Source organism: Roseateles sp. GW821-FHT09G09 (assembly GCF_059415965.1).
In genome coordinates this window covers 114,083-169,662 of the sequence record NZ_JBWKOG010000004.1, presented here as the reverse complement: position 1 = coordinate 169,662, position 55,580 = coordinate 114,083, and the positions used below count along the sequence as shown (strand labels likewise).

At 69.5% G+C, this 55,580-nt stretch carries 54 protein-coding genes and 4 tRNA genes (1 of these 58 cut by a window edge); 14 read left to right on the top strand and 44 right to left on the bottom strand.

What is annotated here, in order from left to right; all coding sequences use genetic code 11:
• Positions 1-7: 7 nt before the first annotated feature.
• On the top strand, positions 8-1,846 hold the full coding sequence (locus tag AC07O8_RS12210) for a putative bifunctional diguanylate cyclase/phosphodiesterase (RefSeq protein WP_495048282.1): 1,839 nt from the start codon (positions 8-10) through the stop codon (positions 1,844-1,846).
• A 63-nt stretch (positions 1,847-1,909) separates the two neighbouring features.
• Here the strand turns inward: AC07O8_RS12210 and rraA are convergent, their stop codons facing one another.
• From rraA to AC07O8_RS12190, 4 genes are all read right to left on the bottom strand, one after another.
• The gene (gene rraA, locus AC07O8_RS12205) at positions 1,910-2,446 is read right to left on the bottom strand and encodes a ribonuclease E activity regulator RraA (RefSeq protein WP_495048281.1); all 537 of its coding nucleotides are present in this window, start codon (positions 2,444-2,446) and stop codon (positions 1,910-1,912) included.
• 4 nt (positions 2,447-2,450) lie between these two features.
• On the bottom strand, positions 2,451-2,681 hold the full coding sequence (locus AC07O8_RS12200; RefSeq protein ID WP_495048280.1) for an RNA-binding S4 domain-containing protein: 231 nt from the start codon (positions 2,679-2,681) through the stop codon (positions 2,451-2,453).
• Between the two features lie 36 nt (positions 2,682-2,717).
• Complete coding sequence (locus AC07O8_RS12195; protein ID WP_495048279.1) at positions 2,718-4,442, bottom strand: thiamine pyrophosphate-binding protein; 1,725 nt, start codon at positions 4,440-4,442, stop codon at positions 2,718-2,720.
• 82 nt (positions 4,443-4,524) lie between these two features.
• A complete protein-coding gene (locus AC07O8_RS12190) occupies positions 4,525-5,796 on the bottom strand; it encodes an MFS transporter (protein WP_495048278.1) in 1,272 nt (423 codons plus the stop codon).
• A gap of 69 nt (positions 5,797-5,865) precedes the next feature.
• Between AC07O8_RS12190 and AC07O8_RS12185 the strand changes: the two genes are divergently transcribed.
• The 3 genes from AC07O8_RS12185 to AC07O8_RS12175 all read left to right on the top strand — a co-directional run bounded on the left by AC07O8_RS12185 (position 5,866) and on the right by AC07O8_RS12175 (position 8,520).
• Entirely contained in the window at positions 5,866-6,792 is a 927-nt protein-coding gene (locus AC07O8_RS12185) for an AraC family transcriptional regulator (protein ID WP_495048277.1), read from the top strand.
• Positions 6,793-6,803: 11 nt separating this feature from the next.
• Positions 6,804-7,916, top strand: a complete 1,113-nt coding sequence (gene nadA / locus AC07O8_RS12180; RefSeq protein WP_495048276.1) for a quinolinate synthase NadA — start codon at positions 6,804-6,806, stop codon at positions 7,914-7,916.
• Between the two features lie 316 nt (positions 7,917-8,232).
• Positions 8,233-8,520 carry a late competence development ComFB family protein gene (locus tag AC07O8_RS12175; protein WP_067269232.1) on the top strand — a complete coding sequence of 96 codons (288 nt, stop codon included), beginning with the start codon at positions 8,233-8,235 and terminating at the stop codon, positions 8,518-8,520.
• Between the two features lie 115 nt (positions 8,521-8,635).
• Here AC07O8_RS12175 and nadB read toward each other — a convergent pair whose 3' ends face one another.
• The 4 genes from nadB to AC07O8_RS12155 form a co-directional block, all read right to left on the bottom strand.
• Complete coding sequence (gene nadB, locus AC07O8_RS12170) at positions 8,636-10,249, bottom strand: L-aspartate oxidase (RefSeq protein WP_495048275.1); 1,614 nt, start codon at positions 10,247-10,249, stop codon at positions 8,636-8,638.
• Between the two features lie 90 nt (positions 10,250-10,339).
• A complete protein-coding gene (locus tag AC07O8_RS12165; RefSeq protein ID WP_495048274.1) occupies positions 10,340-10,714 on the bottom strand; it encodes a response regulator in 375 nt (124 codons plus the stop codon).
• A 130-nt stretch (positions 10,715-10,844) separates the two neighbouring features.
• Complete coding sequence (locus tag AC07O8_RS12160) at positions 10,845-11,012, bottom strand: hypothetical protein (RefSeq protein WP_495048273.1); 168 nt, start codon at positions 11,010-11,012, stop codon at positions 10,845-10,847.
• A gap of 139 nt (positions 11,013-11,151) precedes the next feature.
• Positions 11,152-12,570 carry an aldehyde dehydrogenase family protein gene (locus AC07O8_RS12155; RefSeq protein ID WP_495048272.1) on the bottom strand — a complete coding sequence of 473 codons (1,419 nt, stop codon included), beginning with the start codon at positions 12,568-12,570 and terminating at the stop codon, positions 11,152-11,154.
• Between the two features lie 129 nt (positions 12,571-12,699).
• On the opposite strand from AC07O8_RS12155, the gene AC07O8_RS12150 reads away from it, so the two are divergent.
• Positions 12,700-13,674 (top strand): LysR family transcriptional regulator, encoded by a 975-nt coding sequence (locus AC07O8_RS12150; RefSeq protein ID WP_495048271.1) that lies wholly within the window; start codon positions 12,700-12,702, stop codon positions 13,672-13,674.
• A 3-nt stretch (positions 13,675-13,677) separates the two neighbouring features.
• Here AC07O8_RS12150 and paaZ read toward each other — a convergent pair whose 3' ends face one another.
• The 11 genes from paaZ to AC07O8_RS12095 all read right to left on the bottom strand — a co-directional run bounded on the left by paaZ (position 13,678) and on the right by AC07O8_RS12095 (position 24,370).
• The gene (paaZ, locus tag AC07O8_RS12145) at positions 13,678-15,729 is read right to left on the bottom strand and encodes a phenylacetic acid degradation bifunctional protein PaaZ (RefSeq protein WP_495048270.1); all 2,052 of its coding nucleotides are present in this window, start codon (positions 15,727-15,729) and stop codon (positions 13,678-13,680) included.
• A gap of 94 nt (positions 15,730-15,823) precedes the next feature.
• The gene (locus AC07O8_RS12140; protein WP_495048269.1) at positions 15,824-16,987 is read right to left on the bottom strand and encodes an ABC transporter substrate-binding protein; all 1,164 of its coding nucleotides are present in this window, start codon (positions 16,985-16,987) and stop codon (positions 15,824-15,826) included.
• A gap of 137 nt (positions 16,988-17,124) precedes the next feature.
• A complete protein-coding gene (locus AC07O8_RS12135; protein WP_297530878.1) occupies positions 17,125-17,787 on the bottom strand; it encodes a TetR/AcrR family transcriptional regulator in 663 nt (220 codons plus the stop codon).
• Between the two features lie 21 nt (positions 17,788-17,808).
• On the bottom strand, positions 17,809-18,888 hold the full coding sequence (paaE, locus tag AC07O8_RS12130; RefSeq protein ID WP_495048268.1) for a 1,2-phenylacetyl-CoA epoxidase subunit PaaE: 1,080 nt from the start codon (positions 18,886-18,888) through the stop codon (positions 17,809-17,811).
• Between the two features lie 9 nt (positions 18,889-18,897).
• On the bottom strand, positions 18,898-19,500 hold the full coding sequence (gene paaD, locus AC07O8_RS12125) for a 1,2-phenylacetyl-CoA epoxidase subunit PaaD (RefSeq protein WP_495048267.1): 603 nt from the start codon (positions 19,498-19,500) through the stop codon (positions 18,898-18,900).
• Positions 19,497-20,270 carry a 1,2-phenylacetyl-CoA epoxidase subunit PaaC gene (gene paaC, locus AC07O8_RS12120; RefSeq protein WP_495048266.1) on the bottom strand — a complete coding sequence of 258 codons (774 nt, stop codon included), beginning with the start codon at positions 20,268-20,270 and terminating at the stop codon, positions 19,497-19,499. Before paaC ends, paaD begins: the two co-directional genes overlap by 4 nt.
• A 10-nt stretch (positions 20,271-20,280) precedes the next feature.
• Positions 20,281-20,586: a 1,2-phenylacetyl-CoA epoxidase subunit PaaB gene (gene paaB / locus AC07O8_RS12115; RefSeq protein ID WP_088408956.1), complete on the bottom strand. Its 306-nt coding sequence runs from the start codon at positions 20,584-20,586 to the stop codon at positions 20,281-20,283.
• A 73-nt stretch (positions 20,587-20,659) separates the two neighbouring features.
• Positions 20,660-21,661, bottom strand: a complete 1,002-nt coding sequence (gene paaA / locus AC07O8_RS12110; RefSeq protein WP_067269204.1) for a 1,2-phenylacetyl-CoA epoxidase subunit PaaA — start codon at positions 21,659-21,661, stop codon at positions 20,660-20,662.
• An 11-nt stretch (positions 21,662-21,672) separates the two neighbouring features.
• A complete protein-coding gene (gene paaK, locus AC07O8_RS12105; RefSeq protein WP_495048265.1) occupies positions 21,673-22,983 on the bottom strand; it encodes a phenylacetate--CoA ligase PaaK in 1,311 nt (436 codons plus the stop codon).
• Positions 22,984-23,030: 47 nt separating this feature from the next.
• Positions 23,031-23,498 carry a hydroxyphenylacetyl-CoA thioesterase PaaI gene (gene paaI, locus AC07O8_RS12100; protein WP_495048264.1) on the bottom strand — a complete coding sequence of 156 codons (468 nt, stop codon included), beginning with the start codon at positions 23,496-23,498 and terminating at the stop codon, positions 23,031-23,033.
• Positions 23,498-24,370, bottom strand: coding sequence for an enoyl-CoA hydratase-related protein (locus AC07O8_RS12095; RefSeq protein ID WP_495048263.1), 873 nt, complete (start codon positions 24,368-24,370; stop codon positions 23,498-23,500). Before AC07O8_RS12095 ends, paaI begins: the two co-directional genes overlap by 1 nt.
• Positions 24,371-24,521: 151 nt before the next feature.
• Here AC07O8_RS12095 and AC07O8_RS12090 point away from each other — a divergent pair, with 151 nt between their 5' ends.
• Positions 24,522-25,133, top strand: coding sequence for a phenylacetic acid degradation protein PaaY (locus tag AC07O8_RS12090; RefSeq protein WP_495048262.1), 612 nt, complete (start codon positions 24,522-24,524; stop codon positions 25,131-25,133).
• A gap of 122 nt (positions 25,134-25,255) precedes the next feature.
• Entirely contained in the window at positions 25,256-26,125 is an 870-nt protein-coding gene (locus tag AC07O8_RS12085) for a hypothetical protein (RefSeq protein ID WP_495048261.1), read from the top strand.
• 119 nt (positions 26,126-26,244) lie between these two features.
• On the opposite strand, the gene AC07O8_RS12080 is transcribed toward AC07O8_RS12085, so the two are convergent.
• The 3 genes from AC07O8_RS12080 to AC07O8_RS12070 all read right to left on the bottom strand — a co-directional run bounded on the left by AC07O8_RS12080 (position 26,245) and on the right by AC07O8_RS12070 (position 27,778).
• Positions 26,245-27,207: a carbohydrate kinase family protein gene (locus tag AC07O8_RS12080; RefSeq protein WP_495048260.1), complete on the bottom strand. Its 963-nt coding sequence runs from the start codon at positions 27,205-27,207 to the stop codon at positions 26,245-26,247.
• Positions 27,208-27,279: 72 nt separating this feature from the next.
• On the bottom strand, positions 27,280-27,558 hold the full coding sequence (locus AC07O8_RS12075) for a helix-turn-helix domain-containing protein (protein WP_495048259.1): 279 nt from the start codon (positions 27,556-27,558) through the stop codon (positions 27,280-27,282).
• Positions 27,551-27,778 carry a hypothetical protein gene (locus AC07O8_RS12070; protein ID WP_495048258.1) on the bottom strand — a complete coding sequence of 76 codons (228 nt, stop codon included), beginning with the start codon at positions 27,776-27,778 and terminating at the stop codon, positions 27,551-27,553. Before AC07O8_RS12070 ends, AC07O8_RS12075 begins: the two co-directional genes overlap by 8 nt.
• A gap of 119 nt (positions 27,779-27,897) precedes the next feature.
• On the opposite strand from AC07O8_RS12070, the gene moaA reads away from it, so the two are divergent.
• From moaA to AC07O8_RS12055, 3 genes are read left to right on the top strand one after another with little or no spacing between them, the layout of a single operon-like run.
• Positions 27,898-29,046, top strand: coding sequence for a GTP 3',8-cyclase MoaA (gene moaA / locus AC07O8_RS12065; protein WP_495048257.1), 1,149 nt, complete (start codon positions 27,898-27,900; stop codon positions 29,044-29,046).
• On the top strand, positions 29,046-29,663 hold the full coding sequence (gene mobA, locus AC07O8_RS12060) for a molybdenum cofactor guanylyltransferase MobA (RefSeq protein WP_495048256.1): 618 nt from the start codon (positions 29,046-29,048) through the stop codon (positions 29,661-29,663). The genes moaA and mobA overlap by 1 nt, the downstream gene beginning before the upstream one ends.
• Positions 29,638-30,234, top strand: coding sequence for a GNAT family N-acetyltransferase (locus AC07O8_RS12055; RefSeq protein ID WP_495048255.1), 597 nt, complete (start codon positions 29,638-29,640; stop codon positions 30,232-30,234). Before mobA ends, AC07O8_RS12055 begins: the two co-directional genes overlap by 26 nt.
• Here AC07O8_RS12055 and AC07O8_RS12050 read toward each other — a convergent pair.
• Positions 30,231-31,022: a YceI family protein gene (locus AC07O8_RS12050; protein WP_495048254.1), complete on the bottom strand. Its 792-nt coding sequence runs from the start codon at positions 31,020-31,022 to the stop codon at positions 30,231-30,233. The two genes, AC07O8_RS12055 and AC07O8_RS12050, sit on opposite strands and share 4 nt — an antisense overlap.
• A gap of 165 nt (positions 31,023-31,187) precedes the next feature.
• Here AC07O8_RS12050 and AC07O8_RS12045 point away from each other — a divergent pair, with 165 nt between their 5' ends.
• Together AC07O8_RS12045 and AC07O8_RS12040 are read left to right on the top strand one after the other, a co-directional pair.
• Complete coding sequence (locus AC07O8_RS12045; protein WP_495048253.1) at positions 31,188-31,718, top strand: Mpo1 family 2-hydroxy fatty acid dioxygenase; 531 nt, start codon at positions 31,188-31,190, stop codon at positions 31,716-31,718.
• A gap of 154 nt (positions 31,719-31,872) precedes the next feature.
• Positions 31,873-32,301, top strand: coding sequence for a CBS domain-containing protein (locus tag AC07O8_RS12040; RefSeq protein ID WP_495048252.1), 429 nt, complete (start codon positions 31,873-31,875; stop codon positions 32,299-32,301).
• Between the two features lie 17 nt (positions 32,302-32,318).
• Here AC07O8_RS12040 and AC07O8_RS12035 read toward each other — a convergent pair whose 3' ends face one another.
• The 20 genes from AC07O8_RS12035 to tolB all read right to left on the bottom strand — a co-directional run bounded on the left by AC07O8_RS12035 (position 32,319) and on the right by tolB (position 52,726).
• Complete coding sequence (locus AC07O8_RS12035) at positions 32,319-32,897, bottom strand: nitroreductase family protein (protein WP_495048251.1); 579 nt, start codon at positions 32,895-32,897, stop codon at positions 32,319-32,321.
• A gap of 11 nt (positions 32,898-32,908) precedes the next feature.
• On the bottom strand, positions 32,909-34,549 hold the full coding sequence (gene phnE / locus AC07O8_RS12030; protein ID WP_495048250.1) for a phosphonate ABC transporter, permease protein PhnE: 1,641 nt from the start codon (positions 34,547-34,549) through the stop codon (positions 32,909-32,911).
• Complete coding sequence (locus AC07O8_RS12025; protein ID WP_495048249.1) at positions 34,546-35,361, bottom strand: phosphonate ABC transporter ATP-binding protein; 816 nt, start codon at positions 35,359-35,361, stop codon at positions 34,546-34,548. The genes phnE and AC07O8_RS12025 overlap by 4 nt, the downstream gene beginning before the upstream one ends.
• Positions 35,362-35,376: 15 nt before the next feature.
• Complete coding sequence (locus AC07O8_RS12020) at positions 35,377-36,357, bottom strand: putative selenate ABC transporter substrate-binding protein (RefSeq protein ID WP_495048248.1); 981 nt, start codon at positions 36,355-36,357, stop codon at positions 35,377-35,379.
• Positions 36,358-36,374: 17 nt separating this feature from the next.
• Positions 36,375-37,274 carry a putative selenate ABC transporter substrate-binding protein gene (locus tag AC07O8_RS12015; protein WP_495048247.1) on the bottom strand — a complete coding sequence of 300 codons (900 nt, stop codon included), beginning with the start codon at positions 37,272-37,274 and terminating at the stop codon, positions 36,375-36,377.
• Positions 37,275-37,314: 40 nt separating this feature from the next.
• A tRNA-Sec gene (locus tag AC07O8_RS12010) sits at positions 37,315-37,410 on the bottom strand.
• Between the two features lie 16 nt (positions 37,411-37,426).
• Positions 37,427-39,568 carry a selenocysteine-specific translation elongation factor gene (gene selB, locus AC07O8_RS12005; protein ID WP_495048246.1) on the bottom strand — a complete coding sequence of 714 codons (2,142 nt, stop codon included), beginning with the start codon at positions 39,566-39,568 and terminating at the stop codon, positions 37,427-37,429.
• A complete protein-coding gene (gene selA, locus AC07O8_RS12000) occupies positions 39,565-41,028 on the bottom strand; it encodes an L-seryl-tRNA(Sec) selenium transferase (RefSeq protein ID WP_495048245.1) in 1,464 nt (487 codons plus the stop codon). The genes selB and selA overlap by 4 nt, the downstream gene beginning before the upstream one ends.
• Positions 41,029-41,048: 20 nt before the next feature.
• Entirely contained in the window at positions 41,049-42,056 is a 1,008-nt protein-coding gene (fdhE, locus tag AC07O8_RS11995; RefSeq protein ID WP_495048244.1) for a formate dehydrogenase accessory protein FdhE, read from the bottom strand.
• Positions 42,053-42,673, bottom strand: a complete 621-nt coding sequence (locus AC07O8_RS11990) for a formate dehydrogenase subunit gamma (RefSeq protein ID WP_495048243.1) — start codon at positions 42,671-42,673, stop codon at positions 42,053-42,055. The genes fdhE and AC07O8_RS11990 overlap by 4 nt, the downstream gene beginning before the upstream one ends.
• A gap of 17 nt (positions 42,674-42,690) precedes the next feature.
• Positions 42,691-43,671, bottom strand: a complete 981-nt coding sequence (gene fdxH, locus AC07O8_RS11985) for a formate dehydrogenase subunit beta (protein WP_495048242.1) — start codon at positions 43,669-43,671, stop codon at positions 42,691-42,693.
• A gap of 12 nt (positions 43,672-43,683) precedes the next feature.
• Positions 43,684-46,752, bottom strand: coding sequence for a formate dehydrogenase-N subunit alpha (fdnG, locus tag AC07O8_RS11980; protein ID WP_495048241.1), 3,069 nt, complete (start codon positions 46,750-46,752; stop codon positions 43,684-43,686).
• A 393-nt stretch (positions 46,753-47,145) separates the two neighbouring features.
• The gene (gene apbC / locus AC07O8_RS11975) at positions 47,146-48,240 is read right to left on the bottom strand and encodes an iron-sulfur cluster carrier protein ApbC (protein ID WP_495048240.1); all 1,095 of its coding nucleotides are present in this window, start codon (positions 48,238-48,240) and stop codon (positions 47,146-47,148) included.
• Positions 48,241-48,339: 99 nt separating this feature from the next.
• Positions 48,340-48,415, bottom strand: a tRNA-Lys gene (locus AC07O8_RS11970).
• 171 nt (positions 48,416-48,586) lie between these two features.
• A tRNA-Lys gene (locus AC07O8_RS11965) sits at positions 48,587-48,662 on the bottom strand.
• 48 nt (positions 48,663-48,710) lie between these two features.
• Positions 48,711-48,786, bottom strand: a tRNA-Lys gene (locus tag AC07O8_RS11960).
• 114 nt (positions 48,787-48,900) lie between these two features.
• On the bottom strand, positions 48,901-49,713 hold the full coding sequence (locus AC07O8_RS11955; protein WP_495048239.1) for a tRNA threonylcarbamoyladenosine dehydratase: 813 nt from the start codon (positions 49,711-49,713) through the stop codon (positions 48,901-48,903).
• 63 nt (positions 49,714-49,776) lie between these two features.
• The gene (gene ybgF / locus AC07O8_RS11950; RefSeq protein ID WP_495048238.1) at positions 49,777-50,586 is read right to left on the bottom strand and encodes a tol-pal system protein YbgF; all 810 of its coding nucleotides are present in this window, start codon (positions 50,584-50,586) and stop codon (positions 49,777-49,779) included.
• Positions 50,587-50,595: 9 nt separating this feature from the next.
• Positions 50,596-51,126, bottom strand: coding sequence for a peptidoglycan-associated lipoprotein Pal (pal, locus tag AC07O8_RS11945; protein WP_495048237.1), 531 nt, complete (start codon positions 51,124-51,126; stop codon positions 50,596-50,598).
• Between the two features lie 274 nt (positions 51,127-51,400).
• Positions 51,401-52,726: a Tol-Pal system beta propeller repeat protein TolB gene (gene tolB, locus AC07O8_RS11940; protein WP_495048236.1), complete on the bottom strand. Its 1,326-nt coding sequence runs from the start codon at positions 52,724-52,726 to the stop codon at positions 51,401-51,403.
• Between the two features lie 328 nt (positions 52,727-53,054).
• Between tolB and AC07O8_RS11935 the strand changes: the two genes are divergently transcribed.
• Positions 53,055-53,915 (top strand): type 2 periplasmic-binding domain-containing protein, encoded by an 861-nt coding sequence (locus AC07O8_RS11935; protein ID WP_495048235.1) that lies wholly within the window; start codon positions 53,055-53,057, stop codon positions 53,913-53,915.
• Positions 53,912-54,511: a hypothetical protein gene (locus AC07O8_RS11930; protein ID WP_495048234.1), complete on the top strand. Its 600-nt coding sequence runs from the start codon at positions 53,912-53,914 to the stop codon at positions 54,509-54,511. The genes AC07O8_RS11935 and AC07O8_RS11930 overlap by 4 nt, the downstream gene beginning before the upstream one ends.
• Here the strand turns inward: AC07O8_RS11930 and rng are convergent.
• Positions 54,490-55,580: the 3' portion of a ribonuclease G gene (gene rng, locus AC07O8_RS11925; protein ID WP_495048233.1), read on the bottom strand. Its footprint extends 403 nt past the window's final position; only the last 1,091 of its 1,494 coding nucleotides appear in the window; the start codon falls outside the window, past its right edge; it ends in the stop codon at positions 54,490-54,492. The two genes, AC07O8_RS11930 and rng, sit on opposite strands and share 22 nt — an antisense overlap.

Sequence of the window (55,580 nt, the reverse complement as noted above, 5' to 3'; positions counted from 1 at the left end):
AGCAGCGATGCGAGAACAGCACGCGACAAGAACCGACGAGCAGGCCGACATCGACCACCTGCAGCGCGACGTGCTGGAGGCCGTCGCGCTCGGCCGCCCGCTGGCGGCGGTGATGGACCTGCTGTGCCGCGCCGTCGAGGCGCTGGCGCCGGAGGTGATCTGTTCCGTGCTGGCCGTGGACGATGACGGTCGCGTGCACCCGCTGGCCGCGCCCAGCCTGCCGACCACCTTCAGCGCGGCGCTGGAGGACTTCACGATCGGCCCGCAGGCCGGCTCCTGCGGCACGGCGGCCTGGCGCCGCCAGCCCGTCGAGGTCACGGACATCGACACGGATCCCCTCTGGGCCGACTTCCGCGAACTGGCGCGGTCGCACGGCCTGGCGGCGTGCTGGTCGACGCCCATCCTGCTGCGCTCCGACCAGGTCGTCGCCACCTTCGCGCTGTACTACCGCGAGCCGCGCGCGGCGGCGCCCTTCCACCGCCGCATGGTGCAGGCCTGCACGCAGCTGTGCCAGATCGCGTTCATGCACGACCGCCATCAGCGCGAGATCGAGCGCCTGGCCTACTTCGACGGCGTCACCGGCCTGCCCAACCGCACGCTGCTGGCCGACCGCGCCCGGCAGACGCTGCTGCAGGCCTCGCGCACCGAGGCGCCGGCCGCCTTGCTGCTGCTGGACATCGACCGCTTCAAGACCGTCAACGACTCCCTGGGCCACGCCGTCGGCGACCAGGTGCTGAAGCACATCTCCGCGCGGCTGCTGGGCACGCTGCGCGACAGCGACACGCTGGCGCGGCTGGGCGGCGACGAATTCGTCGCGCTGCTGCCGGGTTGCTCCGCGGAGGACGCGATGCACGTCGCCGGCAAGCTGCGCGCGGTGCTGGAGGCGCCCATCCCTCTCGACGGCAGCCACGCGCGGGTGCAGATGACGGCCAGCATCGGCGTGTGCGCCTATCCGCGGGACGGGCTCGACCTCGACCAGTTGCTGAAGAACGCCGACATCGCGATGTATGAAGCCAAACGCGCCGGCCGCGACTGCGCGCGCTTCTTCCTGCATGCGATGAACCAGGCGCTGGACGAGCGGCTCGACATCGAGGCCGCCCTGCGTCACGCGCTGTCCACCCAGCTGCTGCAGCTGCACTTCCAGCCCAAGGTCCGCTTGACCGACCGCGCCCTGGTGGGCGTCGAGGCGCTGCTGCGCTGGCACGACGCCGAGCGCGGTTGGGTGCCGCCGGACCGCTTCATCCCGGTCGCCGAGGAAAGCGGCCTCATCAACGCGCTGGACGCCTGGGTGCTGGCGCAGTCCTGCGCGCAGCTGGCGCGCTGGCGGGCCGAAGGGATCGTGGTGCCGGGGGTGTCGGTCAACGTCTCGCCGCAGCGCTTCCACCAGGACGACGTCGCCGCCCATGCGCGGGCGCTGCTCGCCAAGCACGGGCTGGCGGCGAGCGACCTGACGCTGGAAGTCACCGAACGCCTGATGCTGGACGACACCAGCCGGCCCCGCGAACAACTGCAGCAGCTGCACGAGATGGGCGTGGGCGTGTCGGTGGACGACTTCGGCACCGGCTACTCGAGCCTGAGCTACCTGAAGCGCCTGCCGGTGACGGAACTCAAACTGGACAAGAGCTTCGTGCGTGACCTGGAGCACGACGCCGACGATCGCGCCTTGTCGAGCGCGGTGATCGGCATCGGCCGCTCGCTCGGGCTGACCGTGGTGGCGGAAGGCGTGGAGACCGAGGGTCAGCGCGACATCCTCGTGGCGATGGGCTGCGACGGCGCGCAGGGCTGGCTGTTCGGACGGCCGATGCCGGCGGAGGCGCTGGCCGGATGGATCGCCGGGCAGGCATGACGCCTGCGAGGCGCGCGCCGGGCCTCACCCGACGGTGCCGGAGCGCGCCGGCCCTGACGCCGCTCAGCCTGCCGCGTGCACGGGCCCCGGCGTGATGACGACGCCGTCCTCGTCGGCGTAGAGCCAGTCGCCCGGGCGGATCCAGACGCCTTCGAGCTGGACGGGCACATCCGCGAGGCCTTGCTCGCGGCGCTCGGTCGGCATCGGCACATGCCCCAGCGCGAAGAGGCCGACGGCGGCCGCGCGCAGTTCCTCGAGATCGCGCACCGCGCCGTGCACCAGCACGCCGGCCCAGCCGTTCTTCGCCGCGCTGGCGGCGAGGTTGCCGCCGACCAGCGAGCGCCGCAGCGAGCCGCCGCCGTCGACGACCAGCACGCGGCCGGCACCGAAGCTCTCCACGGCGGCCTTGACCTGCGAGTTGTCGTCCAGGCATCGCACCGTGGCCACCGGGCCGGCGAAGCGCGGATGCCCGCCGTAGCTGCGATACAGGCTGCCCGGAAGCCAGCGCGTGTCACCGCTGGTGTCGGCCTTCAGCGAATCGCAGAGGTCGCAGGTGGAGAAACGGATCGCGGCGCGGGTCGCAGCACTGGGAGCGGTCATGGGGTCATTCCTCCGAGTCCTTCAGGACCTCGATGCGTTCGCCGTTGAACTCGACCACCTGGCCGCCGCGGATCTTGGCGGTCTTGCGCAGATCGACCTGGCCGTCGACGCGCACCTGGCCTTCGGAAATGAAATGCCGGGCCTCGCCGCCGCTGCTGGCCAGCGAGGTGGCCTTGAGCAGCTTGTCGAGTTCGATGTACTCGCCGCGCAGGGCGAAAGGAATGGATGCAGACATGTGCCGATTCTCCGTCAGAGGCGGCCGCCGTCGATGTCATTGGGACTTCCGCTTCAGCGCCGCCTCGCGGATGCTGCTGAGCGTCGCACGCGAGGTGGAGATCTCCACCGGCAGCTTCAGGTGGATCAGCGTGGGCCCCTGCGCGGACAGCGCCTGCCGTAGCGCGGGCTCGACGTCCTCGGTGCGGGCCGCGGTGAAGGCCGCCCAGCCATAGGCGCGCGCGAGCGCCGCGAAGTCCGGGTTGTGCAGGTCGCTGCCGCTGACGCGGCCGGGGTACTCGCGCTCCTGGTGCATGCGGATCGTGCCGTAGCTGCCATTGTCGACGACGAGGCAGATCAGGCGCCGCGCGCCATGCGCCATCGCGGTGGACATCTCCTGGCCGGTCATCAGGAAGTCGCCGTCGCCGGCGATGTTGACGACCCAGCGCTCGCGCTGCAGCAGCGCCGCCGCGACGGCGGCCGGGAAGCCGTAGCCCATCGCCCCGCTGGTCGGCGCGAGCTGCGTGCGGCCACCCTGATGCAGCGCCGTATAACGGTGGAAACGGTGCAGCCAGCCGCTGTAGTTCCCGGCGCCGTTGGTGAAGATCGTGTCGGCCGGGAGCAGGCGGTCCAGCAGGTGGATGACCTCGGCCAGGTCCATCGGTCCGACCGGCAGCGCCTGCTGGTTGCGCTGGTAGTCGGCATGCGCGTCGCGCGACCATTGCAGCCACGGCAGCTCCGCCAGATCGGCCGGCGGGCGCAGCTGCTGCAGCGCCAGCGCGGCGCCGCTCATGCTGGCCTGGATCATCTGGTCGGCGGCGTAGACGCGGCCCAGTTCCTCGGACCCGGCGTGGATGTGCACCAGCTGCTGCGTGGGCCGCGGGGCTTTCAGCAGCGTGTAGCCGCCGGTGGTCATCTCGCCCAGGCGCGGGCCGATCGCGATGACCAGGTCCGCTTCACCGATCCGCCTGGCGAGCGCCGGATTGATGCCGATGCCGACGTCGCCCGCGTAGAGCGGGTCGCGGTTGTCGTAGAGGTCCTGGAAGCGGAAGGCGCAGCCCACCGGCACCTGCCAGGCATGGGCGAAGTCCTGCAGCGCGGCGCAGGCCTCGGCGGTCCAGCCGCCGCCGCCGGCGATGACGAAGGGCCGCTGCGCGCCTTCGAGCCGGGCCTGCAGTTCGACGAGGTCGGCCGGTGCCGGCCAGGCGACGGCGGGCCGGGCGCGCGGCAGCACCGGCGCGTCCGTGAGTTGCGTCAGCATGTCCTCGGGCAGCACCAGCACCACCGGTCCGGGGCGCCCCTGCATGGCGGTGTGGAAGGCACGCGCGACGTACTCGGGCAGGCGATGCGGGTCGTGCACCTCGCCGACCCACTTCGCCATGCCCAGCGTGCCCGGGCCGAACATCTGGCGGTAGTCGACTTCCTGGAAGGCTTCGCGGTCGCGCTGGTCGGACGCCACCTGGCCGATGAACAGGATCATCGGCGTCGAGTCCTGGAAGGCGGTGTGCAACCCGATGCTGGCGTTGGTGGCGCCGGGTCCGCGCGTCACGAAGCACACGCCGGGGCGGCCGGTCAGCTTGCCCTGGGCATCGGCCATGAAGGCGGCGCCGCCTTCCTGCCGGCAGCTAATGAAGCGGATGCGATCGCGGTGTTCATGGAAGCCGTCGAGGACCGCGAGGTAGCTCTCGCCCGGCACCCCGAAGACCTTGGTGATGCCTTGCTCGATCAGGGCCTCGACGAGGACGTGCCCGGCGGGACGGGAAACGGTGCGGTGCTGATCCATGGCGACCCACTGTAGCGAGCGCCCCCGCCTTTGCAAGCGTGTCGTCTGTCCCCTGTTGCGGCGCGGATGCGACGCGGCAGTGTCAGGTCTTGCCCTTGCGCACCAGGCTCGCCGCGCCGATGCCGAGCAGCAGCGCGAACGACGCGCCGAAGAACACGGCGTTGTTCCAGTGGCGGTCCATCAGCGCGCCGAAGATCGGCGCGGCCACCGCGAAGCCGGTGTCCAGGCCCGAGTACACCGTGCCGTACACGCGCCCCGTCGCCCCGGGCGGCGCGGCGCGCTTGATCAGCATGTCCCGCGACGGGCCCGCCAGGCCGGTGCCGAAGCCCGCCGTCGCGGCCGCGATCAGGGCCGCCGTCGCCGGCAGCCAGCCCGTGGCCGTCAGCGCCAGCAGCGCCGCGGCGACGAACATCGCGCCGGCGATGTTGCGCTCCAGGTTCTGCGACTTGGCCACCAGGAAGCCGCCGACGATCATCCCCGCCGCGCCCGCCAGCATGTAGCCGGTCACGACGAAGGCGGTGCTCGCCAGGCTCACGCCGTACATCGCCGACAGCGCCGGCGACGCGAAGCTCTGGATCGCGCTCAGCGCCGAGGTCGTGAAGAAGAAGAACGAGAAGCACAGCCACACCGACGGCAGCTTCAGGAAGGCCATCGGATGCTCGTCGACCGGCGCCTTCGCGCCGGCCTTCTCGTGGCCCCAGGAGCCCTGCGTGTCGTCGATCGCGTCGCGCTTGAAGACCAGCAGCGCGATCACGAACAGCGCCCACGCCGCCGTAGCGACGTAGCCCAGGCGCCACTGCCCGGTCGCCTCGTGCATCGAGATCAAGAGCACCGGCGCCACGGCCCAGCCGAGGTTGCCGGTGATGCCGTGCACCGAGAACGCGTGCCCCAGACGCTGCTGCGACACGCGCTTGTTCAGGATCGTGAAGTCCACCGGGTGGAAGGGCGAGTTGCCCAGGCCCGCCAGCGCCGCGGCCAGCGCCAGACCGCCGAAGCCCTGCGCCGTGCCCGCCGCCAGCGACGCCAGCACGAAGCAGCCCAGCGCCGCGAACAGCACCGGCCGCGCGCCCGTCTTGTCGACCAGGAAGCCCGACAGCGCCTGCCCCACGCCCGAGATCACGAAGAAGATCGTCACCAGCAGGCCCAGCTCTGAATAGCTGAGCCCGAATTCCCGCATGAACACCGGGAACAGCGGCGGCAGCAGCATGTGGAAGAAGTGCGAGGTGCCGTGCGCCAGACCGATCAGGCTGATGGTCTGGATGTCTCGTGTCCTGCTCTGTGCGGCGCTCTGTTCGGGGCTCAGGCCCGGAAATCCGGTCGCGGCCGCGCCGGCGGTGGTGGTGGCGGTGTTCATGGGCGGAATGGTGACAGGACCTTCACGTCGGAATTACGATAGCCGGACAAGTTCTGTCGAGTTCCAGCCATGACCCGCACGTCGACCTCATCGCCTTCCGACCGCCCGCGCCGGCCCGCCACGCCGCACGCGCGTCAGTCGGTGCCCTCCCGGGACGGCATCCCGCCCGGCCGCGCCAGCGTGCCGCCGCTCGACCCGAGCCGGTATGCGCCGAGCGAGCAGCGACCGGTCCGGGCGAAGTCCCGTTCGATGGACGGGAACATGGACATCCAGGCGCACTTCCACACCTGGGGACAGCTGGTGTTCTCGGTGTCGGGGGTCGTGCGGGTCAGCACGGACCGGGCGACCTTCCTGGTGCCGCCGTCGCGCGCGGTATGGATCCCGGCCGGCATCGTGCACGCGGTCACCGCCGTCGAACGCTGCGAGTTGCGCACGCTCTACCTGCTGCGCCCTCCGGCCCGCCGCGGGGATGGGAATGGGGATGGGGACGGGAACGACGCCGTCTGGCGGGAGAACCGCGTGCTGGAGGTCTCGCCGCTGCTGCGCGAGCTGGTGGTGCAGCTGGCGCTCGACGATCCGCAGAACGGGGATGCGGTGCTGGACCGCGAAGTGTGGATCGGCCGGTTGATCCTGGACGAGATCGCCCGCGCCCGTAGCCTGCAACTGGGCGTGGCGCTGCCGACCGACAAGCGCCTGCGCCGCCTCTGCGAGGCCGTACTGGCCGAACCGATGCGCCATGCCAGCCTGGACGACTGGGCGGCGGAGGTCGGCGCGAGCGCACGCACCGTCTCGCGCCTGTTCCGCCAGGAGCTGGGCAGCAGCTACGCCCAATGGCGCCAGCAGGCGCTGCTGGCCGAGGCGCTGCGGCTGGCCGCGCACCGCAAGCCGATGCAGGTCATCGCCGCGGAGCTCGGCTACGCCAGCGCCAGCGCCTTCACCGCGATGGTGACAAGGACGGTCGGCATGCCGCCGAGCCGGTTTTTCGGCCACACCTAGAATTCCCTCCCATGGAACAGGTTCTCTACGACTTCGCCCGCCAGGATGCGGACGGCGCCACCTGCACCGCCCATGCGTGGGCCAAGGTGCCGGCACCGTTGACGCCCAGCCAGCGCTCGCAACTCAAGGCGCGTGCCGCCGAACTGCTCAAGGCCAAGGGGGCGGTGCTCGTCGCCCACTACTACGTCGACGGCGACCTCCAGGACCTCGCGCAGGAAAGCGGCGGCATCGTGTCCGACTCGCTGGAAATGGCGCGCTTCGGCCGCGATCACGCGGCGCAGACGCTGGTCGTCGCCGGCGTGAAGTTCATGGGCGAGAGCGCCAAGATCCTCAGCCCCGAGAAGCGCGTGCTGATGCCCGACCTGGACGCGACCTGCTCGCTCGACCTGGGCTGCCCGGCCGACGACTTCGCCGCGTTCTGCGACGCGCATCCGGATCGCACCGTGGTCGTGTACGCCAACACCAGCGCGGCGGTGAAGGCGCGCGCGGACTGGATGGTCACCAGCTCCTGCGCGCTGGAGATCGTCAGCGAGCTCAAGGCCCGCGGCGAGAAGATCCTGTGGGCGCCCGACCGTCACCTGGGGCGCTACATCCAGGAGCAGACCGGCGCCGACATGCTGATGTGGAACGGCGCCTGCATCGTCCACGACGAGTTCAAGGGCCTGGAGCTGGAGCTGCTGCGCGAGCAGCATCCGGACGCGATGATCCTGGTCCACCCGGAGTCGCCGGCCTCGGTGGTCGCGCAGGCGGACGTGGTGGGATCGACCTCGGCGCTGATCAAGGCCGTGGTCGAGGGCAAGGCGCGCGAGTATGTCGTCGCCACCGACAACGGCATCCTGCACGCGATGCGGCAGATGGCGCCGGGCAAGGTGTTGATCGAGGCGCCGACGGCGGGCAACAGCGCGACCTGCAAGAGCTGCGCGCACTGTCCGTGGATGGCGATGAACGGCCTGCAGGGCCTGGTCGATTGCCTGGAGCGCGGCACCGGCGAGATCTTCGTCGAGGAGGCCGTCCGGGTCGAGGCGAAGTCGTGCATCGACCGCATGCTGGACTTCACCGCGAAGCTGAAGGCGAAGCAGGCGGCAGCAGCAGGCGCGATGGTGCCGGGCATCGGCGCGGCCTGACCGTCCTTCGACGGCCGCTGGCCCTCACCCCTGCCCTCTCCCGCAAGCGGGAGAGGGAGCAATACGACTGCAGCACTTCCACCGCCCTGGCCCTCACCGCCGTCCTCGCCCGCAAGCGGGAGAGGGAGCAAGAGGCGCCGGCGCTGCGGGTCGAGCCGGTCGGACTCCCTCTCCCGCTTGCGGGAGAGGGTGGGGGTGAGGGCCAGCGGCCTGGGTAGTGCGCCCCCGCGCGAACGAATGTCCGCGGGGGCTTTCCATGAACGCGCGGCGCGGCCTATGCTGTGGTCATTCCAGCTGCCCGATGCAGGACGCACTCATGGATTTCACCTCGCTCTACAACCATCACGAACGCGAAGTGTTTGCCGCGGTGATGGAAACCGCCCCGCAGTTCCCCGAGATCCACCGCGAGGCCGAGCTGCTGGCCGACGTGGCCTGCGTGGCGCTGAACCGGCTCCCGCCGCGCTACATCCGCCATGCCGTCGACTACTCGTTCTACCTGACCGAGCAGGAGCGGCTGGATGTCGACGCCGCGATCAAGGAAGCGGTCAGCTACGCCTACAACTTCGTGCAGGCGCGCAGCGTCCTCCGCACGAAACAGCGTTGACTGAAAGCGCAGTCCCTCAGGCTCACTGGGGCCGGAATGGGGCTTGGGGTTCGCGGACGCGAGGCCCCATGCCCCGTGGAGCGCCCGCGCTTGACGACGGCAGGCGTCTTCGAGGTCAGCGCGTATTCCCGTTGCGCACCAGCACCGTCGGCAAGCTCGCCGGCAGCGTGCGCGGGTAGTCGCGGCTGTAGTGCAGCCCGCGGCTCTCGTGCCGCAACAGCGCCGACCGCACGATCAGCTCCGCGCAGTCGACAAGATTGCGCAGCTCCAGCAGATCGCGGTTGACGCGGAAGTTGGCGTAGTAGTCGTCGATCTCCGCGCGCAGCAGGTCGATGCGGTGCAGCGCGCGCTCCAGCCGCTTGGTCGTGCGCACGATGCCGACGTAGTTCCACATCAGCGAGCGCAGCTCATCCCAGTTGTGGGCGATGACGACCTGCTCGTCCGCGTCCTCGACCTGGCTTTCGTCCCAGGCCGGCAGCGGCGCGGGAGGAAGCACCTCTTGCGACAGGATGTCCGACGCGCAGCCCTGGCCGAGCACGACGCACTCCAGCAGTGAATTGCTCGCGAGCCGGTTGGCGCCATGCAGCCCGGTGTGGGCGGTCTCGCCGACCGCATAGAGCCCCGGCAGATCGGCGCGGCCGTGCAGGTCTGACACCACGCCGCCGCAGGTGAAGTGCACCGCCGGCACGACCGGGATCGGCTGGCGCGCGATGTCGATGCCCAGCGCGAGGCAACGCGCATGGACGGTCGGGAAGTGTTCCTTCAGGAAGTCCTCGCCCAGGTGCGTGGCGTCCAGCCACACGTGGTCGAGGCCGTGCTTCTTCATCTCGAAGTCGATCGCGCGGGCGACCACGTCACGCGGCGCGAGCTCGAGCCGCTCGTCGTGCGCGGCCATGAAGCGCGTGCCGTCCGGCAGCTTCAGATGGCCGCCCTCGCCGCGCAACGCCTCCGTGATCAGGAAGCTGCGTTCCTGCGGGTGGTACAGGCAGGTCGGATGGAACTGGATGAACTCCATGTTGGCGATGCGACAGCCCGCCCGCCAGGCCATGGCGATGCCGTCGCCGGTGGAGGTGTCCGGATTGGTCGTGTAGCGATACACCTTGCCGGCGCCGCCGGTCGCCATCACGACGGCGCGCGCGGCGATCGCATCGACGCGCTGCGCGTCCATGTCCAGCGCGTAGATGCCGTAGCAGCGGGACGGTTCCTCGCGCTGCACATGGCGCGAGGTGATCAGGTCCAACGCCATCCAGCGCTGGCGCAGCTGGATGTTGGGATGGGCCTGCGCCTTGGCCAGCAACGCATCGTGGATCGCCTTGCCGGTGGCGTCGGCGGCGTGGGCGATGCGGCGCACGGCATGGCCGCCCTCGCGGGTCAGGTGCAGACCGAGCGGTCCCTGCTCATCGAGCGTGAACGGCACGCCCTGCTCGACCAGCCAGCCGACGGCGTCGGCGCTGCGTTCGGCGATGAAGCGGGCGGTCGCCTCGTCGACGAGGCCGGCGCCGGCCTCCTGCGTGTCGCGGACGTGGCTCTCGATGCTGTCGTCCGAGCCGAGCACCCCGACGATCCCGCCCTGCGCCCAGGCGGTGGCGGCCTCGTTGAGTTCGCGCTTGGCCAGCACGATCACCGGCACGCGGTCGGCGAGGTGAAGCGCCACGGTCAAGCCGGCCAGGCCGGCGCCCACGATCACCACCGGCGCCAGCGCGGCCTCGGTCCGAACAGCTGCTGTCATCGTCATCGCCCGGTCACCGGGGCGTCATCGCTTGGGAGCGGCGATTCTACGAGCGAGGAACAAAGGCCCCACGGAGCCGGCGGCGGCCGGTCAGAACAACGGCTTCTCGCCCGCCAGCACGCGCAGGTCGTCGAGCAGCTGCAGCTGCTCATGCGCCTTGTCGTAGAAGCCGTCGGCCCCATGCTTCTCGCACAGCGAACGGTAGAAGTCGGGGTCGCGGCTGCTGAGCACCCACAGCTTGCCGACGTAGCCGCCGGCGCGTGCGCGCCGCAGCACGTGCATGCCGGAGCCGACCTGCAGGTTCAGGTCGAGCAGCACGACGTCGGGCTTGAGCACCGAGATCGCCTGGACAGCGTCTTCCTCGCTGTCCGCATAACCCACCACTTCGACGAAATCCAGCCCTTCGAACAATCGCAGGAACTGCTCGCGAACAAACTCGGAATCCTCAACGAGCAAGACGCGCATGCCCTTCCCTCTCTCACTGAATCGTCCGCCACATTCTGGCGCGGCGGCGATTCACGTGCAGGCGTCAGGGGTTCGACTTCGCAACGGAGCGTAAATCCGACGCCTGCGCCGTGCGCCCTGCGCGCCGCGTTCAGACCACCGCGGCGATCGCCGTGCAGACGCCGCCCACGCTGGCGGCCGACGCGAGGAAGGTGACATCGCGGCGCTCGCTGCCGCCTTTCCAGGCCATCAGCGCGACCAGGGCCAGGGTTCCGGTGAACAGCAGGCCGGCAATGACGGGGGTGGTGAGGATGTCCAAGGTCGCTCCAACGCGGGAATGGCGAAAGTCCGCAGTGTGGCCAAGCCCTCGTCCGCCGCCAACATCGGACAACCAGCCGCCGGGTTCGGTTTTGGCGCAACGCCGCATCACGATCCCCGCCGGGGAAAGCCCCACTGTCTCAATCCGACGTCACTGTCTTGGGCTCGAGGAACGCCTCCATGCCCGCCACACCGAACTCCCGGCCCACGCCCGACTGCTTGACGCCGCCGAACGGCGCAAGCAGGTCCGGCGCGACCCGGTTGATCAGCACCGTCCCGGCCTGCAGCCGCGACGCCACGCGCCGCGCCCGCGGCACATCGCTCGAGAACACGTAGGCCTGAAGCCCGTACGGCGAGTCGTTGGCCACCGTGGTCGCTTCGTCCTCCGAATCCACCGGCAGGACGGACAGCACCGGACCGAAGATCTCCTCGCGGGCGATGTCCATGTCGTTGCGGACGTCGGCGAAGACCGTGGGCTGCACGAACCAGCCGCGATCGAGTCCGCGCGGACGGCCCTCGCCGCCGGCGATCAGCGTCGCGCCCTGATCGAGACCGCGGCGGATGAAATGCTGGACGCGCTCGTACTGCGCGCGGCTGACCATCGGTCCGATGGCGGTGGCCGGATCGCGCGGGTCGCCGACACGCAGCGCAGCCACGGCGGAGCGGAGCCGTGCCACGACGTCGGACATCCGCGCCCGCGGCACCAGCAGCCGCGTGCCCGCCACGCAGGCCTGTCCACTGTTCATGAAAGCCGCGCCCAGCACGAGCGGCAGCGCCGTCTCCAGGTCCGCATCGTCCAGCAGCAGCGAGGCCGACTTGCCGGTCAAGGCCAGGCTGACGCGCTTCATCGTGTCGACGGCACTGCGGGCGATGAGCTTGCCGGTCGGTGTCGAGCCGGTGAACGACAGCTTGGCCACGCCCGGATGCGTGCCGATCTCGGCGCCGACGTCGACGCCGCGACCGGTCACGATGTTGACGACGCCCGGCGGCAGACCGGCGGCGTCGATGGCGCGGGCGACGACATGCGCCTGCCACGGGCTCAGCTCGCTGGGCTTGATCACCGTCGCGCAGCCGGCGGCGATGGCCGCCGCGAGCTTGCTGGCCATCGTGCCGGCGGTGCTGTTCCACGGTGCGAAGAGCGCCGAGACACCAACCGGCTCCATCACGACGGTCGAGCCGCCGACGGGACGCTCGAACGCGTAGCTCGACAGCGCCCGTGCCGCGTCGGCGAAACACTGCGAGGCGTAGTTGGCGACCCATTGCGCACGGGTGACGGGGGCGCCATATTCGGTGATCGTCGCTTCGAGGAGCGCATCGGCGTGCGTCAGCATCGCGGCTTGCAGGCGCTCGAGCATCCCGATGCGCTCGGCAACGGACGTGCGCGCGAACGCCGGCTGGGCGCGTATCGCGGCCTCGACCGCGCGACGGGCATCGTCGCGACTGGCGAGCCGCGCGCGGCCGACGACATCCTCGGAGGCCGGATCCACGATGTCGACGAGCTCCTCGCCCGTCACCGGGACGAAGGCACCGTCGATGTAGTTCTGGTCGAAGGTCCGCATGGCTTGTCCTTTCAAGGCCGGCCTCGGCGACAGGCCGGGGCTCGATGAGGCGAATGTAGGCAGCGGACGCCATCCTGATAAGCCGGTCAATGGTGGACGCCACATCCTGATTCCAGGAACAATCGACGGATGCAGAAAGACAGCCTGACCGAGTTCGAGGTGGTGCTCGCCGTCGCGCGCCGGCAGGGATTCCGGCCGGCGGCGTTGGAGCTGGCGATGTCGACCTCCGCCGTGAGCAACGCGGTCGCGGGATTGGAAGCGCGCCTGGGCGTGCGGCTCTTCCACCGCACGACGCGCAGCGTGTCGCTCACCGAGGCCGGTCGACGCTTCGTCGACCGGATCGGTCCGGCGGTGGCGCAGATCCAGGAAGCCGTCGCGGCGGCGGACGATCACGCAGGCGCGCCTTCCGGCACGCTGCGACTCAACAGCTCGCTGGGCGCGGCCCAGATGGTGTTCCGGCCGATCCTGGCGGAGTTCCTGCGCCGCTATCCGGGCGTCACGCTCGACGTCGTCACCGAAGGACGGCTGGTCGACATCGTCGCCGAGGGCTTCGACGCCGGGTTGCGGCTCGCGCCGCAAGTGCCGCGGGACATGATCCGCGTGCAGATCGGCCTGCCGCTGCGGATGGCGGTCGTCGGCTCGCCCGACTACTTCGAGCGGCACGGCACGCCGTCGACGCCCGCCGAGCTCGCGCGCCACGCCTGCATCCGTGCCCGGATGCCGAGCGGCCTGCCGTCGCCTTGGGAGTTCGCGCGAGCGAAGCGGGGCAAGGCAGCAGCGGTCAAGGGGGCAGCCACGGGGACGGGCACGGACACGGGGGCAGGGGCAGGGGCGGGCACAGCGGGCGAAGCGCTCGACGTGCCGGGCCCCATGGTGCTGGATTCGCCATTGCTGATGCGGGAAGCGGCGCGCGCGGGACTGGGCCTCGCGCAGATCGCCGAGTGGTACGTGGCCGAGGACCTCGCGAGCGGACGGCTGCGCCGCGTGCTGGACGGTTGGGCGGCCCCGCTGCCGTCGCTCTGCCTGTACTACTCCGGCCACCGGCACATCCCGGCGACGCTACGCGCGCTGATCGACCTCATTCATGAGCTCGCTCCGCGCTGAGGATCAGGCCGCCTTCTTCGCCACCAGCGTCAGGATGTCGTAGCTGGCCACGAGCTCGCCGCGCTGGTTGGTGACCTGCACATCCCACGCGACGACGCCTTGCGGCGGTTGGTCCGGACGATTGCCGCGATCGATGCGGCGCTTGCAGGTCAGTCGCGCCTGGATGGTGTCGCCGATGGCCACCGGATTCACGAAACGCAGCGTGTCCAGGCCGTAGTTGGCCAGCACCGGCCCCGGCGCCGGCGACACGAACAAGCCCGCCGCCGCCGACAGCACGAAGTAGCCGTGCGCGATGCGCTGGCCGAATTGGGTGTCCTTGGCCGCGACCTCGTCGAAGTGCATGTAGAAGAAGTCGCCGCTGATGCCGCCGAAGTTGACGATGTCCGCCTCGGACACCGTGCGGCGATGCGTCAGCAGCGAATCGCCGACCTGGATCTCCTCGAAGTGCTTGCGGAACGGATGGATCGCGTCCTCGGTGACCTTGCCGCCGCGCACGTACTCGCCGGTGATCGCCGTGAGCATCGTCGGCGAGGCCTGCACTGCGCAGCGCTGCAGGTAATGCTTGACGGCGCGGATGCCGCCCAGCTCCTCACCGCCGCCGGCGCGGCCCGGGCCGCCGTGCTTGAGCATCGGCAGCGGCGAGCCGTGACCGGTCGACTCGCCGGCCGCGTCGCGGTCCAAGACCAGCAGCCGGCCGTGGAAGGCGGCGGCGTGATAGACGGCCTGCGCGGCCAGCGCCGGCGTCTTCGTGACCACCGAGCCCACCAGGCTGCCACGGCCCTTGGCCGCGAGCGCCAGCGCCTCGTCGAAGTCGCCGTAGCTCATCAACGTGGACACCGGCCCGAACGCCTCGACGTTGTGGACGGCCTCGTTGTTCATCGCGTCGCGGCACAGCAGCAGCGTCGGCGCGAAGAAGGCACCGTCGCCGACGCCCTCGCCCACCGGCGCGAAACCGTCGCGCTCGCCGTAGACGATCTCGTTGCCCTGGGCGAGTTGCGCCAGACGCTCGGCCACGTCGGCCTGCTGCGCCTTGGAGGCCAGCGCGCCCATGCGCACGCCCTCGACGGACGGATTGCCGATCTTGATCTTCGCCAGCCGCTCGCGCAGCGCCGCGGCGACCGCGTCGATCTGCGCCGCCGGCACGATCGCGCGGCGGATGGCCGTGCACTTCTGGCCGGCCTTGGCGCTCATCTCTCGCATCACTTCCTTGACGAAGAGATCGAACTCGGGATCGCCGGGCACCACGTCCGGCGCCAGGATCGCGCAGTTGAGGCTGTCCGCCTCGGCGTTGAACGGCACCGAACGGCGGATCAGGTTCGGATTCACGCGCAGCTGCGCCGCCGTGTCCGCCGAGCCGGTGAAGGTGACGACGTCCGTCTCCTCCAGCCGGTCCAGCAGATCGCCGGAACCGCCGATGACCAGCTGCAACGCGCCGGCCGGCAGCAGGCCGGACTGCTCGATCAGGCGCACGCAGGCTTCGGCGACATAGCTGGTCGCGGTGGCGGGCTTGACGATGCAGGGCATGCCGGCGAGGAAGCTCGGGGCGAACTTCTCCAGCATCCCCCACATCGGGAAGTTGAACGCGTTGATGTGCACGGCGACGCCGCGCTTGGGCACCAGCACGTGGGTGCCCATGAACTGGCCGAGCTTGCCCAGCGCCTGCGCCGGGCCTTCATGGACGATGTTGCTCGACGGCAGCTCGCGGCGGCCCATCGATGCGTAGGCGAAGAGCGTGCCGAAGCCGCCTTCGATGTCGATCCACGAATCGGGCCGCGTCGCGCCGGTGTGCGCGGAGATCGCGTAGAGCGATTCCTTGTGCTCCTGCAGGTAGGTCGCGAGCGCCTTCAGGATCGCGGCACGCTGCTGGAAGTCGAGCGCCAGCAGCGCCGGCAATGCCTGCCTACGCGCGAAGTGCAGGCTCTCGCCGAAGTCGATTTCCTCGGCATGGGTCTGCGTCACCAGCCGTCCGTTGACGGCGCTGTGCAGGCCGCGCGCGGCGGTCGAGCCGATCCAGCGACCGGCGATCAGGCTTTGGAGGACGGGGGTGGCGCTCATGACTGTCTCTCTTGAACTTCTGTTTGAACTTCGGTTCGAACTTCTGAAATGAACGAGGGCGGGACGTTGTGCGTCCCGCCCTCAGGTCAAAGGCTTACGGCTGATATTTCCAGGCGCCGTTCTCAATCTTGACCATGACACGGGCGCGTTGGTCGAGACCCAGATGGTCGTTCGGCGACATCGTGAAGACGCCGTGCGCGGCCGGCAGTTCCTTCACGCCTTCGAGCGCATCGCGCAGCGCCGCGCGGAACTGCGGCGTGCCCGGCTGGGCCTTCTTGATCGCTTCGGGGATCGCCGCCTGCAGCAGCAGGCCCGCGTCCCACGCGTGGCCGCCGAAGGTCGACACGCTGCCCTTGCCGTACGCGCCCTCATAGGTCGTCACGTAGGCCTTGGCGCTCTTCTTGGCGGGATGTTCCGCGGGCAGCTGGTCGACGACCAGCACCGGGCCCGACGGCAGGAAGGTGCCCTCGACGTCCTTGCCGCCGACGCGCAGGAAGTCGTTGTTGGCCACGCCGTGGGTCTGGTAGTACTTGCCCTGGTAGCCGCGCTCCTTGAGCGTCTTCTGCGGCAGCGCCGCCGGCGTGCCGCTGCCGCCGACCAGCACCGCGTCCGGCTTGGCCGCCATGATCTTCAGCACCTGGCCGGTCACCGAGGTGTCGGTGCGGTTGTAGCGCTCGTTGGCGACGATGCTCAGGCCCTTGCTGGCGGCGACCTTGTTGAACTCGCCGTACCAGCCCTCGCCGTAGGCATCGGCGAAGCCGACGTAGGCCACCGTCTTCACGCCCTGCGCCTGCATGTGGCTGGCGATGGCCAGCGCCATCATGATGTCGTTCTGCGGCGTCTTGAAGACCCACCGCTTCTTCGCGTCCATCGGCTCGACGATGCGGGCCGAGGCCGCCATCGAGATCATCGGCACCTGCGCCTCCGACACCGCGTCGATCATCGCCAGCGAGTTCGGCGTGACCGTCGAGCCGACGACCACGTCGACCTTGTGCTCGGTGATCAGCTTGCGCGTGTTGGCGACGGCCGTCGTCGTGTCCGACGCGTCGTCCAGGATGATGTAGTTGACCTTCTGCCCGGCGATGGTCTTGGGCATCAGCGAGAAGGTGTTCTTCTCCGGGATGCCCAGCGACGCGGCCGGCCCCGTGGCCGACACGGTCACGCCGACGTTGATGTCCGCCCACGCGCTGCCGCCCGCGCCCATCAGCGCGGCCCCCGTCATGGCCATGGCCAGCAGGGTCTTCTCGATGCGTTTCATGTCGTCTCCTTCGGAATATGTTTTTCAGGAACGCAAGGTCAATGAGGTACTGCTACTGCAACTTCGACTGCTTCAACGATGACTGCAAGCTCCGCACAGAGATTGCAGATCGACGGCGATGGTCCTCCGCGAAGCCTTCATGAGACTTGCGGCGCCGCCGGGTCGAGTTCGTTGCGCTCGTGGCGCGCCGAAGGATCGGTGAGTTCGGTCCGCACCGCGCCGAGCCCGCCGAAGAACAGGTCCGCCACCATGGGCGCGACCGCCTCGTAGGTCAGCGCGCCGTCGGGCCGCAGCCAGGTGAAGGTCCAGTTGATCATGCCGAACAGCAGCATGGTCAGCGGCTTGTGCAGATGCGCGCCGCGCAGCTCCGGCCGCACGGCGGCCACCGCATCGGCGAAGCGGCCCACGACCTGGCGCTCGACCGCGACCATGCGCTCGCGATGTTCGTCGTCGAGGAACTTCAGGTCCTCGGTCAGCACGCGGTGCTCGTTCTGCGCTTCGCCGTAGGCCTGCACGAAGCGGTGGATCAGGCCGCGCAGGTGCTCCGGCGGCGGCAGCTGCTGCGCGCTGACCTCGTCGACCAGGTCGACCAGGTGCTGCAGGTGGTTCTGGCAGATCTGCGCGAGCAGCTCGTGCTTGTCGCGGACGTAGTGGTACAGCGTGGGCTTGCTGACCTCGCAGGCCTCGGCGACCTGGTTCATCGAGGTTGCGGGGTAGCCCTGGTTGGCGAAAAGCCGGGCGGCCTGCGCGAGGATCTCCTCGCGGGTGGCATCGAATCCGGGAGCTCGACCTCGGGCCATGGGTATTGTTTTCCTTGTGGATCAGCGATCGTCGAACGAGATCACGACGCGCGGGGTCAGGGCATGCGCCTGGCAACTCAGGATGAATCCGGCCGCCACTTCGTGCTTCTCGAGGGCGAAATTCTTATCCATCCGGACCTCGCCTTCGATCAACTTGCAACGGCAGGTGGAACACACGCCGGATTTGCAGGAGAACGGGACGTCCATGCCGGCCCGTGCCGCGGCGTCGAGCAGGCTGGGATCGCTCTTGCGGAACTCGATCTCACGCGAGACGCCATCGCGGATCACGACGACCTTGGCGGCCTCCGCGTCCTCCTCGTGGACCTCGTGCGGCGCCGGACGACCGGTCTGCATCTCCGGCGTGCCGAAGCGCTCGATGTGGATGCGTTCCTCGGGAACACCGGCCGCGCGCAGTGCGGCTTCCGCCTGCTCGTTCATCTCGAACGGACCGCAGACGAAGACCTGGTCGATGCCGGCCGCCGGGACGGGGCCGCCGAGGAAATCACTCAGCTTGGCCTGGTCCAGCCGACCGGCCATCAGCGGCGAATCGACATGCTCGCGCGAGAACACGTGATGCAGCGTCAGCCGCGTCATGTAGCGGTTCTTCAGGTCCTCGAGCTCTTCCTTGAACATCGTCGTCGCCGGACGGCGGTTGCCGTAGATCAGCGTGAAGCGGCTCAGCGGCTCGCGGGCCAGCACGCTCTTCATGATCGACAGGATGGGCGTGATGCCCGATCCGGCGGCGATGCCGACGAAGTGCCGCCCCGCCGCGGGCTCCAGCGGCACATGGAAGCGGCCCTGCGGCGGGAAGACCTGGATCTCGTCGCCGGCCTTCAGATGCCGGTGCACCCAGGTGGAGAAGGCGCCGCCGTCGACCTGGCGCACGCCGACGCGCAGCTCGCCGTCGTCGACGCCGGCGCAGATGGAATAGGACCGGCGCATGTCCTGGCCATCGACGTCGCCGCGCAGCGTGAGGTACTGGCCTTGCGTGAAGCGGAAGGTCTCGCGCAGCGCCTCGGGCACGTCGAAGCACAGCACGACGGCGTCGTCGGTGTCCTGGTGCTTGGCGCGCAGGCGCAGCGGGTGGAAGTGCAGGCTCATGGCGATGGCTCAGATCGGCTTGAAATGTTCGAAAGGCTCGCGGCAGGCGACGCAGCGATACAGCGACTTGCAAGCGGTCGACCCGAAGGCCGACAGCTGCTCGGTGTGCGTGCTGCCGCAGCGCGGGCAGGCGATGGCCTCGCGGCGGCGGACGATGCGGATGGGCACGCCCTGCCCCGCGTCCACCGGTCCCGGGGGCGCGATGCCGTAGCGGCGCAGCTTCTCGCGGCCCTCGTCGGTGATCCAGTCTGTGGTCCAGGCCGGCGCGCGGCGCATCGTCACGGTGACGGTGCCGAAGCGCGACAGCGCCTCACGGACGCTCTGCTCGATCGCCTCGGTCGCCGGGCAACCGGAATACGTTGGCGTCAGCACGACCTCGACACCGTCGGCGGTCTCGACCAGGTCGCGCACGATGCCGAGCTCCACCAGCGACACCGCCGGCACCTCGGGATCGAGCACCTGCGACAGCACCTCCCACGCGGCGGACAGGCGGCCGCAGCCCAGGTCGGTCGCGCCGACATCGGACGGCGACGGACGCGGTCCGACCGGCGTCAAGGACGACACCCAATCCAGGTGAGACGGTGTCGGCGCATTCATCATGGTTCCGCTCACCAGACTCCGCCGGGATAGCTGCGCTGCAGCGATTGCATCGTCGCCAGCAGGTGGCCCATGTGCTCGCTGTGGACGCCGCGCACGCCGGTGTAGACATGCGGCGTGTCCTTCGGCCGCGCGAGCTGCGCCTCGGCGAGGACCTCGTCCATCGCCGCGTCCCAGTCGGGCTTCAGCGACGACCAGGCCGGACCCAGGCCGCTGGCCTCGGCCGCGGCGTCGATCTCGTCCGACGCGAACAGCTCGTTGACGTAGGGCCACAGCTGCGCGAGCGCGGCCTTCATCCGCTGCGCCGACTCCTCGGTGCCGTCGCCCAGTCGCACGACCCACTCGGCCGCGTGCTGCTGGTGATAGCGGACTTCCTTCACCGCCTTGGCGGCGATGGCGGCGACCTCCGCGTCGCTCGACGCCTGCAGCCGCGTCCACAACGGCATCAGCCAGCAGGCCGCGATCAGGTTGCGGGCCTGCGTGAAGGCGAAGTCGCCGCGCGGCAGCTCCATCATCACGGGGTTCAGGTAGTGGCGCTCCTCGCGCAGGTAGGCGAGCTGGTCTTCATCGAGCGGCTGCTCGTTGAGCTGGCCGGCGCGCGTCAGCAGCGCGCGGGACTGGCCCAGCAGGTCCAGCGCGATGTTGCCCAGCGCGAGTTCCTCTTCCAGGATGGGCGCATGGCCGATCCATTCGGAGATGCGGTGCGACAGCACCAGGCACGCGTCGCCGACGCGCAGCAGGTACTGGACCTCCGCGCGCTGGCCGGGTTGGACGGAAGCGGTCATCGTCCGGTCCTCACATGTGGTCCAGGGACTCGGGCAGGTCATAGAAAGTCGGGTGTCGGTACACCTTGTCCTCCATCGGGTCGAAGTACATCGACTTCTCGCCCGGGTCCGACGCGACGATCGCCGACGACGGCACGACCCAGATGCTCACGCCTTCCTGGCGGCGGGTGTAGACGTCGCGGGCCATCTGCAAGGCCATCTTCGAATCGGGCGCGTGCAGGCTGCCGCAATGCTTGTGGTCCAGGCCCGCCTTGTTGCGGACGAAGACTTCCCACAGGGGCCATTCGTTGGCGCCGGTCGTCTGGTTGATGCTCATGATTCGGTTGCTCTGAACTGTTCGTGGCGGAAGCGGCGTGATCGCTGGTGCGCGAATGCGCGGCAGCGATCGATCAGGCCGCCTTGGCTTCGGTGGCGCGCTTCTTCGCGTGGGCGAGCGCGGCGTCGCGGACCCAGGCGCCGTCGTCCCAGGCCTTGACGCGGGTGCCCAGGCGCTCGGTGTTGCACGGGCCGTTGCCGCCGACGACGCGCCAGAACTCGGCCCAGTCGATGGCGCCGAAATCGTGGTGGTCGCGCTCGGCGTTCCACTTCAGGTCGGGATCGGGCAGCGTGATGCCGAGCAGCTCGGCCTGCGGCACGGTCGCGTCGACGAACTTCTGGCGCAGCTCGTCGTTGGTCAGGCGCTTGATGCCCCAGCGCATCGACTGCTCGGAGTTCGGCGAATCCTTGTCCGCCGGCCCGAACATCATCAGCGACGGCCACCACCAGCGGTTCACCGCGTCCTGCACCATCGCCTTCTGCGCGTCCGTGCCCTCGCGCATCATGACCAGCAGGCTCTCGTAGCCCTGGCGCTGATGGAAGGACTCCTCGCGGCAGATGCGGATCATCGCGCGGGCGTACGGGCCGTAGGAGCAGCGGCACAGCGGCACCTGGTTCATGATCGCCGCGCCGTCCACCAGCCAGCCGACCACGCCGATGTCGGCCCAGGTCAGCGTCGGGTAGTTGAAGATGGAGCTGTACTTCGCCTTGCCCGTGTGCAGCGCGTCCAGCATCTGGTCGCGGCTGGTGCCCAGGGTCTCGGCGGCGGAATACAGGTAGAGCCCGTGACCGCCCTCGTCCTGCACCTTGGCCAGCAGGATCGCCTTGCGCTTGAGCGTCGGCGCGCGCGTGATCCAGTTGCCTTCCGGCAGCATGCCGACGATCTCCGAATGCGCATGCTGGCTGATCTGCCGCACCAGCGTCTTGCGGTAGTGCTCCGGCATCCAGTCCTTGGCCTCGATGAAGTCGCCCGCGTCGATCCGGGCTTCGAAGGCCTCGTTGCGCTGCTGCTCTTCAGCGGTCTGCAGCTTGGTCGCCTGGTCCTGCGGACCGACGCTCATGGCTTGCGTGTACATGGATGGACTCCTTACGAGTTCTTCGGACGTTGGTCCACGACGCGGCGGGCCTTGCCCACCAGCGTTCTTTCGATCGAATCCGGCGCGCCAACCGTCACACGGGTCGACACGCCGATCAGCGTCTTGATGCGGTGCTGCAGCGACTTCGACATCGCCTGCGCGTCGCCGCCGCCCGCGGCGGACAGCTCGCAGCGCACCTCGACCTCGTCGAGGTGGCCGTCGCGGCTGACGACGATCTGGTACTGGCCCGACAGGCCGGGTTCGGCGAGCACCAGTTCCTCGATCTGCGTCGGGAACAGGTTGACGCCGCGGATGATCAGCATGTCGTCGCTGCGGCCGACGATCTTGCCCATGCGCCGCATGCTGCGCGCGGTCGGCGGCAGCAGGCGCGTCAGGTCGCGCGTGCGGTAGCGGACCACCGGCAGCGCCTCCTTGCTCAGCGAGGTGAACACCAGTTCCCCCTCGGAGCCTTCCGGCAGCACCTCGCCGGTCTCGGGATCGATGATCTCGGGATAGAAGTGGTCCTCCCAGATCACCGGACCGTCCTTGGTCTCGATGCACTCGCTGGCAACGCCCGGCCCCATCACCTCGGACAGGCCGTAGATGTCGACCGCGTCGATGCCGGCCTTGAGCTCGATCTCGCGGCGCATCGCCTCGGTCCAGGGCTCGGCGCCGAAGACGCCGGTCTTCAGCGAGGACGCGCGCGGGTCCAGGCCCTGACGCACGAACTCCTCGACGATCACCTGCATGTAGCTCGGCGTCACCATGATGACGTCGGGCTTGAAGTCCTGGATCAGCTGGACCTGCTTCTCGGTCTGTCCGCCCGACATCGGGATGACGGTGCAGCCCAGGCGCTCGGCGCCGTAATGCGCGCCCAGCCCGCCGGTGAACAGGCCGTAGCCGTAGGCGATGTGGACGATGTCGCCCTTGCGGGTGCCGGCGGCGCGCAGCGATCTCGCGACCAGGTCGGCCCAGGTGTCGATGTCGCGCTGCGTGTAGCCGACGACGGTCGGCTTGCCCGTCGTGCCGGACGACGCGTGCACCCGCACCACCTGCTCGCGCGGCACCGCGAAGAGGCCGAACGGATAGTTGTCGCGCAGGTCCTTCTTCGTCGTGAACGGGAACAGGCGCAGGTCGGACAGATCTTTCAGGTCGTCCGGATGGACGCCCTTCGCGTCGAACGCGGCCTTGTAGTGCGGCACGTTCTCGTAGGCATGCTTGAGCGACCACTTCAGGCGCTGCAGCTGCAGCGCGCGCAGCTCGTCCTGGCTGGCGCGCTCGATGGGCTCGAGGTGCTCGGGCTGGAAGGTCTTCACCGTCATGGGGTCTGTCTCCTGACCGCTCTGCTCATTGCGGGGCACCGGCGCGCTCAGCGCGCGGCGGCCAGTTCCGGCACCACGGGCTTGCCCTTGATGCGGTAGGACCGGCCCCGGAAGACCGCGATCAATTCGTCGCGTTGATTGGTGATGCGGATGTCGTAGACGCCGGTGCGGCCGGCCAGCGAGGTCTCGACGGCTTGCGCGCTCAGGACGTCGCCCAGCCGGGACGGCGCGACGATGTCGATCGCGAAGCCCGAAGCCACCGTCACCTCGTTGTGCGAGTTGCAGGCGAAGGCGAAACAGGAATCGGCCAGCGTCGTCACAAAGCCGCCGTGGCAGATGTCGAAGCCGTTGAGCATGTCCTCGCGCACCGTCATCGACAGCGTCGCGGTGCCGGGGCCGATGGCGTCGATGCGCATGCCCAGGCCCTTCGAGGCGCGGTCATTGGCGAACATGGTGTCGCGGACCGCTTCGGCCACGCGCTGCGCATCGACACGGGGATCCAGGGTCTCGCTCATCAGCGGTCCTTGAAGGTCGGCTGACGCTTGGTCAGGAAGGCGGCGGCGCCCTCGAGGTAGTCGTGCGCGTAGCCGAGCTGGCTCTGCAGCCGGGCTTCGAGCTTGAGGGCGTCCTCGAACTCCAGGTCCATCGCGCCGTCGAGCGCCTCGCGCGTCTGCACCAGCGCCTTGGTCGGCATCCGGGCGAGCTTCTGCGCGGTGGCCATCGCCTCGCTCTGCAGCTCGGCATCGGCGACGCAGCGCGCGATCAGGCCCCAGGACTGCGCGTCGGCGGCGGGCAGCTTGTCGCCGAGCAGCGCCAGCTGCATCGCGCGGGCGCGGCCCACCAGGCGCGTCAGCAGCCAGGTGCCGCCGCAGTCGGGCACCAGCCCGATCTTCGAGAACGCCTGGATGAACGAGGCCGACTGTCCCGCCAGCACGAGGTCGCAGCCGAGCGCGAAGTTCGCGCCCGCGCCCGCGGCCACGCCGTTGACGGCGCACACGGTCGGCACCGGCATGCTGCGCAGGCGCAGCGCGAGCGGGATGTAGTAGTGGTCGAGCAGGTTGCCGATGTCCTTGGCCTTGGGCCTCTTGTGGACGTCGGCAGCGGTCGCCGGATCCGCGTGCTCATCGAACTCCGGCTTGATGTGGGGATCCGACAGGTCCTGGCCCGCGCAGAACGCGCGGCCCGCGCCCGTGATGAGCACCGCCCGCACGGTCTCGTCCAGCGCCGCGTCGTCGAGCGCGACTCTCAACTGGCCCAGCAGGCCGGTCGTGAACGCGTTCAGCGCCTGCGGCCGGTTCAGCGTGAGGACACGGACGGCGCCCTCGGTGCTGATCAGCAGCGGACTGTCTTCGGCAGCGGTGGATGGGGTCGTGGTGGCGGTGCTCATTCGGCTTGTCTCCTCGGCCGGCTATGGATTCAGCTTTTTCAGCTTTTGTTGATCGGCTTCTATTTACCGACCGGTCGGTAGATACTACGAGCCATCGCATCGCAAGACAAGGTCGGAAACCTGGGGTTACCACCTAGAAGGAGCGCATTCCATGCCCTGCTACGCCATCGACGGCCTCTCGCCCGTCGTCCATCCGAGCGCCTACGTCCACCCGACGGCGGTGCTGATCGGGGACGTGATCGTCGGCCCTGACTGTTATGTGGGGCCTTGCGCCTCCTTGCGGGGGGACTTCGGACGCATCCGGCTGATGGCCGGCGCCAACGTGCAGGACACCTGCGTGGTCCATGGCTTCCCGGACTCGGACACGGTCGTCGAGACCAACGGCCACATCGGCCATGGCGCGGTGCTGCACGGCTGCGTGGTGCGGCACGACGCGCTGGTCGGCATGAACGCGGTGGTGATGGACGAGGCGGAGGTCGGCGCGTTCAGCATCGTCGCCGCCTGCGCGTTCGTGCGGGCGGGGCTGAAGCTGCCGGAGAAGTCGCTCATCGCGGGTCTGCCCGCGAAGGTGACGCGCCCGCTGACCGAGGACGAGATCCGCTGGAAGCGCGTCGGCACCGAGACCTATCAAGACCTGGCACGGCGCTGTCATGCGAGCCTGGTCGAGGTCGCGCCATTGGCCGAGGAAGAGGCGGACCGCCCTCGCCTGCAGGTCGGCGGGCCGAAGACGTTGGTGGCGACGAAGCGCGACACCGGCGAGTAGCAGCTTGACAGGGATCACTGCTGACTTGGAGTCAGTCGGTCGCCCGGATCCGTCGATGATCGTCATGGTCGAGAGGCGGACGAACCACGAGCATGGAACCCTCTCAATTGCGGAGTTCGCTCGTGAATCTGTCCACTGGCCGCCAACGCCACGCGCCCGGCCTCCTCGCCTCGCAAGCCGGGCGATCCGATGCCGGACAAGGCCCGCCGACGCCCACGTCCATCGATCGGGCCAGGAGCGCGCTGGCGGCCACGGTCAGCCGCGCGAGGTTCGTCGCCCGGCTCGACCGGGGCCAGGCGGTCTACATCTCCTCGACCCTGGAAGACGTCGCCTTCGGGATGCTGGATGACCGGCCCACCGAGCCGATGGCGTTGCCGATGGACAGTGAGTTCGCCGCCGAGCAGGTCGTGCCGGTGCGTGCAGCGCCGCGACCGGTCGCGCCCGCCGTCCCGCAGGAAGCCGCGCCGCAGCCCCGGCGCGATCCGCTGTGGGGCAGCAGCCGGCCGGAAGGGAACGCGCTCGGCCTTGCGTTGCGCAAGCTGATCCAGGTCCACGGCAAGCCGATGGCGCTGAGGACCGTGTGGAACCCGGCGGCACGATCGGAGGCGGTTGTTGCGGTGCTGGAACTCCACGCGGCCCTCGTCCCGCTGATCGCCAGGATGCGTCTGGACTTCCGGACGGCCCATGACCAGCGCGGAGACTCCGCGGACGAGCGCGACTTCGTGGCGCTCACCGTGGCGGCTTACCTCAAGCCCTGCCTGGCGCCCCTGCCCCTCAATGAACTGAAGCGCCTGCGATCGCGGTTGGAATCGAAGCGCGGCCCCTGGGCCAAGGCCCAGTCCATGATGCACCGCGGGCAGGTCGACGCCGCGCTGAAGGCAGCCCGCTCGGGACGGGAGGGCGAAATCGCCGTCCATCGACAGTTGCAGCGCCGGGCCGCACTGGACGCCATCGCGCGAGCTTTCCGGCAGGCGCTGCGCGACGAGCCCTGAGCCGACGCCGTGAACGCATTGCAAGCATTGCAAGCATTGCTCGCATTGCACTCAGTACGGGATCGTCGCTCGCACACAGGCGACCTCGTTGTTCAGCCCGCTGGGCCGCTGGGCCATTTTCAGGCCATCTCGGCGCGCCTGACCTGCACCTGGTCGATGAGCGAGGTGACCAGCCCGGCCGAGAGCCCGTCCACGCCCGCGCCGGCACAGGCCGCCGCGCCGGCGGCCACGGCCCAGCGCAGGTGTTCCTCAGGATCCTGCGTGCCGCCGTTCATGAGGCTGTAGAGCAGCCCGGCCATGGCGGCGTCGCCGGCGCCGATGGTGTCGACGACATGGTCCAGCGGCGGCGGCGCCGCGCTCAGGTCCGCCTTCGGATGGAAGAGCTGCGCGCCGCGCTCGCCCAGCGTCAGCATCACGATCGCGCGCGGGTTCCAGGCCGAGATCTGCGCCAGGCCCAGGTGGTGGTCGCGGCTGCGGAACAGGCCGCGCAGGTCCTCGTCCGAGACCTTGATGACGTCCGCCAGCCGGCACATGCGTTCCAGCGTGCGGTCGTAGCGCGAGTCCATGGACATGCGGTAGTTGGGGTCGTAGCTGATGCGCACGCCCTCGTCCTTGAGGGACTCGGCCAGCGCGATCAAGCGGGCCGCGAGCGGTTCGCGGGTCAGGCTGATCGAGCCGAAGTGCGCCCAGCGCAGCGCGCGGCGCCAGCCGGCGGGCAAGGCGTGGGGGCGGAAGTGCAGGTCGGCGCTGTCGTCGCCGACGAAGGCGTACTCCGGCGGATCGAGCTGATGGACGTAGGCCACCAGCGGCGACTTGGCGAACTGCTGGATGAAGCGCAGGTCCAGGCTGGCGTCGGCGCTGGCCTGCCAGATCGCCTGGCCGAACGCGTCCTTGCTGATGCCGCCGGCGAACGCACTGAGCTGGCCCAGGCGCGACATCGCGATCGCGACGTTCCAGGGCGAGCCGCCGCTGCGGCTGCGCCACTGGCCGTGGTCGACGCGGATCATGTCGGTGAGGGCTTCGCCGAAGGCGACGAAGCTGGCCAGGTCCGCATGGACCACGGTCGTGGGGGTCAGGCTCATGCCGCGATTCGACCGCTGCCGGCCTCGTCACGCAAGTGACAGGTCCTACAGGGTGACGAGGGCGAATACCGTTCAGCGAAGCTCCAGCAAGACCTCGGGGTGAGCCATGGCGACACGCAGCAACGTCCGGGCCGCACCGGTCGGTTCCCGCCGTCCTTGCTCCCATTCCTGCAACGTCCGCTTCGACACCCCCAGCAGACCGGCGAAATCCGTCTGGGACAAGCCCGTGCAGGCGCGAGCCTCCGCAGCCCCAGGAATCTCGACGCGGGTGACCCGGGCCGCCTGCCCGGACCTCATCTGCCGGATCGACGCCAGCAAGTCCTGCTGGAACTTCTCCTTGTCCTTAGGCATCTTCGACTCCTTGCTTGAGCTCTTCCAGAAATGCGGCGGGGAGACTGTCGTAAGCAGCCTTCGAATACACGATCAACAGCCAGATCACCTCGTCCTCGACATTGAAATAGATCACTCGGACTCCGCCGCGCTTGCCGCGCCCCGCCTTCGTCCAACGAATCTTGCGACAACCGCCGCTGCCCGGAATGACGTCGCGGCCTCCGGGTTCAGTGCGATCCAACTGATGAAGTCCACGCGTTCCGCCTCGGTCCACACGTCTTTCGCGTACTTCTGGAACATCGTCGCCATTCGAAGGGCTTGCGCGGGCGCGGGCGGGCCGGCGGCGGCACAATCCGGTCCATGACCGATGGTGTGATTCCGCTGCTCGATCTGCGCCAGATCGGGCGGACGCCTCCCGTGCCGCATCCGCTGCCGCCGCCCCGCAGCGGCCCGTGGCTGGATGCGCGCGGCCGGCCGCTGCGCGACCTGCGGATCTCCGTCACCGACCGCTGCAACTTCCGCTGCAGCTATTGCATGCCCAAGGACGTGTTCGACAAGGACTACGCCTTCCTCCCCCACCGCGACCTGCTCTCCTTCGAGGAGATCGCCCGTCTGGCTCGCGTCTTCGCCCAGCTCGGCGTCCAGAAACTGCGCCTGACCGGCGGCGAGCCGCTGCTGCGCCGTCACCTCGAGGCGCTCATCGCCCAGCTGGCCGCGTTGCGCACGCCCGAGGGCCTGCCGCTCGATCTCACGCTCACCACCAACGGCTCGCTGCTCGCCCGCAAGGCGCAGGCGCTCAAGGACGCCGGACTCCAGCGCGTCACGGTCAGCCTGGACGCGCTCGACGACGCCATCTTCCGCCGCATGAACGACGTGGACTTCCCCGTCGCCGACGTGCTGCACGGCATCGAGACCGCGCAGGCCGTCGGCCTGGCGCCGATCAAGGTCAACATGGTCGTCAAGCGCGGCACCAACGACGACCAGATCGTCCCGATGGCGCGCCACTTCCGCGGCACCGGCGTCGTGCTGCGCTTCATCGAGTACATGGACGTCGGCATGAGCAACGGCTGGCGCATGGACGAAGTCCTGCCGTCCGCCGACGTCCTCGCCCGGCTGCGCCAAGACGTCGAACTGGGCGCCGACCTGGTCCCGCTCGCGCCCTCGGCCGACGGCGAGACCGCCACGCGCTGGGGCTACGCCGACGGCAGCGGCGAGATCGGCCTGATCTCCAGCGTCACCCAGGCCTTCTGCGGCGACTGCAACCGCGCGCGGCTCTCGACCGAGGGGCGCCTCTACACCTGCCTCTTCGCCGGCGACGGCCACGACCTGCGCGCCCTGCTGCGCGGCGACGCCGCCCACGAGGCCCGCAGCGACGACGAGATCGCCGCCGCGCTCGGCGCGCTCTGGACACGGCGCAACGACCGCTACTCCGAGCTCCGCGCCAGCCTGCCGGCGGCCACGGATTCCGGCCCGGCGCGCCGCGTCGAGATGCACTACATCGGCGGCTGATGCGCGCCACCGCGCTGGTCCTCTGCGGCGGGCGCGCCACGCGCATGGGCGGCGTCGACAAGCCGCTGCAGCCCTTCCTCGGCCGCCCCCTCGTCGATCACGTGCTCGAACGCATCGCGCCGCAGACCGGCGGCCGCGTGTGCATCAGCGCCAACCGCCATCTGGATGATTACCGCCGACTCGGCCATCCGGTCCTCGAGGACACGCTGCCGGACTTCCCAGGGCCGCTCGCCGGCATCCTGGCCGGGCTGGACGCGATGGCCGCCGCCCATGACGGCGACGACTGGCTGCTCGTGGTCAGCGGCGACAGCCCCTGGCTGCCCCTGGACCTCCTCGCCCGACTGGCCGCCGGCCTGGGTCCGGGCCAGACCGCGGCCATGGCACTCGGGCGCGAGGCGCCGGGCGACCCCTTGCGCAGCCAGCCGCTCGCGAGCCTGATCCACGCGGGTCACCGGGACTCGCTGGCCGACGCGCTGCGCGCGGGCGAACGGCGCGTCGAAGGCTGGCTGGCCGGCCTGCCGCTGGCGCGCGTCGCCTTCGATCGACCTGGCGACGACCACGCCTTCGCCAACATCAACGACAGGAGCGAGCTTGAGCGACTCGAACGACTCCGTTAACCCGAACGGCGGCACGAACGCCAGCACGAACGTCGACGCGACCGTCGATGCCATCACGCTGCGCCTGCTGACCGAAGGCGACCTGGCCGCCTACAAGGCCTTGCGCGACGCGATGCTGGCGCGGCACGAACAGGCCTTCACCTCCGACGCGGAGACCGAGCGGGCCCGCGAGGCGGCGAGCTACCGCGTGCGGCTGCATCCGCAGGCGGGCGGCAAGTCGCTGTTCACGCTGGGTGCGTGGCAAGGTGACCGTCTGGTGGGTGCGTTGACCTGCGAGCACGAGAACCGCAGGAAGGTGCAGCACATCGCGCACCTGATCGGGATGATGGTCGATGACGATTTCCGCGGCCGCGGCATCGGCAAGCGTCTGCTGCAGCAGGCGCTGGCCCTGCTGCGCCGCGAGCCGCGCCTCGAGGCCGTGACGCTCAGCGTGACCGCTGGCAATCAATCGGCCATCGCGGTCTACCGCCAGGCCGGTTTCACGCGTTACGGTCACCTCCCCCGTGCCATCCGTCTGTCCGACGGCCGTTACTACGCCAAGGACCTGATGAGCCTGGACCTGCGGGCTTAGGGACAGCCCGCAGCCGGCCCCGCCGCCACATCGACGTCGACCGTCAGCTCATCCTGGATGGCGAGCAGCCCGCCGAACACGGAGAACGGCGTGATGCCGAACTCGCTCTGACGCAGGATGAGCGCGCCTTGGGCTCTCAAAGCCGCATCTCCGGCAGGCCGGACGACCCGCACCGGCACGTCGATCTCGCGGACCTGCCCGTGCCACTGCACCGCGAGCTTGATCGCCAGGACCGGGAACGCGCCCGCCACCGCCGTGCTGCGCATCGAGATCGTCGGGAAGCGTTCGCCATCGATGGCGCGGAGCATGTTGGTCCGGGTGCCGGCGACGTCGGAGGCCGTGGGGACGCTGGAGAACTCCGCGCCGAGTCCGGCGCGCCAGTCGGGCTTGTCGATGCCGACGTCGTCGAGCCGGAAGGCCAGTTCGACGCCGGCACCGGCGATGCCGTCGGCGGGCAGGAAGACCTGGCCCTCGAGCCGCTCGACGCCGAGCACGTGGTTGTGGCCGACCTTGGCGAGCCGCCCCGCGCGGAACACGTGGATGCGGACCTGCGAGCCCGCGGCATCGACGCGGTAGAGCCGTCCTTCGCCCCGCTGCTGCGCCGCGAGCCAGGCCGGACAGGGCGACGGCGCCGGCCTACCCGGCGTACCCGGCGTCGCGGTCGCGTCCGACGCAGCGCCCGCGGACGGTACCGCGGCGATTGGTGCACTGCCGCATCCGGCGAGCGACAACGCCGCGGCCAGGATCGCAACGCCCGCCGCGCCCGTCCCGCCCGCCCCACCTGCCAAGCCCCATCGCCGCCGGGTCCGCAGAACCCGAGGCACCTCGCTTGCCCGCGTCAACACTTGCATAGGGGTAAACCAAGAGTGGTCAGACCTGCATTCTGAACGGCACAAACAAGCTGGTCGCACTAGCATTGCGACATCACGACGACACCCCGCACGGAGACTGCCATGGCCCGCCAAGCGACCGACCTGATGGCGCAGTACGCCGCCTACCACCGCGACCGCCGCAACATCGCCACGCATTTCGTCGGCATCCCGCTGATCGTCTTCGCGATCGGCGTGCTGCTCGCACGGGCGCAGTTCCACATTGCCGACTGGACCGTGTCCGCCGCCTGGGTGGTCTGGAGCGCCGCGACGATCTGGTATCTGACACGCGGCAACGTGGTCCTGGGCCTCGCCACCGCCGTGGTCAACGCGGTGCTGATGGCGTTGGCGCACCCGCTGGCGGCGGGCTCCTTTGGCGGCTGGCTCGCCTGGGGCCTGGGCAGCTTCATCGTGGGCTGGATCATCCAGTTCGTCGGTCACTATTACGAGGGCCGCAAACCCGCCTTCGTCGACGACCTGATCGGCTTGCTGGTGGGGCCGATGTTCGTCGTCGGCGAGGCCCTCTTCGCGATGGGCTGGGGCCGCGACCTGCTCGCCGAGATCGAGCGCCGCGCCGGTCCCACCCACCTGCGCGACCTGACCCACCCCGCCTGAGCGGGAGGGTGCCCGATCCCCGGGACAGGCGGCGATCGGGACCTCGCTCCTTGGGGGGTCGGGTCTTGCAGGGGCTTGCGGCGCGCCGCCAAGGCGCTTATCTTGGGCGCTCGATGTCCCTCAGCAATTCGCCAGGATTTCGCCAGGAGGCCCCATGAAACCGGTGTCCGATCTGTTGAAGAACCGCGGCCCGAGCGTCTGGCGCATCACGCCGGAAGCGACGGTGTTCGATGCACTGCATCTGCTCGCGCAACATGACGTCGGCGCGCTGCTGGTGATGGAGGGTGAGCGGCTGCTCGGCATCTTCTCGGAGCGCGACTACACCCGCAAGATCGCGCTGCAGGGACGCGACTCGCGCAACACGCAGGTCAAGGAAGTGATGACGGCCAACGTGTTCGTCGTGAAGCCCGACACCGAGTGCCGCGAGTGCATGAGCCTGATGAGCCAGCGCAAGATCCGCCACCTGCCGGTCGTCGAGGGATCGACCGTCGTGGGCATGCTGTCGATCAGGGACCTGATGGACAACATCATCGCGGACGACGAGCTGACGATCGCGCAATTGCAGAGCTACATCTACGGCTGAGGGCTGACGGCTGAGGGCTAGCCACCCCAGAACTGCAGCGCGCGGTCGGCGCCTTCCTTGGCGCCGCGTTGCTTGGGCGGCTTGTCCGACGGCGCCGGCGTGCCCATCGCGATCCAGCCGAGCAGCGTCTCGCCCGGCTCGCAGAACGCGGCGATCAGCCCCGGGTCGCGCGCCTTCGCCCCACTCAGCATTTTTCCGCCGAAGCCGAGTGCCTGCGCGGCGTTCAGGAAGTTCGTCAGCGCCCCGCCCACGCAGGCCCACTGCTCGTGCGCCGGCACCTGCGGATGCCCCATGTCCAGCCGGGCGACGACAGCCACCGTCACCGGCGGCCGCAGCGCGCGTTCCTCGTCCATTGCCAAGCCGGCCGCGTCCTTGCCGGCGCGGCGCGCGGCCTCGGCGAACAGCGTCGCCATCAACCGCTTCGCCTCGCCGCGCACGACCTTGAAACGGAAAGGCACCAGCCCCGCGTGGTCCGGCGCGTGCAGCGCGGCGTCGACCATCAGGCGCAGGTGCGCCTCCTCGGGGCCGGGCTCGATCAGGTACTTCGGCCCGACCGAAGCGCGCGCCAGCAGCAGCTTCAGGGCGTCGTCGTTCATGGCGGCATTCTTCATCGATTCAACTTCCGGCGCGCCGCGTAGGAACAGGCGTCGACCAGCATCACCAACGCCAGCATCGCCAGCAGCACGGTGCAAGTTTCGCGCATCTGGAACAGGCTGAGATGCAGGCTCAACATCTGGCCGAGCCCGCCGGCCCCGACGACGCCCAGCACCGTCGCGGCGCGGATGTTGTTTTCCCACCGGTACAGCGTGTAGCTGAGCAACTGCGGCGCCGCCTGCGGCAGCGTCGCGAACGCGAACACCTGCCAGCGTGACGCGCCCGCCCAGCGCAGGGCCTGGGCGGTCTGCGGCGGCGCGTTCTCGAGCGCCTCCGCCATCAGGCGGCCGAGCACGCCGGTCGTGTGCAACGCCAGGGCCAGCGTGCCGGGCATCGGCCCCAGGCCGGCCGAGACCAGCAGGATCGCCGCCCAGACCAGCTCCGGCACGCTGCGCAGCGCGTTGAGCAGCAGCCGCGAGAGCCAGCGCAGCGGCCCCGGCGGCCGGCTGGCCACCAGCGCGATCGCCAGCCCGGCCACCGCCGCCAGGCCGCTGCCGAGCGCCGACATTGCCAAGGTCTCCATCGCCCCCTGCCCGACGCGCGCGAGAAACGCCGGCGCCCATTGCGGCGGGAAGAACTCCGCGATGAAGCGCCCCATCTGCGCGAGCGCGCCCGCACCGAGCAGTTCGCCCCAGCGCAGCGGCAGCGTCGCGAAGCTCGCCACCAGCAGCGTGAGCAGACCGGCGAGCAGGGTGCGCACGCCCCACCGCGCGGCCGGGCGACCGGCAGGTCGCGACGCCTCCGCCCCCTGCCCGGCCTCGCGCGCGGGGCGCAGCCAGGCGCTGATCCGGTCCGCCATCGCCACGAGCGCGATGAACACCAGCAGGATGGTCGCGACCTCCGAGCCCGCGAACATCTTGGTCGCGTTGTCCAGTTGCTGCCCCAGCCCGCCGGCGCCCACGAAACCCAGCACGACCGAGGACCGGATCGCGCATTCCCAGCGGTACACCGTGTAGCTCACCAGCTCGTCGGCGCAGCCGGGCAGCGCGCCGAATAGCAGCGCCTGCAGGCGCCCGGCGCCGCCGCGCAGCAGGGCCTGCGTGGGCGCGGCGTCGGCGCTCTCGAGGATCTCGGCGTAGACCTTGCCGAGCATGCCGCCATAGGACAGCGCGATCGCCAGCACGCCCGCGCCGGGCCCCAGGCCGATGACGCGCACCAGCATCAGCGCCCAGACCAGTTCCGGCACCGAGCGCAGCACGACCAGCACCAGGCGCACGGCGCCGCGCCAGGCCGCTGGCAGGGTCCCCATGCGGCCGGCCACCGCGGACACCGACAGCCGCGCCGTCGCCAGCAGCGCCATCGGCACGGCGATCACCCACGCCAGCGCCAGGCCCACCGTCGCCATCGCGACGGTGCGCCAGGTGTCGGTGGCCAGCATCGCGAGGAACTCGCCATCCACGCGCGGCGTCAGGAACTGCGCGCCGAATCGCAGCGTCGCGCGCAGGCTGCGCGGGTCGAGCAGTTCCCACGGCCGGAACTCGCACCAGACCAGCAGCGGCCACAGCAGCACGAGCAGCCCGATGGCCAGGCCGAGACGTCGCGTGGCGGCGGGATCGCGGCGCCACGGCGCGGCGGCGGCGGCGGCGGCGCTCATCGACACATGGCCTGAGGCAGCGACGTCGGCCGCGCCGCGTCCTCGGCCACGGGCGGCGGCTCATTCAGCAGGTCCGCGTAGATCTCGTCCAGCTGCCGTGCGCCCAGGTCCCGAGGCGGACCGTCATAGACGAGACGGCCCTCGCGCAGCGCGATCACGCGCGGAAACAGCCGGCAGGCCAGATCGACCTGGTGCAGGCTGCACACGAGCGTCCGGTCCTGCGCGCGGGCGCTGTCCCGCAGCACCTCCAGGACGCGCTGCGCACGCTGCGGATCCAGCGCCGACAGCGGCTCGTCGGCAAGCCACAGCCGCGCCTTCGACACCAGCAGCCGCGCGACCGCGACGCGCTGGCGCTCGCCGCCGGACAGCTGATCGACGCGCGACCAGAGCCGGTCGCCGAGTTCCAGCCGGTCCAGCGCGTCGAACGCCAGGCGCGCCTGCGCCTCGGTCGGGCTGAGCAGCATGCGCAGGCTGTCGGCCATGGCCGCGCCGGGCAGCCGCCCGGCCAGCACCGCCGTCACCACGCGCTGGCGCGGGGGCAAGGGCGGATGCTGCGGCGCCAGCATCAACTCGCGCCGCAGCCAATGGCGGTCGCGCGACGACAAGGCCCAGGCGTCCTGGCCCGCCAGACGCAGGCTCCCCGCGACCGGCGCCAGTGCCAGCGCCAGCGCGTGCAGCAACGAGGTCTTGCCGGCGCCCGAGGCGCCGATCAGCGCGACCTGCTCGCCGGTGTCGATGTGCAACGACAGCGGCTCGATCAGCGTGCGCGCGCCGGCGCGAAGCTGCAGACCGTCCAGTTCCAGCAGACGCATCGCGATCGCCTCAGTTCATTTCAGCAGTCCGGCGTTCTCGGCGGCGGCCTTGATGCCGTTGTAGTTGTCGATCCGCGTCGGCACGTATTTCGTCGCCCGCTGAAGATCGAGGATCTCCCGGCCTTCCGGCGTGGCGGCACTGAGCTTCAGGAAGGCGGCCTTGATCGCTTCCCGGGTCGCGACCGGCATGTCGGCATGGACGCTCCAGTTGGCGTCGTAATACGGCGGCGTGGTGAAGAACACCTTCACGGCCGAGGTGTCGACCTTCTTCTCCGCGACCAGGCGCTCCCAGAGGTACAGATTCACCGCGCCCGCGTCGACCTTGCCGGAAGCCACGGCGGCCACGGTGCCGTCGTGGGCGCTGGAGAAGACGACCTGCTTCAAGCTGGTGTTGGGATCGATCTTCGCGGCCAGCAGGGCGGCGCGCGGCATCAGATGTCCTGAAGTCGACGTGGCCGGACCGAAGCTGAAGGTCCGGCCCTTCAGGTCCTCGAGCCGCCGGATGCCGGAGCCGACCGGCGTGATGAACACGGAGCGGTAGTGGCTGTCGCCCTCGCGCTGGATCAGCGGGATGATCTTGCCGCCGGACATCTGGTTGGCCCGCACCAGGGCGAAGCCGCCCAGCACGGCCAGGTCCACCTGGCGATGGACGAGGCTGTCCACCACCCGGTCGTAGTCGGTGCCCGGCACCCACTCGACCTTCATCTCGAGCTCCTTCTCCAGGTACCTGCCCAGCGGCACGAAGCGGCGGGCCACCTCGGCGGGCGACTCGCCCGGGATGGCGCTGACACGCAACAGCCCGGGCGTCTGGGCCCGAGCCTCGCCGACCAGGCCGGCGATGAGCGCGACGGCGATGAACACGACAGCGACGGACGCAACCGCGAAGGACGCAAAGGACGAGACGGAGGCGACGGAGGCGACGGAGGCGACGGACGCGGCGGCGAAGCGCGCGAGGGCCGGCCAGGCGCGGCGGGTCGGTCGATGCGGGCCGGACATGCGGGGCACCCGTCAGCTCACTTCAGCAGACCCGCGTTCTCCGCCGCGGCCTTGATGCCGGCGTAGTTCTCCGGCTGGGTCGGCACGAAGCGCGTCGCGCGCTGCAGGTCGAGGATCTCCTTGCCTTCCGGCGTCGACGGGGTGAGCTTCAGGAACGCGGCCTTGAGTTTCTCCTTCGTCGCGGCCGGCATGTCGGCATGGACGCTCCAGTTGTAGTCGTAATACGGCGGCGTCGTGAAGAACACCTTGACGGTCGAGGTGTCGACCTTCTTCTCGGCGACCAGCTTCTCCCAGACGGAGATGTTGAGCGCGCCCGCGTCGACCTTGCCCGACGCGACGGCGGCGACGGTGGCGTCATGCGCGCCGGAGAAGGAGATGCGCTTGAGGTCGGTGTCGGGATTGATCTTCGCGGCCAGCAGGAAGGAGCGCGGCATCAGGTGGCCCGAGGTCGACGACGCGGAGCCGAAACTGAGCGTCTTGCCCTTCAGGTCCTCGAGCTTGCCGATGCCCGACTTCGCGTCGGTGATGAAGACGGAGCGGAACTTCTCGTCCTCCTCGCGCTGGACCAGCGGCACGATCTTGCCGCCGGAGCGCACGTTGGCCTGCACGAAGGTGAAGCCGCCGAACCAGGCCAGGTCGATCTTCTTGTTGACGACCGCCTCGACGGCGGCGGCGTAGTCCGTGACGGGGGTCCATTCGACCTTCACGCCGAGTTCCTTCTCCAGGTACCTGCCCAGCGGCGCGAACTTGCGGGCGAGCTCGGTCGGCGATTCATCGGGGATGGCCGTCACGCGCAGCACCGGCAGCGGCTGCGCCGTCGCGGGCCCGGCGACGGTCATGGCGACGGTGGCGCCGATCAGCGACGCGGTGACGATTCCCTGCAGCGCACGGCTGACTTGTCGGAAGAGGCTGGGCATCAAAGGCTCCGGTGAAGGGCAGGAAGAAGCTTCAGGACAGTGGCGGAGAGACATGGGAGTCGAACCCACCCGGCGATGCGTGGCATCGCCCACCGGATTTGAAGTCCGGCCGATCCACCAGGATCGTTGTCTCTCCAGTGATCGTTGCGCGTTCATGAGACTTCGACGGCGTCGACACGGGTCGCGCCGCCGCCCTCATGATCGTCGATGAACAGCCGGCAGTCGGTCCGCAGCCGGTGCGCGTCGCCGACGCGCCGCAGCACGCCGACCTTGTCGAAGAATTCGAGCACCTGGATCGCGCGCTTGCGGCCCAGGCCGCTGCGGTCGCGGAACACCGCGGCCTTCACGTCGCCGCCGACGGCGGAGGCCCGTGCGATGCGCGCCAGTTCCTGGACGGCCGCCGGCGCGTAGTACAGGTCCTTGACGACCTGGAACAGCTCGCCCCGCTGGGACAGGCGCGCCAGCGTCGTGCGCACCAGGGCCTCGGGCTCATGCGCGTCCTTGGCCAGGTCGCGCGCCCAGGCGCCCTCGAAACCCGCCGACAGCAGGCGCGGCATCACCTTCTGCGCCAGGCGCTCGTCGAGCGCCGACAGCTGGACGCCGTGCGCCGGCAGGTGGGCCGACGCGCCGCTGATCGCCACCTGCCCGGCCGACGCCATCCGCCGCACCAGCGCCTGCCACAGCGACTCGGCCATCCGCGGCGCGGCCAGCCGGCGCCAGCGCGCAAGGTCGGGGCCGAGCTCCTCGGGCTGTTCCTCGTGATGACGCACCAGCCGCGCCAGCGCGACGGCTTCCCACTGGGCCGTCTGCGCCGCGCCCAGCGCCCAGACCGGTCCGTCGGCGCCCAGCACGACCGTCGATGCGCCGGCCGCCGCGAGCAGCGTCACGCGGGCGTCGCCGGCCACGCCCTGGCCCGCGGCGAAGCGCGCGAGATCGACGCCCATCGGCGCCTGCGCCAGCAGGCCCGCGAGCCGCCGCGCGGGCGAGTCCGCGCTCAGCGCGGCGAGTTCCGCGAGCCGCTGCGGCGTGCGGCGATAACGCGCGGGCGCCTGAGGGTCGAGCACGACGCCGCCCGCCAGCGCGCGCGTCGCGGACGCGTCGCGCAGCACGACGCGATCGCCGGCCCACGCGCCGATCGGTCGATGAAGAACGAGCTGCACCACCCCGTCACCGCCGGGCGGCAAGGCCTCCAAGCCCACGAACGTCCGCAATTCACCGCTCACCGCGCCGCGTGTCACTCCCTCTCCCGCTTGCGGGAGAGGGCGGGGGTGAGGGCCAGCAGCCTCCGCGGTACCAGAGCCTCCGAGCACCGCCACCGAGCCAGTGACAGTTTCCGCGCCCACATGGACGTGCACCGGCAAACCGCTGCGCAGCGCCTTCATCTCTTCGGGCCACACCCGCAAGCGCACGTCGATGCGATCCGTCCACTGCGCGATCTCCGGCGCGGCCAGCCATTGACCGCGTTCGACCTCGTCCTTCTCCAGACCGGCCAGGCCGATGGCGACGCGCTGGCCGGCCGAGGCGCGCGCGGCCGGCGCGTTCTGCGCATGCAGGCTGCGCACGCGGCCGCGCCGCGGCGACTGGCCGGGGACGGGCGGCAACAGCAGCAGCTCGTCGCCGATCGCCACCGTGCCCGCATGCGCGGTGCCGGTGCAGACGGTGCCGATACCGGCGAGGCTGAACACGCGGTCCACCGCCAGCCGGAAGCCGCGTCCGGCGACCTCGCGCGACGGCAGCGCCTTCGCTTCGGCGATCAGGTGCCCGCGCAGTTCGCGCACGCCCTCGCCCGCCGTCGCGGCGACCTCGAACACCGGCGCGTCCGCGAACGGCGTGCCGGCCACCAGCGCGCGGATTTCCTCGCGCCGCTGGGCGCGCGTGGCCACGTCGACGCGATCGCACTTGGTGAGCGCGATCGTCCCGCGCGGGATGCCGAGCAGCGTCAGCAGCGCCAGGTGCTCGCGGGTCTGCGGCATCACGCCGTCGTCGGCGGCGACCAGCAGCAGCGCATGGTCGATGCTGGTCGCGCCGGACAGCATCGTGTGCACGAGGCGCTCGTGCCCCGGAACGTCGACAAAGCCGATTCGACGGCCCTCGCCCACGCCCTCGCCCCTGCCTTCGCTCGACATGCGGGCATCGGCGTTGGCATCGGCGCCCGCGTCCATGAACGCGTACCCCAGCGCGATGCTGATGCCGCGCCGCTTCTCCTCGGGCAGTCGGTCCGTGTCGACGCCGGTCAGCGCCTTCACCAGCGTCGTCTTGCCGTGGTCGATGTGGCCGGCGGTTCCGACGATCATGCGAGCGACTCCTTCAGCCGCGCCAGCTGCTCGATGAAGTCGGGTTCCTCCCGGGCCTCGTCGAGGCAGCGCAGGTCCATCCAGAGCTCGTCGGCCTGCACGCGGGCGATGACCGGCAGCGGCAACGCGCGCAGCGCCGTGAGCAGCTCGTCGAGCGCGCGACCGATGCCGCGCTTGCCCGGCAGCCTCGGCGTCAGCACGAGGCCCGCCGACGGCAGCGTCTCCACCGGCAACGAGCCCGAGCCGATCTGCCCGCGCATCGCGCTCACCCGCGCGCCGAAGCGCGGCGCGACGGCGTCTTCCACGCGCGCCAGCAGCCGCTCCGCCTGCGCCTCGATCTGTCCGACCGGGCGCGTCAGCAGCCGCAGGGTCGGCAGGTCCTGCGTCAGACGGTCCGGCTGCTGGTACAGGCGCAGCGTCGCCTCCAGCGCGGCCATCGGCAGCTTGGACAGCCGCAACGCGCGCTTCATCGGGAACTTGCGGATCTTCTGCACCAGGTCGCGGCGGCCGACGATCAGCCCCGCCTGCGGCCCGCCGAGCAGCTTGTCGCCGCTGAAGGTCACGACGTCGCAGCCGTCGGCCAGCATGGCCTGCGGCAGCGGCTCGGCCGGCAGCCCCCACTGCGCCAGATCGACCAGCGAGCCGCTGCCGAGGTCCGTCATCAGCGGCACGCCCGCGGCCTTCGCGATCGGCGCGAGCTCGGCCTCGCTCACCGACGAGGTGAAGCCCTGGATCGCGTAGTTGCTGGTGTGGACCTTCAGCAGCAGCGCGGTGTCGGGGCCGATGGCCGACGCATAGTCCCCCGCGTGCGTGCGGTTGGTCGTGCCGACCTCCACCAGGCGAGCCCCCGCCGCCGCCATCACGTCGGGCATGCGGAACGCGCCGCCGATCTCGACCAGCTCGCCGCGCGACACGACAGCTTCCTTGCCGCCCGCCAGCGCGGCGATGCCCAGCAGCACCGCGGCGGCGTTGTTGTTGACGACCGTCGCCGCCTCCGCGCCGGTGATGTCGCACAACAGCGATTCGATCAGGCTGTCCCGGTCGCCGCGCTCCCCGCGCGCGAGGTCGAACTCGAGGTTGTTGGGCGAACTCATGCAGGCCAGCACGTGGCGCAGCGCCTCGTCGGCGAGCAGCGCGCGACCCAGGTTGGTGTGCAGCACCGTGCCGGTGAGGTTGATCACGCGGCGCATGCGCGGCGCGAGGCGTTGGACGCACAAGCGCTCGAGCTCGGCCGGCAGGCGGTGGAGTTCATCCACCGTCAAGGTGCCGGCCAGCGCGCGCTCGCGCGAGGATTCGAGCAGCCGGCGCGCCTCGGCGGCGACGAAGGCGTGGCCGTGCCGCGCCATCAGGTGCGTCACCGCCGCGTCGCGCAGCAGGCGATCGACGGAGGGAAGGTCCTTGGGGGCCGCGACCGGATCCTTGCTGCTGACCGGGGAGCCTGCCGTCGGACCATGAACCATGGATGCCTCGGGCTTCATGCTCAGTGCCCTCCGGGATCCGGTGGCGACGCCTCGGCCTCGCCGAGGATCAGCAGCGGATTGAAGCCCTGCCGCACCAGCCCCAGTTCACCGACCAGCAGGTCCAGCGTCAGTGTCGCCAGATCGTCGGCCAGCGGCTCGACCTGCAGGTCCTTCTCCATGTGGACCTGCTTGAGGTAATGACCGCAGGTCTCGCAGCATTCGGCCGCGACCGCGTCGGACTTCTTGCCCTCGTCGTCGACGAGGCTCTGGAAGCTGATGCCCTTCGTGCCCTGGCAGTGGGTGCACTTGATGCGCACGTAGTGCCACTGCGCGCCGCACAGCGAGCAGGCGAGGAAGCGCTGCCCGGATTGCTCCGCCGCGATGCGCGTGATCGAGGCCACCGGCCGCGAGCCGCAGCACGGGCAGACCGTGGGGTCGTCGATCATGCCGAAGGGCGCGACATGCTCGCCCTGGTCGCTGTCGTCGTAGCGCGCCTGCAGCCGCACGACGAGGCGCGCCCAGTACACCTGCAGGGCCGCGGCGATCAGCGGCGCCGCCGCCGGGTCCAGGCCGGGCCCGCCGCCGGCGAGCAGCGCGCCCGCCTGCTGCTCCAGCCAGTCCGCGTCGGCGTCGGCCAGTTGCGCCACCAGGGCCTTCGCCGGCTCCGGGACGGCCGCGGTCCGCATCGTGGCCAGCAGCGCGCGCAACTCCTCGCGCCACGCCGGATCCCGCCGGAAGGTCGCGACGTCCAGCGGCGGCAGGCCGCCCACCATCGCCGCGTTGATCAGCACCTCGTCCGGCAGCGTCATCGCGTCCGGCCGCCTGAAGCGCTCATGCTGCGCCTGCGCCAGCACGGCCACGAAGCGCAGATAGTCCTGCATCGCATGCCCCTCGGCCAACTGCCGCAGGCGCGCGGCGCGCTCGGCGAAGAGGCCGGGTTCCGGCACCTTCACCGGCGCGGCGCGGGCGCCCGCGTTGACCGCGATCTCTTCCGGGGTCATGACCCGGATGGGGGTGGACGATGTCATGCGCGTGGCCGCTCCTTCGCTTCCTTGTGCCACAGCGGATGATGGTGCGCGGCCCAGGTGTCGGTGACCGTACCACGGGTCATCGCGCGGAACGAGCCCTTGACCCAGATGGCCGCGTAAACGTGGATGATGATCGTCAGGATCAGGATCGCCGCCGACGCCGAATGCAGCACCACCGCGACGCGCCGCATCAGGATGTTGCCCTCGGGGAACCAAGCGTGCCAGAACATGAAGCCGGTGACGAGCAGGACGGTCAGCGTCACCACCATCACCCAGAAGACGATCTTCTGGCCGGCGTTGTACTTGGCCGCGGGCTGGACGCCTTCCTTGCCGGCGCCGGTGATCATGGCGGGGCTCTGCCGCATCCATTGCGAGTCGGCATCGATCCAGAGGTTGTCCCGCCACATCCGCGCCGCGAGGAAGGCGAAGGCGATCACCATGCCCAGCCCCAGATAGGGATGCAGCACGCGCGTCCACGGCCCGCCGCCGAAGAGGTTGCTGAGGAAGAACAGGCTCGGGTGGAAGAAGGCCAGGCCCGAGAGCCCGGCGCACAGGAACAGCAGCACGATGAGCCAGTGGTTGAGCCGCTGGCTGTCGCGATAGCGTTGCAGCAACATGAGGGACTCCCGGTGGGTCAGAGGCCGCCGCTGGGCGGGGTGTAGGTCGAGCGCCGCGGCTCGGCGCCGGGCGCCCCGTCGGGGCCTTCGCCGAGCTTTGCCCGCTCGTAGGCGAGTTCCTCCTCGGGATCGGGCTCGTCGTGCGCCGTCTTCTGCGGACCGACCTTCATGTAGTGGAAGAAGCCGGCCACCGCCGCGCCGACCATCGCGGCCACCGCCAGCGGCTTGGCCGCGCCCTTCCACAGCGACACCAGCGGACTGATCTGCGGATCCTTGGGCAACCCGTGATAGAGCCCGGGTTGGTCCGCATGCTGCAGCACGTACATCACGTGCGTGCCGCCGACGCCCTGCGGGTCGTAGACGCCGGCGTTGGTGTAGCCGCGCTCCTTCAGGTCGACGATGCGCTCCGCGGCGAACTCATGCATGTCCTCCTTCGAGCCGAAACGGATCGCGCCGGTCGGGCAGGCCTTCACGCAGGCCGGTTCCAGGCCGACACCGACGCGGTCCGAGCACAGGCTGCACTTGTAGGCCTTGTTGTCGGCCTTGCTGATGCGCGGCACGTCGAAGGGACAGCCGGTGACGCAGTTGCCGCAGCCGACGCAGTGTTCCGAGATGAAGTCGACGATGCCGTTCTGGTACTTCACGATCGCGCCGGGCGCGGGACAGGCCTTCAGGCAGCCGGGGTCGTCGCAGTGCATGCAGCCGTCCTTGCGGATCAGCCACTCCAGCTTGTTCTCGACGACCTCGACCTCCGAGAAGCGCATCACCGTCCACGACTGCGGGGTCAGGTCGCGCGGGTTGTCATAGGTGCCGTGGTTCTCGCCGACGTCGTCGCGCAGGTCGTTCCACTGCATGCAGGCGACCTGGCAGGCCTTGCAGCCGATGCACGAGGAGACGTCGATCAGCTTGGCGACCTCCGTCGTCGTGCGTCGCGCATCGGGACTGGGCAGCGTCGTCGCGGAGCGCTTGGCGATGTCGAGGGATTGCAATGAAGACATGGCTGGCGCTCCTCAAGCTTTCTCGATGTTGACGGTGAAGCTCTTGAACTCCGGCGTCTGGGTATTCGCGTCGCCCACGAAGGGGGTCAGCGTGTTGACCAGATAACCGGGCTTGGCCACGCCGACGAAGCCCCAGTGGTTGGGCAGGCCCACCGTGTGGACCCGCTTGCCGCCCACATCCAGCGACGCCACGCGCTTGGTCACCACCGCCACGGCCTTGATGAAGCCGCGGTTGGAACTGACCTTCACCTGATCGCCGTTGGCGATGCCCTTGTCCTTCGCCAGTTCCTCGCCGATCTCCACGAACTGCTGCGGCTGGATGATGGCGCTGGTGCGCACGTTCTTGGTCCAGTAGTGGAAATGCTCGGTGAGCCGGTAGCTGGTCGCCACGTACGGGAACTTGTCCGGCTTGCCGAACTGCTCGCGGTCGGCCTTGAACACCCGGCCGGCCGGGTTGTTCATCGCCTTGGCGTTGTTCGGGTGCATGGGGTTGACCGTCAGCGGCGACTCGAAGGGCTCGTAGTGCTCCGGCAGCGGGCCGTCGACCATGCCGCTGGGCGCGAACAGCCGCGCCACGCCCTCGGCCGTCATGATGAAAGGCCGCACCGCGTCCTCGTCGTTGGGATTGGCGTCGGGGCGGATGTCCGGCACATCGGAGCCGCCCCACTTGTCGGTGTAGCTGATCAGGCGCCGCTTCGGATTCCACGGCTTGCCGGTCGGGTCGCAGGACGCGGCGTTGTAGAGCACGCGCCGGTTCGCCGGCCAGGCCCAGGCCCAGTTCAGCGTCTGGCCGATGCCCCACGGATCGCTGTTGTCGCGCCGCGCCATCTGGTTGCCCGCCTGCGTCCAGGCGCCGGCGTAGATCCAGCAGCCGCTGGAGGTGCTGCCGTCGTCGCGCAGCAGCGCGAAGCCCGACAACTGCTCGCCCGCCTTCGCCAGTACCTTGGTCGCGTCCTTGGGATCGGTCACGTCGGCCAGCGCCTTGCCGTTGAATTCCATCGCCAGTTCCTCGGCCGAGGGACTGTTGGGGATCTTGTACGGCCAGCTCAGGTTGACGATGGGATCGGGGAAGGCGCCGCCGTCCTTCTGGTACAGCGTCCTGAGGCGCAGGAAGATCTCCGCGATGATCTCCGCGTCGCCCTTGGCCTCGCCCGGGGGCTCGGCGCCCTTCCAGTGCCACTGCAGCCAGCGGCCGGAGTTGGTCAGCGAGCCGTCCTCCTCCGCGAAGCAGGTGCTCGGGAAGCGGAACACCACGGTCTGGATCTCTTCCGTCTTCACGTCGTTGTGCTCGCCGTAGTTCTTCCAGAACTCGGCGGTCTCGGTGTTGAGCGGATCGATGATCGCGAGGAACTTCAGCTTCGACAGGCTCTCCACCACCTTCTTCTTGTTGGGGAAGGAGCCCACCGGGTTGAAGCCCTGGCAGACGTAGCCGTTGACCTTGCCCTGGTGCATCAGCTCGAAGGCCTGCAGCACGTCGTAGCCCTTGTCCCACTTCGGCAGGTAGTGGTAGGCCCAGTCGTTCTCCTTGGTCGCGGCCTTGCCCCACCACGCCTTCTGCTGGCTGACGAAGAACTTCGGATAGTTCTGCCAGAAGCTCATCTGGTTGGGACGCAGCGGCTTGAGCGCACGGCTCTTGTAGTAGGTCTCGAGGTCCTGCTCCGAGTCCTTGGCCAGCGACATGTAGCCCGTCAGCGAGGTCGACAGCAACCCCAGGTCGGTGAGCCCCTGGATGTTGCTGTGGCCGCGCAGCGCGTTCATGCCGCCGCCCGGCAGGCCGATGTTGCCCAGCAGCAGCTGCACCAGCGCGCCGGTGCGGATGATCTGCGAGCCCTGGCTGTGCTGCGTCCAGCCCAGCGCGTACAGGATCGTCATCACCTTGCCCGGCGCCGAGGTCTCGGCGATCTGGCGGCAGATCTCGACGAACCTGTCCTTGGGCGTGCCGGTGATCTCGCTGACCTTCTCCGGCGTGTAGCGCGAGAAGTGGGTCTTCATGACGTTGAGCACGCAGCGCGGATGCTGCATCGTCATGTCGACCTTGGCGAAGCCCTTCTCGTCCATCTCGTAGGCCCACGACGCGTTGCTGTAGGCGCGCTTGGCCTCGTCGTAGCCGGAGAAGATGCCGTCCTCGAACTTGTAGCCCTCACCGACGATGAAGGGGGCGTTCGTGTAGTTGCGGACGTACTCCGTCTGGATCTTGTTGTTGCTGAGCAGATAGTGGATGACACCGCCCAGGAAGGCGATGTCGGACCCCGCCCGGATCGGCGCGTAGTAGTCGCTCATCGCGGCCGAGCGCGTGAAGCGCGGGTCGACGACGATCAGCCGGGCCTTGTTGTGGTGCTTGGCCTCGATCACCCACTTGAAGCCGCAAGGATGCGCCTCGGCGGCATTGCCGCCCATGATCAGCACGAGATCGGCGTTCTTGATGTCCACCCAATGGTTGGTCATCGCGCCGCGTCCGAACGTCGGGGCCAGACTGGCCACCGTCGGTCCGTGTCAAACGCGGGCCTGGTTGTCGAACGCGAGCATCCCCATCGAGCGCATCGCCTTGTGGGTGATGTAGCCCGATTCGTTCGAGGACGCGGAGGCGCAGATCATGCCGGTCGAGAGCCAGCGGTTGACGGTCTTCCCATCCCCGTTGGTCGCGATGAAGTTGGCGTCGCGATCGGCCTTGAGCAGCTTGACGAAGCGGTCCATCGCCTCGTCCCAGCTGACGCGCTTCCACTCCTTGGCGCCGGCCTCTCGGATCTCGGGGTACTTCAGCCGGTTGGGGCTGTGGACGAAGTCCAGCAGGCCCGCGCCCTTCGGGCACAAGGTGCCGCGATTGACCGGATGATCGGGGTCGCCCTCGATGTGGATGATCTCGGAGGTGACGTTCTTCGCCTTGTCCCCGAGCGAGTACATGATGATCCCGCAGCCCACCGAGCAATAGGGGCAGGTGTTGCGGGTCTCGGTCGCCCGGGCGAGCTTGAACTGGCGCGTCTCGGCCAGTGCGGCAGTCGGGGAGAACCCCAGCGCCACGAGGCTGGAGCCCATCACGGCCGCCCCGCTCACCCGGAAGAAATGCCTCCGGTTCATGTCCATCTTGTGCCTCCTGGGCTCGACCCGCCTGCAGCAGGACCGACCTGGGTGAAACGCACGGCCGTCACGCGGCCCGTCCAAGCATTTCGGCACAAAGCTCCCGCTTTGTCCAATGGGGAGTCACCCTCTGACGAGAGGAAGAACCGCAGGGCGCACCGAGCTTGACGATGGCTTTTTCTGAGTGGGGGTCGTTGTGAGGTCGTTGTGCGGTGCAACGAAGGGCGCGCGGTGGGCAGCCATCCTGCGGCAGGCCGAGCGCAACGCCGGGCAGGCCGGTACCCCTCTCCGCTCAATCTCCTCCTCGCCGCTCGAAATTCGCTCCGAGGGGCACCGGCCTGCCCGGCTCCCGTTGCAGTGCAGCACTGCGCGGATAAGACCGGGGCGGCGCGGTGGGGGTCAGGTGTTTTTCGAGATGGTGATCGTCGGGAATTTCGACGAGTAATCCTTCGCCTGGCCCGCCAGCTTCACCGCGACCTTGCGCGCGATCTGCTTGTAAGCCTGCGCATGCACACCGTCCGGCTCGGCGACGACCGTGGGCTTGCCGCTGTCGGCCTGCTCGCGGATCGACAGCGCCAGCGGCAGCGAGCCAAGCAGCTCCTGGCTGTACTGGTCCGCCATGCGCTGACCACCCCCGCTGCCGAAAATGTGCTCGGCGTGGCCGCACTGGCTGCAGATGTGGATGGCCATGTTCTCGACGATGCCCAGGATGGGCACGCCCACCTTCTCGAACATCTTCAGGCCCTTCTTCGCATCGATCAGCGCGATGTCCTGCGGCGTCGTCACGATGATGGAGCCGCTCACCGGCACGCGCTGCGACAAGGTCAGCTGGATGTCGCCGGTGCCCGGGGGCATGTCGATCACCAGGTAGTCCAGATCGCGCCAGCGCGTCTGGCGCAGCAGTTGCTCCAGCGCCTGCGTCGCCATCGGACCGCGCCACACCATCGCTTGGTCGTCCTCGACCAGGAAGCCGATCGACATCAGCTGCAGGCCGTGCGACTCCAGCGGCTCCATGGTCTGGCCATCGGTGCTTTCCGGACGGCCGCTGATGCCCAGCATCAGGGGCAGGCTCGGCCCGTAGATGTCGGCATCGAGTAGCCCGACGGTCGCGCCCTCGGCGGAGAGCGCCAGCGCCAGGTTGGCCGCGGTCGTGCTCTTGCCGACACCGCCCTTGCCCGACGCGACCGCGATGATGTTCTTCACCCCGGGCAGCAACTGCACGCCGCGCTGCACGGCGTGGGCCGTGATCTTCGTCGTCACGCCGACGCTGACGTTGCCCACGCCCGGCACCGAACGCGCCGCCTCGACCAGCGCCGCGCGCAGCGCGTCGATCTGGCTCGCGGCCGGGTAGCCCAGCTCGATCTCGAAACTGACCGCGTCGCCCTGCACCTTCAACTGGCGGAGTTGCTTCGTCGAGACGAAATCGCGACCGGTGTTGGGGTCGACGACCTGCTGCAGGGCCTGCAGCAGTGCGGCTTCTTGAATCTGGGACATGGGGATCTTCGAATGAGGCTTCGCGAATCGCGGGGAATGGCGCGAAGTCTAGCGGGAATGACAAAAGGGGTTGCAACTTGCGCTGCAACCCCTTTTATTTGGTGGGCCCTGAAGGATTCGAACCTTCGACCAACGGATTAAGAGTCCGCTGCTCTACCAACTGAGCTAAGAGCCCGAAATTCTTTTCGCCTTCGTTTCGCCAATCTCCGTGGAAACTTGCGAAGCCGAGATTATGTCAGATATTTTGATCTCATCACACCAGATCCCCGCTGACATCGTTTCGTCGTCCGTGAATCGCACGCAACATCTTCGTGCGTCTTCACTCTGACGATCCGACAAGGATCGGTGGTGGGCCCTGAAGGATTCGAACCTTCGACCAACGGATTAAGAGTCCGCTGCTCTACCAACTGAGCTAAGAGCCCCCGAGAAACTCAACTGCCAGTCAATCCACTGACAGCCATTTGAAGCGATGGTGGGTCGTGCAGGATTCGAACCTGCGACCAACGGATTAAAAGTCCGCTGCTCTACCGACTGAGCTAACGACCCGAAGCCTGCACGCCAAAGCCTTTACGCCTCAGCCTGCTTCAAGCAGCGAAGGCCAAGTTGCCTTGACTTCCTCCGCGTTGCTTCGAGGTGTTTGCCCCTCAGCAGAGCCTCACATTATAGGACGGTTTTTTGCGGTCGCGCAAGCGCCTTCAGATACCGCTTCACCAGCTCCGCCGCAGCGACCATGCCGAAGCCGGCGGTGACCGCAACGCTCGATCCATACCCGTGGCAATTCAGGTTGCCGTCGAGGTCGCAGGCATCGACGCCTTCCGGTCGCGTCACCGGCTCGCGCGAGAACACGCAGGTCACTCCCATCGCGCCCTGGCGGGGCGCGGCGTGGAATTTGCGCAGCCGCTGACGCAGGTTGGCCAGCAACGGGTCGTGGGTCGTTTCGGAGAGGTCCAGGATCTCCACGTCCTGCGGCCGGTGCTTGCCGCCGGCGGCGCCGATGCAGATCTGGGGGAGCTTGAGCGCCCTCGCCCACGCCGCGATCTGCGCCTTCGCGCGGACCTGGTCGCAGGCGTCGACGATGCCGTCGACCTGCACGTCACCGAGCAGCGCCGGCCAGTTCTGGTCGTCGACGAAGTCCTCGATGGTGACGACCTCGCAGCCAGGGTGGATGTCCGCGATGCGCTGCTTCAGCGCCTCCGACTTGGCCATGCCCAGCGTGCTGCCGAGCGCCTGCACCTGGCGGTTGATGTTGGATTCGGCGACATGGTCGAGATCGACCAGCACCAGACGGGCGACGCCCATGCGCGCCAGCGCCTCGACGACCCAGGACCCCACACCGCCCAGCCCCACGACGCAGAAACGCGCCGCGCGCAGCCGCGCATAGTCCCGGTCGCCGTGCAGACGGCGCAGACCGCCGAAGCGGCGCTCCGTGTCCGCTTCCAGATCGAGGGGGCCGTGCCCGGTCTCCAGACTCAAGATCGTTGCGCGCCGCGGCGCGTCCTCAGCAGGTCAGCAGGTCAGCACAGATCGGCGCACGGATCAACGCAGTCCGGCCGCGCGTTCCTTGGCCGCCTTCGCAGCCTCGCTGCCGGGATAGGCCTTCTGCAGGTCTTCCAGCGTCTTGCGGGCGCTCTTGGTGTCCTTGAGCTCGATCTGGCAGTTGGCGATCGCCAGCAGGCTCTCGGCCGCGCGCGGATGGTCCGGGTTCGCGGCGACGAAGGCCTTGAAGGTCGCGATCGCGCCCTTGTAGTCGCGCTTGCCGTATTGCGCGTTGCCCAGCCAGAAGCGCACCGAGTCGGAGAAGCCGCTCGCCGGGAAACGCGTCAGGAAGGACGTGAAGGCGGAGGTCGCCTCATTGAAGTCGCCGCGGCGGATCAGGCCCATCGCGGCATCGAACTGGCGCTTCTCTTCCGGATCGGCCTGGAATTCCTTGCCGTCCAGCGACACCTTCTGCGGCTCCAGCGGGCGCAGCCGGTTGTCGAGGGTGGCCGACTGGTCGGTCACCTTGCGCTGGGTGTCGGACAGGTCGCGCGCCAGCTGCTCGTTCTGGCCGCGCATCTTGGCCAGGTCCGATTTCAGCGCCTCGATCTGTCCGGACAGGTCCAGCAGACCGCGTCGCGCGGTCTCGAGCTGGCCCTGCAGTTCCGTGACACGGGCACGCTGCGCGTCGTCGTTCTGCGCCATCTTGGTCCGCAGGTCGAGGATGGCCTTGCGGGCCTCGTCGTCCTCGAACAGCGCCGCCCGCGCGGGGCCGGCGGCGCTCAGCGCCAGCAGCACGCCGACCAGCACGGCCTTGGCCGTCGGGGTCGACGCGAACGGGAAGGAACGATCCATACGCAGCATGCTCATGTCACCGGATTACTTGTCGCGCAGTTCGACGCGACGGTTCTTCGCCCAGGCCTCTTCGTTGTGGCCGGTGTCCGTCGGACGCTCCTTGCCGAAGCTCACCGCCTCGACCTGGCCCGACGTCACGCCCAGCAGCGTCAGCGACTTGGCGACGGCTTCCGCGCGCTTCTGGCCCAGGGCCAGGTTGTACTCGCGGCCGCCGCGTTCGTCGGCGTGGCCTTCCAGGCTCAGCTGCAGCGTCTTCTTGTTGTTCAGACGCTTGGCGTGGTTCTCGATCAGGCTGCGGTACTCGTCCTTGACCACGAAGCTGTCGAAGTCGAAGAACACGACGCGCTGGTTCGACACGGCGGCGTCCAGCTGGGCGCCGAGGTCGACGGTCTCGACCTTGCGCTGGCTGGAGCTGCCGGTGTCGTTCACCGGCGGCGTCGCGGTCACGACCGGGGCCTTGTTTTCGGCCTGGGCCGGCTCATCCAGCTTGGTCGAGCTGCAGGCGGACAGGGCTGCCGCGGCCACCAGGCCAAGCATCAGTTTTTCGAATTTCATGGGCATACGCTCCTAGAGGTCAAGCGGGCGGGAATTACGGTCTGGACATGGCGGTGGACAGCGCCGCCGGTGAAGCCGCGGGGAACATCAATTGTGAATCATCAACTAACACATCCGTGGGGCAGGCCTGCCCGCGCGGGGGGTTGGTCGAGTCGTCACGATCACGCCTCGCACGGGACGGGCGAGGCGCGACGCCAACGTAGGCAAACCATGTGCCCGACGTTGCGAAATCCTTCAATTTCTCGAACGGATGCAAGGTCGGCCCCCGGCACGCTCAGTTGCCGAACGGGCCCCAGGCGGGCTCCCGGATGTCCGAGACGCCCGGCGTGGCCAGCTTCGCCTTGACCTTGCCGTCCAGCGTGGTCGTCATCAGGACGTCGCGGCCGCCGGCGCGGGTGGCGTAGACGATCAGCTTGCCGTTGGGGGCGAAGCTGGGGCTCTCGTCCTCGGAGGTTTCCGTGATCTGCTGGACCTGACCGCTGCCGAGGTCCATCACGCACAGCTTGAAGGTGCCGCCGCCCACCCGCGTGACATAGGCCATCGTGCGGCCGTCGGGACTGATGGACGGGCTGATGTTGTAGTTGCCGCTGAAGGTGACGCGTTCCGCGTTGCCGCCGCCGGCGGGCATGCGGTAGATCTGCGGCGCGCCGCCGCGGTCGCTGACGAAGTAGATCTGCGCGCCGTCGGGCGAGAAGGTCGCCTCGGTGTCGATGGCGGAGGTCGTTGTCAGGCGCTTCGCGCCCGAGCCGTCCTTGTTGATCAGGTACAGCTGCGAGCCGCCTTCGCGCGACAGCGTCACCACCAGCTGCTGGCCGTTCGGCGAGTAGGACGGCGCGCTGTTGGTGCCGCGGAAGTCCGCGACCTTGCGGCGCTTGCCGGTGCGCAGGTCCTGGATCCAGACCACGGCCTTGCGCGACTCGAAGCTGACGTAGGCGACCTCGTTGCCGTCGGGCGACCAGGCCGGCGAGATGATCGCCTCGGGGCTGTTGAGCACGGTCTGCTCGCCCTCGCCGTCCGCGTCGGCGACGCGCAGCGAGTAGCGCGGGCCGGCCTTGTTCACGTAGACCAGCCGCGTGGCGAAGACGCCGCGCTCGCCGGTGAGCTTCTGGTAGATCGTGTCGGCGATCTTGTGCGCCGCCAGGCGCAGGTCGCCGGCGACGACGGGGATGCTCTCGCTGCCCACGTCCGTGCCCTTGACGACGTCCCAGAGCCGGTAGCGGACGTCGAAGCGGCCATCGGCCAGCCGCGACGCCGAGCCCGCCGCCAGGGCGTCCGCGGCGCGCGCGCGCCAGTCGACGAACTGGGGTTGGGAGGTCTCGCTCATGCCGGACTGGCCGGGCACGATGCTGAACTGGCCGCTGCGCTCGAGGTCGGCGCGGATGATCGCCGCCAGGGGCTGGCCGGTGGCCGATTCGTTGTTGAAATCGCTGATCGCGATCGGCAGCCGGGTGGCGCCGACACCGGCGATCTCGACCCGGAACTGCGCGAGCGCCGGCATCGCCAACCCGGCGGCCATGCCGCCGAGCAGTCCACGGCGCGTCAGCGCGCCGATGCCGGGAGGAAGAAGAGCGGTGGGGGTGGCAATCGTCTTGGTGCTCATCGGCTTGCGGAACGAATGGAGGCCTGATTGTGCCCGAGGCCTGGACAGGTGTTTCTCATCGGCGAGGTTACAAAGGGCAAGGCCAACGGCAAGTGGCGCGCCAGCCCTCCCTGAACAAGTCAGTCGATGACCCGAACCAGTCGATGTCGACGGTGTGTTCAGCGAGTTTCGGTCATGGCGCCAGGCATGTCTCTTTCCCAGAATCACCCCCTTCGCCCGCGCCTGCCGCGACCATCGAAAGGAAGTCATGTCCGATCCGACGCGCCCCTGCCGCCCGCCCAGCCTCCCTTCCCGGTCCACCCCTTTGTGCTTCAGTGGCCGACATCGCGTGCGCCGCCTCGTCGACGCCCTTCGACCCTGGCTGATCGCGATCGTGTGGCTGATGGGAGCCGGACTCTTCCAGGCCGCGCTGGCGCAGGGGACACACCCGTCGCCCGGCACGTCGCCTGAAATGTCGCCCGATCCTTCACCCGACACATTGCCCCACACATCGTCCGAAGCGTCGTCGGACAGCCGCGAACCGTCGTTGACCCTGGTGATCCCGTTCAGCGCCGGCAGCGGCCCGGACCACGTGGCCCGCACGATGGCGCGGGTCTGGGCCGAGCGTTCGGGCGGACGCGTCGTGGTCCGCAACCTGCCGGACCGCCAGGGCTACCTCGCCGCCCGCGAGGTGGCGACGGCGCGCCCGGACGGACAGCTCCTGCTGCTGACCTGCAGCACCTTGCTGGCGCGCCCCGCGCGGCTCCCCGACGACCCGTTCCAGCCCCCGGCCGCGTCGGCGGAGGACTTCACCTCGATCGCGCGCGTCGGCCAGCTCCCGTTCGTCACCGTGTTCCCGCCGGGCATGTTCGGTCGATGGCTGACGCCCCTCGCGACGCCGCCGGCGTTCGGGCCGACGCCTGCAACGACAGCAACGCCTTCCGCATCCCTGGCCGGCGTGCTGCCGGCCACGCCCGCCGATCGATCGGCGCTCGCCTCGCCGCCGGACTGGGAGGACTTCGAGGCCCTCACCTCGCGCGACGCGCCGGCTTGGAACGCGCTGCTCGCGCCGCCGCGCCTGCCCCGCACGCTCGCGGACCAGCTGCGGACGACCTGGGGGCAGGTCGTGTCCGACCCCCGTGTGCGGATGGCCTTGGCCCAGACCGGGACCGAGCTGTGGGAACGGTTCCCCCCGGGAGGCTCGCGATGACCGGCAGTTCCTTCAAGCACCTCGTCGCGGCGACGGCGCACTTCCATCGCCTGATCCGCGCCCAGTTGATCACCGGCGAAGGCCTGGCCCACGCGCAGACGCAGATCCTCGGCGCGGCGCGGCTGGCCGGCCTGCTGATGTTCCGGAGCTTCCGCATCGACACCGGCGCGCTCGCGCCCGGCATGCATGTGCCTTCGTCGGAAGCCGAGATTCACGGCGCGCGCCTGCGGGAGGTGCTGATCGCGACCTTGCAGCAGCTCGGTCATGCGATGCACCTCGACGATGTCGACCCCCGCTGCAGGACCGCGGCGCTGTCGCGCCTGGCCTTCATCGAGGTGCACGAGCGCCTCACGCTGCCGGTGCTGGCCTACCTGGAGCAATCGCCGATGGGCGTGCGCGATGCCGCAGTCGCCGCCGCCAGCGCCACTGCGGGATTGATCCACGACCATGCGCCCGCGATGCCGGCGCACCAGGCGGGCGCGCTCGCGCTCCACGGCTTCGAGGAGGGGCTGACGACGGTGCCTTGGCCGCTCGCGTCGACCTGCGCCTCGGTCTTCGGCCTGCCGTCCTGCGGCTACATCAGCACGATGTCGTAGTGCTCGGTCTGGTTCGTCGGCTCGGCGGTCAGCGAGATCGGCTTGCCGATGAAATCCGAGAGCCCGGCCAGGTGCTGGTTCTCCTCGTCGAGCAGCATCTCGACGACATTGGCCGCCGCCACCACGCGGAACTCCTTCGGATTGAACTGCCGCGACTCGCGCAGGATCTCCCTCAGGATCTCGTAGCAGATGCTGCGCGCGGTCTTGACCTGGCCGCGCGCTTCGCAGGTGGGGCACGGCTCGCAGAGCATGCGGGCCAGGGACTCGCGGGTGCGCTTGCGCGTCAGCTCGACCAGCCCGAGCTGCGTGAAGCCGCCGATCGTCACCTTGGTGCGATCGCGGCTCAGCTGCTTGCGGAACTCCTGCAGCACGGCGGTCTTGTGCTCCTCGCGGGTCATGTCGATGAAGTCGACGATGATGATCCCGCCCAGGTTGCGCAGCCGCAGCTGGCGCGCAATGGCACCGGCCGCCTCGAGGTTGGTCTTGAAGATGGTGTCGTCGAAATTGCGCGCGCCGACGAAGCCGCCGGTATTGACGTCGATCGTGGTCATCGCCTCGGTCTGGTCGATGATCAGGTAGCCGCCCGACTTCAGGTCCACGCGCCGCGCCAACGCGCGGGCGATCTCCGCGTCGATGTTGTTGAGGTCGAAGATCGGACGCTCGCCCCGGTACAGCTCCAGCTTGGCGGTCGCCGTCGGCATGTAGGTCTCGCCGAACTGGCGCACCACGTCGTATTGGAGCTTGGCGTCGATCCGGATCGAATTGGTCCGGTCGCTGGCCAGGTCGCGCAGCACGCGCTCGACCAGGCTCAGGTCCTGGAACAGCAGGCTGCCGGGCGGCAGGGTCAGCGACTTCTCGCGGATCGAGTTCCAGGTCTTGCGCAGGTAGGCGATGTCGGCGCCCAGTTCCTCGTCGCTCGCTTCCTCGGCATTGGTCCGCAGGATGAAGCCGCCCGTGTTGCCGTCCTGGACGCCGGCCGACACCAGCGTCTGCATGCGCGTGCGCAGCGCGTCGCGCGCCTCGGGCGAGCCGATCTTCTGCGAGATGCCGATGTGGTTGTCCTGCGGCA

Coding starts and splice junctions, on each gene's coding strand:
- AC07O8_RS11990 (WP_495048243.1), bottom strand. CDS start 42,673: ATGTTGCTGCAACGCTATCGCGACAGCCAGCGGCTCAACCACTGGCTC.
- AC07O8_RS12020 (WP_495048248.1), bottom strand. CDS start 36,357: ATGTCCGGCCCGCATCGACCGACCCGCCGCGCCTGGCCGGCCCTCGCG.
- selA (WP_495048245.1), bottom strand. CDS start 41,028: ATGGTTCATGGTCCGACGGCAGGCTCCCCGGTCAGCAGCAAGGATCCG.
- AC07O8_RS12195 (WP_495048279.1), bottom strand. CDS start 4,442: ATGGATCAGCACCGCACCGTTTCCCGTCCCGCCGGGCACGTCCTCGTC.
- AC07O8_RS12165 (WP_495048274.1), bottom strand. CDS start 10,714: ATGCGCGTCTTGCTCGTTGAGGATTCCGAGTTTGTTCGCGAGCAGTTC.
- paaK (WP_495048265.1), bottom strand. CDS start 22,983: ATGACGGTGAAGACCTTCCAGCCCGAGCACCTCGAGCCCATCGAGCGC.
- paaC (WP_495048266.1), bottom strand. CDS start 20,270: ATGACCGCTTCCGTCCAACCCGGCCAGCGCGCGGAGGTCCAGTACCTG.
- rraA (WP_495048281.1), bottom strand. CDS start 2,446: ATGACCGCTCCCAGTGCTGCGACCCGCGCCGCGATCCGTTTCTCCACC.
- fdxH (WP_495048242.1), bottom strand. CDS start 43,671: ATGTCTTCATTGCAATCCCTCGACATCGCCAAGCGCTCCGCGACGACG.
- paaA (WP_067269204.1), bottom strand. CDS start 21,661: ATGTACACGCAAGCCATGAGCGTCGGTCCGCAGGACCAGGCGACCAAG.
- AC07O8_RS12075 (WP_495048259.1), bottom strand. CDS start 27,558: ATGCCTAAGGACAAGGAGAAGTTCCAGCAGGACTTGCTGGCGTCGATC.
- AC07O8_RS12045 (WP_495048253.1), top strand. CDS start 31,188: ATGGCCCGCCAAGCGACCGACCTGATGGCGCAGTACGCCGCCTACCAC.
- AC07O8_RS12035 (WP_495048251.1), bottom strand. CDS start 32,897: ATGAACGACGACGCCCTGAAGCTGCTGCTGGCGCGCGCTTCGGTCGGG.
- AC07O8_RS11930 (WP_495048234.1), top strand. CDS start 53,912: ATGACCGGCAGTTCCTTCAAGCACCTCGTCGCGGCGACGGCGCACTTC.
- AC07O8_RS12200 (WP_495048280.1), bottom strand. CDS start 2,681: ATGTCTGCATCCATTCCTTTCGCCCTGCGCGGCGAGTACATCGAACTC.
- AC07O8_RS12080 (WP_495048260.1), bottom strand. CDS start 27,207: ATGAGCCTGACCCCCACGACCGTGGTCCATGCGGACCTGGCCAGCTTC.
- mobA (WP_495048256.1), top strand. CDS start 29,046: ATGCGCGCCACCGCGCTGGTCCTCTGCGGCGGGCGCGCCACGCGCATG.
- AC07O8_RS12155 (WP_495048272.1), bottom strand. CDS start 12,570: ATGCGGACCTTCGACCAGAACTACATCGACGGTGCCTTCGTCCCGGTG.
- AC07O8_RS12150 (WP_495048271.1), top strand. CDS start 12,700: ATGCAGAAAGACAGCCTGACCGAGTTCGAGGTGGTGCTCGCCGTCGCG.
- paaI (WP_495048264.1), bottom strand. CDS start 23,498: ATGAGCGAGACCCTGGATCCCCGTGTCGATGCGCAGCGCGTGGCCGAA.
- phnE (WP_495048250.1), bottom strand. CDS start 34,549: ATGAGCGCCGCCGCCGCCGCCGCCGCGCCGTGGCGCCGCGATCCCGCC.
- paaB (WP_088408956.1), bottom strand. CDS start 20,586: ATGAGCATCAACCAGACGACCGGCGCCAACGAATGGCCCCTGTGGGAA.
- moaA (WP_495048257.1), top strand. CDS start 27,898: ATGACCGATGGTGTGATTCCGCTGCTCGATCTGCGCCAGATCGGGCGG.
- selB (WP_495048246.1), bottom strand. CDS start 39,568: ATGATCGTCGGAACCGCCGGCCACATCGACCACGGCAAGACGACGCTG.
- fdhE (WP_495048244.1), bottom strand. CDS start 42,056: ATGACATCGTCCACCCCCATCCGGGTCATGACCCCGGAAGAGATCGCG.
- ybgF (WP_495048238.1), bottom strand. CDS start 50,586: ATGAGCATGCTGCGTATGGATCGTTCCTTCCCGTTCGCGTCGACCCCG.
- tolB (WP_495048236.1), bottom strand. CDS start 52,726: ATGAGCACCAAGACGATTGCCACCCCCACCGCTCTTCTTCCTCCCGGC.
- nadA (WP_495048276.1), top strand. CDS start 6,804: ATGGAACAGGTTCTCTACGACTTCGCCCGCCAGGATGCGGACGGCGCC.
- AC07O8_RS12185 (WP_495048277.1), top strand. CDS start 5,866: ATGACCCGCACGTCGACCTCATCGCCTTCCGACCGCCCGCGCCGGCCC.
- pal (WP_495048237.1), bottom strand. CDS start 51,126: ATGAAATTCGAAAAACTGATGCTTGGCCTGGTGGCCGCGGCAGCCCTG.
- paaE (WP_495048268.1), bottom strand. CDS start 18,888: ATGAGCCTGCACTTCCACCCGCTGCGCCTGCGCGCCAAGCACCAGGAC.
- AC07O8_RS12135 (WP_297530878.1), bottom strand. CDS start 17,787: ATGGCCCGAGGTCGAGCTCCCGGATTCGATGCCACCCGCGAGGAGATC.
- AC07O8_RS12015 (WP_495048247.1), bottom strand. CDS start 37,274: ATGCCCAGCCTCTTCCGACAAGTCAGCCGTGCGCTGCAGGGAATCGTC.
- apbC (WP_495048240.1), bottom strand. CDS start 48,240: ATGTCCCAGATTCAAGAAGCCGCACTGCTGCAGGCCCTGCAGCAGGTC.
- paaZ (WP_495048270.1), bottom strand. CDS start 15,729: ATGAGCGCCACCCCCGTCCTCCAAAGCCTGATCGCCGGTCGCTGGATC.
- AC07O8_RS12140 (WP_495048269.1), bottom strand. CDS start 16,987: ATGAAACGCATCGAGAAGACCCTGCTGGCCATGGCCATGACGGGGGCC.
- AC07O8_RS12090 (WP_495048262.1), top strand. CDS start 24,522: ATGCCCTGCTACGCCATCGACGGCCTCTCGCCCGTCGTCCATCCGAGC.
- AC07O8_RS12190 (WP_495048278.1), bottom strand. CDS start 5,796: ATGAACACCGCCACCACCACCGCCGGCGCGGCCGCGACCGGATTTCCG.
- AC07O8_RS12095 (WP_495048263.1), bottom strand. CDS start 24,370: ATGAGCACCGCCACCACGACCCCATCCACCGCTGCCGAAGACAGTCCG.
- AC07O8_RS12175 (WP_067269232.1), top strand. CDS start 8,233: ATGGATTTCACCTCGCTCTACAACCATCACGAACGCGAAGTGTTTGCC.
- nadB (WP_495048275.1), bottom strand. CDS start 10,249: ATGACAGCAGCTGTTCGGACCGAGGCCGCGCTGGCGCCGGTGGTGATC.
- AC07O8_RS12040 (WP_495048252.1), top strand. CDS start 31,873: ATGAAACCGGTGTCCGATCTGTTGAAGAACCGCGGCCCGAGCGTCTGG.
- AC07O8_RS12025 (WP_495048249.1), bottom strand. CDS start 35,361: ATGCGTCTGCTGGAACTGGACGGTCTGCAGCTTCGCGCCGGCGCGCGC.
- AC07O8_RS12210 (WP_495048282.1), top strand. CDS start 8: ATGCGAGAACAGCACGCGACAAGAACCGACGAGCAGGCCGACATCGAC.